Raw genomic sequence first — 57,671 nt, 5'->3', positions numbered from 1 at the left:
CAAGAAAGTGGGAGATAGCAAATGGTGGACGCTCGGGAAGAACAGCCAGACAGTTCGTGGACTATCTCCTTGGAAGTAAACAAAGTGGTGGTATAGATGAAAAAGAGAAGAATAATAGTTAATCTGCTTTTATTTCTCTTAGTATTTGAGGCGGTGTTCTCCAGGATAGTGGTCATAAAGGCGGCAATACCTGAGGGAGAGAATATGGTAAGGGTTGGACTTACAAAGGAGTATTACAATAAACCGTCTATAAGGCTCGACAATTCTGCTCTGAAAATAGGCTTTTCAAAGAAGAATGTTTATTATCAGGCAGATGTGCTTAGGAGTAATACAGGGATAAGCATATCAAGGGATTATGGCTCTTACAATGTCTTTGGAGGAAGCTTTACAACCTATGCCAAGGCTGCCTCAGAAGCGGCTAACTTAAAAGCCTTTAACAAAACCCTTACCGCAGTTCCTGCCCTTATCGGTCTTGATAAGAACGGAAGGGGAGTGTGGAAGCTCTACGATGCTTATTCTGCCGATGCTTCGCTTAATACCAATGATGTGTATCAGGTGGCTTCAAAAAATAAGAGCAGTAAATATCTTTTGTCAGTGAATATAGGAAATAGCAGGTTTTTAGTGGATGTGAAAGAAGCGGGTGCCAATCCCCAGTTTGAACCGTTAAACAGGGTTGAGGGTGTGTCTGTAAATAATGAAAAACGCTACAGAGGCAGGATTGAGGTAGGAACCTATGGAAGAAGCGGGGTGACTCCCGTCAATGTGGTAAACCTGGAAGAGTATATAAGGGGCTCGGTTCCCCTTGAAATGAGCCCCAGCTGGAATATATCTGCACTCAAGGCGCAGGCTGTATGTGCGAGGAGTTTTGGAGCTGCAGTCTCAGGCTTTGGTTCGGATAGCGATATTATAAAGGGCTATAAGCTAACCGATACCATTTCTCATCAGTCTTACGGTGGTATGAAGGCTGAAAAAAAAGAAACAGATAAGGCCTGTAAGGATACTGAGAATGAGTTTGTAACTTACAAAAACAAGGTAGTAAAGACAACCTATTTTTCGACCTCAGGTGGATATACGGAGAGCTCTGAAAATGTCTGGGGAGGTAAAAAGCCCTGGCTTAGGTCTGTGCCGGATCCTTATGAGAACAAACCTGAGAAAAAGCCTTGGACTATTGGCTATACCAGGGTGGAGCTTCAAAATATGCTAAAAGGATATGCTGCAAAGAAGGGAGTAAGTCTTGGAAGTATTGAAAAGCTAACAATCACAAACAGGTCAAAGTCGGGCAGGGCACTTTCACTTCTTGTAAAAGGAAGCAGAGGAAGGCTCGTGCTTAGCAAACAGGAGATAAGAAAGGCATTTAACCTCTATAGTACCAAAATAAATGTATATTCATCTTCTGACTCAGTAAGAAGCCTAAGTGTAGAGAGTGGTAAGGTAAAGGGTGACTTTATATTTTCAGGGAGCGGATATGGACATGGAGTAGGGCTTAGCCAGTCAGGGGCAAGAGGCATGGCAGAGGCAGGCTATGGCTACAAGAGAATAATTATGTATTACTTCACAGGCGTGGAGGTACACTAAAAGCGTAACGAAAATTTGATGTTTTCATTACGCTTTATTTCTTTATCTATTATATTATTCTGAAGCTTCACCAAAGTCAGACTCTGCATAATCAGAACCCTCATCAGCACTTGGAAGCTTTCTCACTCTTACCTTCTCTATTCTTCTATGGTCAACAAATTCAATTAAGAAGGAAAGCGAACCGTCTGTAATTGCATCACCTTTATCAGGAAGTCTTTCAAAAAGTTCAATAAGCTTACCTGCGATGGAATCATAGTCATCTGATTCATACTCAGTGCCAAAGAACTCGTTGAAGTCATCAAGTCTGGTAGAGCCAAGAACCATGTACTCATCCTGATCTAACTGAACTATATCATCCACTTCGTCACCGTCATACTCGTCACGAATCTCTCCGACTATCTCTTCGAGTAGGTCTTCAAGAGTAATAAGACCTACAGCGGCACCGTACTCATCAAGCACTATACACATTGAAAGTGAAGAATTTCTCATTTCTATGAGAAGTTCAGAGGTCTTCTTAAACTCATAGGTAAAGTTAGCCGGACGAAGAATCGACTCGATCTTAAACCCTTGTTTATCACCCTTGTAAAAAGCCACATCTTTCAGGTAGACTATACCGATTATGTTATCGTAATTCTCCTGATATACCGGAAGTCTTGAGTATTTATCCTTTTCAAAGGCAAATAAAAGCTCGTCATAGCTGATATCGTCATTTATCATATACATATCAACCCTAGGCACCATTACATCTTTAACCAGAGAATCACCAAAGTCAACCACGTTGGTTATCATTTCTTTCTCTTCGTTCTCGATGATACCCTCCTCGTGGCTTACCTCCACATAGGTTAAAAGCTCATTTTCGGTAATTCCTGTAGTCATCTTGTCAGGATCGATGCCAAAGATTTTAAGTATTCCGCCGGAAACTATATTTAAGAGAAATACCAGCGGGGTAAACAACTTCATCAAAAACAGCAGTATAGGTGCGTAAGCAAGAGAAAGCTTCTCTGCGTGGATAGTTGCAATCGTCTTTGGGAGAACTTCTCCGAATACAAGTATAATCATAGTGAGGATACCTGTACCTATACCGACGTAAACATTTCCAAATAGCCCAAGCACAAAGGTTGTTGTAAGAGCAGAAGCTGAAATATTTACCACGTTGTTGCCTATTAACACCGTGCTTATAAACTTCCTCGAATCCTCGGTTATTTTCGCTACCAGAGCAGCATTCTTAACCTCTTCTTCTACCATAGAACGGATTCTAATCTTGTTTACAGATATAATTGCTGTTTCAGCCGATGAAAAAAATGCTGAAAGCAGAACTAGCACAAAAAGCACGATAATATTTATCGCGTCACTGGGGTCCAAATCATCATCTCCTTAGTTAAATAATTTTAAAATAGTACAAAAATACCCCTATATCATACTAGAATAAAGGGTTTCTGTCAAGAGTACTAGACAAATTAGAGTAAATGATTTACACTATAACAGATATTGCATACAGCAAAGAAGTTATAACTAAAGCTAGTATGATAAATGTAAAAAAAGTCGTATGACAGGTAAATTAGGAGTTTTAATATGTTAGCAAGTGAATTATTGGCTTACATAAAAGTTAAGAAAATCTATGGTGATATAGAAAACATTGATATAAAATATATTTCACAGGACAGCAGAGATATAAAAGAAGGAACTGCTTTCATCTGTATAGAGGGAAGTCAGGTAGATGGACACACCTTCGTAGAAAGTGCGGGAGATAAGGGGGCTAGCCTTTTCATCGCAAGTAAAGATATCTCTGATAAGGCGGGAAATATCCCAGTGGTATATGTGAAAGACACCTTGAAAGTGATGGCACTTTTGTCAAATGTACTCTTTGGAGAGCCTAGCGGAAGGCTGTTCATGGTGGGGATAACAGGGACCAACGGGAAGACGACAACGAGTTACCTGATTAACCATATTTTTGAAGAAAACGGGCAAAAAACCGGACTGATAGGAACCATTCATCATAAGATAGGAAAGAAGATTATACCGACAAAGAATACCACACCGGTATCAGTTACCCTTCAGGGACTGTTAAAGGATATGGTGGAGGAAAACTGTGACTCCTGTATTATGGAGGTTTCATCACACGCACTTGCACTTGACAGGGTGATTGGCTGTGATTTTGATGTAGCAGTATTTACGAATTTATCTCACGAGCACCTGGACTTACATAAGACCATGGAAAACTATGCCCGCACCAAGGAGCTCTTATTTACCCAGCTTGGGCATACTGTTAAAAACGGGAAATTAAAGACTGCTGTGCTAAACATAGATGATGAGCACTCAAGGGAATACAGACTCCATACTCCTGCAGAGGTGATTACATACGGAATAAATGATAAAAGTGCAGATTTTTATGCGGACAATATAAGCTTTGATGACTGGAAGATGAAGTTTGATTTGCATTTTTTAGGCGATGTATATAAGATAGAGACCCACCTGGTGGGTGTATTTAATGTATACAATGTGCTTGCGGCTATATCTGCTGCCTATGCTAAAGGAATCGGGATTGAAGAAAGTGCTAAAGCCCTAAAGAGCTTTACCGGAGTGGGCGGAAGGATGGAAGTTCTTCATACGGATAAGGGCTATAAGATAATTATAGACTTTGCACATACTCCGGATGGACTCTTAAATGTGCTTAAAACTTTAATCAAGGTGCCGCACAAGAGGATAATTACCCTCATAGGGCATAGCGGTGGTAACAGAGACTCCAGTATGAGGCCTGATTTGGGAAGGATTGCCCTTGAGAATTCGGACGAGGTTGTATTTACAGCTGATAACCCTAGAAATGAGAGCATAGCCCACATTGTAGAGGGACTCATTTCAGATTGTGATAAAACAAATTACACTGTAATAGAAGATAGAAAAGAAGCCATTGAACACGCCTTAAAGATGGCAGGTGAGGAAGATATAGTACTGCTTGCAGGAAAGGGTGTAGAGCCTTATCAGGTAATAGGAAACGAATATCTGCCATACAGCGAGATAGACACGGTAAGAGAGATTCTTGGCAGGATGTAAGGAGAGAATATGTGTGGATTTGTAGGATTTTGCAGTAAAAATGTAAAAGATAAAAATGTAATAAAAGAGATGAATAACCAGATTATTCACCGTGGTCCTGACAGTGATGGTTATTATTTTGACAAAGATGTTAACTTTGGCTTTAGAAGACTTAGTATCATTGACTTGCACGAGGGCTCTCAGCCTATATTAAATGAAAGCGGCGATACAGCCATCATATTTAACGGAGAAATCTATAACTATCAGGAGCTTAGGGAGGACCTTGTGGCTAAGGGCTACAAGTTTAAGACACATACAGATACGGAAGTTATCTTACATGGCTATGAAGAATACGGCGAAGAAGGAATTTTAGCTAAGCTTCGAGGGATGTTTGCTTTTACTATCTGGGATAGCAAGAAGGAGAAGCTCTTTGGTGCAAGAGACCACTTTGGTATCAAGCCTTATTATTATGCTTTACTTGATGGAGACTTACTCTTTGGCTCAGAGGTTAAGTCCTTCCTTAAGTACCCAAAGTTTAAGAAGGCAGTAAATGAAAAGGCACTAAAGCATTATTTGGTTTTTCAGTACAATCCTCTAGAGGAGACTTTCTTTAAGGGGGTTAAGAAGTTAAGACCGGGGCATTATTACATATACGAAAATGGGAAAATGGAGATAAAGACCTACTATAATCTTACTCTTGATTATAAGGACATGACCTTTGATGAGGCTGTGGGCAAGATAGAAAAAGAGGTAGAAGAGTCAGTTAAATACCATAAAATCAGCGATGTAGAGGTAGGCTCCTTCCTCTCAGGTGGAGTTGACTCTAGCTATGTGGTGGCAACAGCTCTGCCTGATAAGACATTTTCAGTGGGCTTTGACAACAAGGGCTTTAATGAAACTATGTACGCAAAGGAGCTTTCGGACAGCCTTGGCATTAAAAACTTTGCAAAGCTGATTACTCCTGATGAATTCTTCGAAGGCATCAATAAGGTGCAGTATTATTCTGATGAGCCACACGCAAACCTTTCCTCAGTGCCTCTATACTTCCTCTCAAAACTTGCATCTGAGCAGGTCAAGGTGGTGCTCTCAGGAGAAGGTGCTGACGAGCTTTTTGCAGGCTACAATGAGTACGCAGATGCACTACCTCAGAGGATGTATAGGAAGCTTCCTTTTAGCCTTAGACATAAGCTCTACTTGAAGTACAAGGATAGGAAGCATTTTAGGGGGCAGACCATTATATTGAAATACGGTCAGAAGGTAGAGGATAGATACATAGGGCCTGCAGAGATCATGACGGATGAGCTTGCGAATTCCCTTGTCACCTCTAAGTATAAGAATGCTGAGACCTCAAGGGATTTGACTAAGAAATACTATGACGAAGTTAAAAATATGGATGATGTCTCAAAAAGGCTTTATCTGGATATGAAGATGTGGATAGTAGAGGACATCCTTCTTAAAGCTGACAAGATGACTATGGCAAATTCCATAGAGCTTAGAGTGCCTCTTCTTGACAAAAAGATGTGGGAGCTTGCAAGAACTATCCCTGTCAGACATAAGGTACATAACGAGATAACCAAGTATGCCTTTAGAAGGGCTGCCAAGAACAAACTTCCTGAAGACTGGGCAAAGCGTAGGAAGCTAGGCTTTGTTGTGCCTTTTGTGTTATGGATTAAGGAAGAGAAGTATTATAAAATAGTTAAGGAAGTCTTTAACAAAGACTTTGTAAGTGAGTTCTTTGATAAAGATAAGATAAACAAGCTCTTAGATGACCATTTTAACGGCATAACCAATAACGGACGTAAGGTATATACTATCTATACCTTCTTAAAATGGTATGAAATCTACTTTAAAGGAGCGGCAGCATAAGATTTGTAAGAAGGCAAATAGCAGCAATGCTGCACTGTAAGGAGCTATACTTTTGGCATTAACATCAATATATACGAGGTAGAAGCAATGAATAAGGCAGTAGTATTAGGATGCAATTATTATATCGGACTTAGTGTAATCAGGTGCTTGGGCAGGGAGGGCGTTCACGTTGTAGCTTGTGACTACGACTTAAAGAATGCTTATGGAGCAAAGTCCAAGTTCGTATCTGAATTCTTAAAGATTGACAATCTGAACAAGTTCGGAGAAGAAGCCTTTACCGGTCTAGTTGAGTATGGAAAAAAGCAGTCAGAAAAGCCTGTTCTTTTGCCGACACACGATAAGTACGTGGAATTCATAGACAAATACTATGATGAGCTTTCAAAGTACTACTTAATCAGCCAGGCAAAGGGACTTAATTCCAAGCTTCTTGACAAGTGGACCTTACACGATATAGCTCTTGAAAATGGCGTGAAAATCCCTGCAACCATTAGCGTAAACGATGAGAATCTGGTGGAGAGAGTTAAGAATGAAGTAGGATTTCCTTGTATAATCAAGCCTTTTGATACAGTTAAGTTCACCAAGGTATTTAGAAACAAGGTCTTCATCTGCAAGAACCTTGAAGAGATGGAAGTAGGTATAAAGAAGGCAAAGGATAATGACATTGAAATCTTTGTACAGGAGATAGTGCCGGGCTTTGATGACTGTATGCTGACCTACGATTTTTATATTGCAAGGAGTGGAAAGACCACCCATTATTTAACTGCACAAAAGCAGCGCCAGTGGCCTATTAACTTTGGTGCTTCAGTATTTACCATTCAAAAATACAATCCAAAGCTTGTTGAGATATCAAAGCCTTTCCTTGAGAATATAGGCTATAGGGGCTTTGGAGAGATAGAGTTTAAGAAGCACGAAAAGACAGGAGAGATTTACCTCATTGAGATAAATGCAAGAACAACCAACTTTAACAACATGATATATAAATGTGGTATCAATATGCCTTACATTGCTTATCTTGACCTTACAGGCGGCCTAAAGGAGAGTGACACCAAGTTCATAAATTATAATACAAGATATGCGTTTATATATGGTTTTGAGGATATAGTTGCCATCCTCAGATATAAGAAGACAGGACAGGTAGGCATCTTAAAGTCCTTAAGGATATCCTTTTCAAGAAAATGGGCTCCTGCCATCTTTGCCGCAGATGATATGGCACCTTGGTTCTTCTTTAACAAACGACTGCTTGGCAAAGCCTTTAAGAAGATATTTAGGAGGAAATAGTGTATAAATTAGGAGTTATCGGAGGCATGGGGCCTTTGGCTACAGTCAGCTTTTATGAGAGAGTTGTGCTTAATACAGCAGCTAAATGTGACAATGAGCACATAGACATGGTGGTTTTAAGCCATGCATCCATGCCTGACAGAACGAAATGCATTATTGAAAATAAAGGCGGAGAGTTTTTAGAGGTTATAAAGAAAGATTTTAAAATACTTGAGGATATAGGTGTAGAGGCGGTTGCAATTCCCTGCAACACAAGCCACTATTTCTTTGACGAGTTTAAGAAGTTTACAAACCTTAGGATAATCAACATGATTTCTGAGACTATTCTTGAGGTTAAAAAAAGAGGGATTAAAGAGATAGCAGTCTTTGGAACTCTGGGGACTCTGAATTCAGGAGTATATGAAAAATATGCCGGAGAGAATGGTATTCTTGTTAAGGAAGTATCTGCTAAGGACAAACAGGTTGTAATGGATATAATATATAATATCAAGGAAACCAATAACTTAGATGGCAGCAGGTTTGTGGACATGCTTAAGAGATACTGCAACCCACAGACAATTGGAATAATAGCCTGTACGGAGCTTAGTCTCCTTGATATTCCTGAGGATATAAATACTATTGATGCTCTAAATGTGCTGGTTAAAAGAAGCATTGAACTAAGCGGAGCGAAGGTAAAGTAAGCCTTACTTTTTATCAGCCCCCACATAGTTTCCAAGCAGAGTAAAGCTATCAGCTTCAGCCTTAAGACCTGTGATGGCGTTTATTACCCCTGCATCATTTAAGTTGCCGTCAAAGTCAACGAAGAAACGGTATTGCCAGCGTCTCTTAGGTATAGGCCTCGATTCTATATTTGTCATATTGATATTGTTGTATATGAAGTTTGAAAGTATGCTGTAAAGTGAGCCGGTTTTATGAGGGATCTCAAAGCTGATGCTAATTTTATCAGCATTTTCAAGGTAGTTACCGCCTTTTCCTATTACTATGAAGCGGGTAGCGTTAAGGGTGTCATTGGCAATATTTTCTGCAAGCACCTTAAGCCCGTAGAACTCTGCATTTGCCTTACTTGCAATGGCGGCTTGGTTTATCTTGCCGTCATTTTTTACCTTTAGTGCGCTTTTTGATGTGCTTCCATAGGCAAAGGTATTCCAATCAGGGTATTTTGTGAGGAAATTCGAACACTGCAGCAGTGGCTGAGGGTGTGAATATACCTCTGTTATGTCAACGAGGTTTGCCGAAGGCAGTCCTAAGAGAGCATGATCGATAGGCTCAATTGCCTCTCCTATTATATGAATCTCATACTCCATAAGTAAGTCGTAGATATCTGATATGCTCCCTGTGGTGGAGTTCTCAATAGGAAGCACACCATACTCTATACTTCCATTACCTACAGCCTCACAGACCTTCTTAAAGCTATCAAAGGATTTAGCCTTGGTATCATTTCCAAAGAAGTCCTTCATAGCCCTTTCAGTATAGGTACCGCTGCCACCAAAGAAGCCTATGTTATCTGCTGAATAAGAAGTAACGGATGAAGAAGTTTTGGATACGTCTGCAATCTTCCTGTACTGATACTTGCGGCTGATTGACATAATCTGTGTAAATAACTCTCTTAGTGCTGTTTTGCCAAAATCATCCTCACCAAAGCCCTCTATAACCAGAAGCTTTTCTTTTTCACGGACAGCATCATATACAGGCTTTCCTGTGGCTATTTTATAGTTAGCAACATCATCTGCAAGCTTCATTCTCTCGTTAAATAAGGAGATTATCTTACTGTCTATTTCATCTATTTTTACCCTTGTTTCGCTTAAATCTATCATTGGTCATCCTTTCAATATTAATAATCACCTTTAATTATATTGAAATAGATTCAAAAGGCAAGTATAATTGTAATGATAAGGAAGTGTACACCACGTACTCATATGACAGGGAGGCAATAGATGCAAAAGAGAAAACTGGGAAGCATAAAGTCCAATATACTGCTGCTTTTAGTTTTGGTGACAATAGCTACTATATTTGTGGTAGCAAAGTATTCGGGCAGAGTTATACCAAATGTCGAGGGAGCAGTTGGCAACACAGCCTGCAACCTATACAATGGAGGACTTTTCTGTGCTGATGATGACAGGATTTATTTTAGTAACCTAAACGATGGCGGGGCACTTTATTCGATGTCAAAGAATCTGGATGATTTTCAGTATATGCAGGAAGACACAGTCGGTTACATCAATAATACTTCAAATTATGTGGTATATTCGAGGCTTAACTATACCAGAAATGACAGCGTGAAGCATGTACTGCAGTTTTCCTATTCAGGTATATACAGGGTGAATAAAAAAGGAAGCCACTCAATAGGAGGCATATATGCCTATGATGTGGGTGCCGTAAGCCTGATAGGCAATGAGGTATACTACCAGAAGCACGAAAAGGATGGCAATATGAATCTTTACCGTGCAAGCCTTGATGGTAAGAAGGATGAACTCTTGCTTGAAGAAAAGGTTGTACCTGGAACCCTTACAAGTACCAAGATATACTATGCTGGAGCAGAGGGAGACCATTATATATATTCTTTTGATCCTGATTCAAAGCAGAAAGTGGTTATATATAAGGGAAACTGCTATCAGCCTGTACTAATAGGCGGCAATATCTACTTCATATCACTGTCTCAGAACTATAACATAGCTAAAATAGATGAGCTTGGACAGAATCCTACCATACTTGTAGAGGAGAAATGTTCATATTACAATGTAACTCCTGATGAACAGTATATAGTTTATCAGGTAGATGACGGGAAGAAGAACAGGCTTGAGGTTATGGATCTTTCTACGCGTAAAAAGACAGTTGTTAAGGAGGGAGACTACAACGGTATAAGTATAATCGGAGACAGGGTGTTCTTTAGGGAGTTTGGAACTGATGACGAATACTATTTTTCGTTAAATGCACCGGATGTGGTGGAGAGTTTCAATCCGCCTGACCTTACTGAAGACAAGAAGAAATAAGGAGGAAATACAATGGAAGTGATGAATGATAAGGAAAGAGAAGAGGAAGTAAAGAAGCAGATAAGGAGCCTCAGGCGCATAGCCTTAGCCATCTTTATTGTGCCTATGATTATCTTTGTTATCATCTTTGCATTTTTAATAAAGGCCAAGGCTGCTGATTATGACTATGATAAGCGCTTTGGGGTATTTATAGGAATTGGTAGAAAAGACATAGACAAGCTTAATGACTATCAGACAGTGATTATAGATGCAGAGCTTTTTACTAAGGCTGACATTAAAAAGCTAAAAAAAGCGGGTAAGAAGGTATATACCTATCTAAGCATAGGCTCACTTGAGGACTATAGGCCTTACTATAAGAAATTCAAGAACTTGGCTCTTTCTGAATACGAGGGCTGGAAGAGTGAGTACTGGGTAAATGTAGCTGATAAGGGCTGGCAGAAAGAAATGCTAAGGCTTGCTAAGGCATATAAGAAAAAGGGAGTTGACGGCTTCTTTATAGACAATACAGATGTCTACTATCAGCATAAGAAGAACAGTATATATAAGGGGCTTGTTAAGATACTAACAAGTATAAAGAAGATGAATACCGCTCTTATAATAAATGGCGGGGATGAATTCGTAACAAAATATCTTAAAGAGAATAAAAGTCTTAAAAAGATAGCTGATGGAGTAAACCAGGAGGATGTATTCTCACTTTGGGATGGAGAAAATACGGGTACTCAGAAAGAGGATGTGACAAAGTATTATACGGATTATCTTACGAAGCTTTCCAAAAAAGGAGTTCATATTTATCTTACTGAATACGTGGAAGATGATGATGAGCTAGAGGAGAAGATAGCTAAATACTGCGAAAAACGAGGCTGGGATTATTATATTTCCGATGACTTAAAACTTGACTAGAAATCACATTTAGTTCAAAAGTCCTTCACAAAGTCAACACAAATTGATTTTATTATAATGACATAACAAATGAAGCGAGTGCTTTTTAGGTTATGTCATTTTTAATAATTGATATTGTTTAATTTAAGGAGGTAAATCATGGACAATTATAACGGATTAAATGAAAACGAAAAGGGTAGCCAGACAAGTACCGGTTATTACGGAAACTACCCTGTAAACGATGGAAACCCAAATGGCGGCGGACAGGGTAACAACGGCAAGAAGAAAAAGAAATCTCATCCGATGGCATTTGTGCTGGTAGCTGCACTTCTTATCGGTGGTTCAGCAGGAGGTGGAGTTTACCTTGGCAATATGCTCTCGGCAAAACAGGCTGTATCCAATCAGGCTATAGCACCTACTGAAACTGCAAAAGAAGCTGAAACTAAGAATACAGTGACTCTTGCTACTACAAAGGATAGCGGAAATGAGGTTGCAACTGCTTCAGATGTTTCGGGAGTAGTTGAGAATGTAATGCCATCTATAGTCTCTATAAGTAACGTGTATGACACTGTTGCAACCAACGTATTTGGTCAGACATACAAGGGTCAGAGCGGTGGAAGCGGCTCAGGTATCATTATTGGACAGAATAATAATGAAGTGCTTATAGTAAGTAACAATCACGTAACTAAAGCAGAGACAGGTGCTAAAAATCAGAAGATAACAGTTACATTTAATGATGAGACTACTGCTGAAGCAACGGTTAAAGGTGCAGACGCAGGTGCAGACCTTTCAGTACTTTCAGTAAAGATGTCTGATATAAAGAAAGACACCCTCTCAAAGATAAAGGTTGCTACCATAGGTGATTCATCAAAGCTTAAGGTTGGACAGATGGTTATAGCCATTGGTAATGCACTAGGTTATGGTCAGTCAACTACAGTTGGTTATGTAAGTGCTCTTAACAGAGAAATAGCTGATGAGGACTATACTATGAAGCTCATCCAGACAGATGCAGCTATCAACCCTGGTAACTCAGGCGGTGCTTTACTTAATGCTAAAGGTGAGGTTATCGGTATCAACTCTGTAAAGTATGCTGATGAAAAGGTAGAAGGAATGGGCTTCTCCATCCCTATCTCAACAGCTCTCCCTATAATCAATGACCTTATGAACAGAGAAGTAATTCCTGAGAATGAGCAGTCTTATCTTGGAATCATGGGCAGGGATATAACAAAGAACTACAACCAGATTTACGGTATGCCTATAGGTGTATATATTACCAATGCTACAAAGGGCAGCCCTGCTGAAAAAGCAGGACTTAAGATGGGTAATATAATTACAGGCTTTAACGGAGTAGAGGTTAAGACCATGGCTGAGCTTCAGTCAAAGCTCTTATCTGTTAAGGCTGGAACAGTAGTTAAGCTTACCATAATGCAGTATGTAAACGGACAGTATGTGGAAAAAGAGGTTCAGGTAACCTTAGGTAACAGGTCTGAACTTAAGAATTCTAATTCTAAGTCCGAGGACTCTTCAGAGTATCGTAACAACAACGACAATAACAACAACAGCAATGGAAATAACGGAAATGATGGAAGTAACGAAGGTGGAAACAACTATTTTGAATCACCATTTGGCGGCTCAGACGGCGGTTCTGAGGAGAATCCTTTTAACTTCTTCTTTAACCACTAAATATTAATTGATAGACTGCAGAACTTACTGAAAACCATGTGTTTAATGGACATTCTCCTTTGATAACTGCCACATATACAGATAATCTGTGTATGTGGCGGTTTTTTATATGATAGGAATTTTCACCAAAATTCCCCATCACATAAAAATCTCTCCGAGGGTTCTCACTGTGGCGGATATATAGATGCCACTATCGATGCTGTAGGCGGTGAATCAAGCAAGGTAGATTCTTTATTATGTGACTTGACTAAAATGTGTATGCAATTTCTACAAATAAGATAAATTGTTGAACTTATAAAAAACTGCAAAAAATTGTTGACTATAGTGAAGAACTGTGTTATACTTCTTTCTGCAAGTGAGGTGCCAAACACAATCCTTGTAATAAGCGCGAGTGGCTCAGTTGGTGGAGTACAACCTTGCCAAGGTTGGGGTCGCGGGTTCGAGTCCCGTCTCGCGCTCTTTATTATTTTAAAGATTAAAAGTCTTATTTTGGTAGAAAATTACCGGAGTAAGGCTTCTTTTTTCCCCCTTTTCACTCCTCTATTTTATGTGATATACTCATACATAGGTCTGTGGTGCTCTTACCTGCCACAAGCCTTCTAACAATCAAAGATACGGAGAATAATATGATTAAATCCAAGTCAATCAAACAAAGAGTATTTGAAATAATTCAGATAGGAAGCAGAGAGGATGTGCCAAGCAGAATTGGAGATTTCATCATAGTAGCTACTATCTTGCTAAATATTTTAGTATTGTTTCTTGGTACCTTCGAAGAGTTAAAGCGGTATTTTGGGCTTTTTAAGGTTGTAGAAACAACTACCATCATTTTATTCAGCGTTGAATATGTGCTTAGAATCTGGACTGCTGAATACATATATACAGATGTGGGGAAAATGAGGGCGAGGTTTAAGTTTCTGGTTTCTCCTGAGGGCATAATAGATTTACTAACTATCCTGCCGTTTTTCTTTCTTTACGGCTTTGCAGCCTTTAGAATACTTAGGGTAGTTAGGATATTTCATCTTTTCAGGCTGAATGTAAACTATGATTCTTTTAATGTAATTACCTCAGTTTTACTCGAAAAGAAAAACCAGATTTTATCTTCTGTATTTATCATAGTAGTACTTATGCTTGCTTCATCTTTGTTTATATATGGAGCTGAGCACGATGCCCAGCCTCTTGCCTTTAAGAATGCGTTTTCAGGGATATGGTGGAGCCTCTCAACCATATTTACGGTGGGCTACGGAGACATTTATCCTATAACTGCTGTGGGCAAGATTATGGGGGGTATCATCACCTTTTTAGGTGTAGGCTCAGTAGCCATACCTACAGGTATAATCTCAGCAGGCTTTGTGGAAAACTATACGGAAATGCAGAGAAACCGCCTAAGTGAGGCAAAAAATAAGACAACGGGAAGCATTACCATAGAGAAAAAGAGTGAAGATGTAGGCAAGCTCATTAATGAACTTGAGAAAAAATATGGAGTGGATATAGTTGTCATCTTAAGGAATGGAGTCATGGTTATGGCAGAGGATAAAGTAAGGGCTAAGGCTGATGATATCCTTATTTACAGGGATATTGTTTAAGAGGATTTATAGGGATTTTGCAGTGGATTTTAGTTTGAAAGGTAAAGCATAGTGATTGAACAAAAGTCTAAATCATGCTATACTGATTTGGTAGAGATTTTTTGAATTACTATCCGGAGGATATTATGGGGAAAATGAGATTAGTTACAAGAAGTGATTTTGACGGGCTTGTATGTGCAATGATTCTTAAAGAGCTCGATATAATTGATGAAATTAAATTCGTACATCCTAAGGATGTTCAGGACGGAAAGATTGAGCTTACTGAAAACGATATAACTACCAACCTTCCTTACGATGGAAGGGTAGGACTTGCTTTTGACCACCATGAGAGTGAGCTTAGCCGTGTAAATGCAGTAGAGGCAAGCGAAAAATTCATTATTGACGGCTATGCGAAGTCAGCAGCAAGGGTGGTTTACAACTATTATGGAGGAGCTGAGAGAATAAAGAAAGTTTCTTCTGAGATATTGGCAGCGGTTGACAAGGGAGACAGTGCAGACTTTACGGTTGATGATATTCTTGAGCCGGAGGGATGGACCTTACTTAACTATGTCATGGATGCAAGGACAGGACTTGGAAGATTCCACAACTTCACGATATCAAACTATGATTTGATGATGAAGCTTATTGACTACTGCCTCAATCATTCTATAGATGAGATACTTGCCCTTCCCGATGTAAAGGAAAGAGTGGACCTTTACTTTGAGCAGCAGGATTTGTTCAAGAAGCAGCTTAAGAGCCTTGTGAAGGTAGAAGGCAAGGTAGCAGTTATTGACCTTAGAAACGAAGAGGTTATCTATGCTGGAAACAGATTTATGGTTTATGCCATGTATCCTGATGTTGAGATTTCTGTTCATGTTGCATGGGGTTTCCAGAAACAAAATACTGCGGTTATGATTGGTAAGTCTATTATAAACAAGGAATCTAACGTAAATATCGGAGATATCTGTCTTGAATATGGGGGGGGAGGCCACGCAAATGCAGGAACCTGCCAGCTTGATAATGATAAGGTTGATGCAGTGCTTCCAAAGATTATAGAAAAATTAAATAGATAATATTTTAAAGATAAGCATCCTCTTGGGTGCTTTCTTTATGAAATTAAGTAAAGCTATAGCAATCATATATAGTATAGTGTATTATAGTTTTAACAACTTAATCATATGGTTACTTAAAGTTAGGAGGCAAGATGGGTATAATAATTAAAAACGGTCATTTGGTAGATGTAGAAGCAGACAGAGATGGGCTTTTTGACATTTATGTAAATGATGATGGCAAGGTGGAAAAGGTAGGCGCTAGAGGAGAGCTTGACTGCCTGGTAAAAGAAGGCACTGAGGTAATTGATGCCGCTGGGAAATATGTACTGCCGGGATTTATAGATCTTCATGTTCATTTTAGAGAGCCTGGCGGTGAATATAAAGAGACAATAAAAACGGGAAGCAGGGCTGCTGCAAGAGGAGGCTATACAACTGTTGTAACCATGCCAAACACCAAGCCTGTTATGGATACAGTAGAGCACCTAAAGCTTCAGCTTGACGCAATAAAGAAGGATGCAGTCATAAATGTACTTCCAAGCGGAACGGTTACCATGGGTGAGGAAGGGAAAGTTCTCTCGGATATGGAAGGAATGAAAAAGGCAGGGATTGTTGCCATAAGTGAGGATGGAAGGTCTGTGATGGATCCGGAGATACTAAGAGCCGGACTTGTAGAGGCTGCAAGGCTTGGCCTTCCTTTCTTTGACCACTGTGAGGATGCAAACCTTGTAAACGGTGGAGTTATGAATGCAGGTGTCAAGTCAAAAGAACTTGGGATGCCCGGCATAACCAATGAGGTCGAAGACAGCATCGCCAGAAGAGATATAGATATCGCGGCTAAAGTAGGGGCAACCATCCATCTTTGCCATTGCTCCACAAGGGAGACTGTAAAGTATGTCAAAGAAGCGAAGGAAAAGGGGTATTCTGTAAGTGCGGAAGTATGCCCTCATCACTTTACGCTGGCTGATGAGGATATAGTAGAGGATGATGCAAACTACAAGATGAATCCTCCTCTTAGAAGCAGGGCTGATGTAGAAGCTCTACGAGAAGGGCTTAAGAGCGGTGTTATGGGAATGATATCTACCGACCACGCTCCACATTCTAAGGAAGAGAAGGAAAAAAGCATAAAGGATGCACCGTTTGGCATAGTTGGTCTGGAAACCTCATTTGCACTCGCAGTAACTGAGCTTTTGGGTAAATACCTTGATATGAAGGCTCTTGTGGAAAGAATGAGCCTTACCCCTGCTAAGCTCTTAAAAAACGGCAGAGGAACTCTTAAGGAGGGCTCTGTAGCTGACCTTGTAATAGCAGATATAGACCAGGAGTATGTTATAGACTCTGATAAATTTTTATCAAAAGGCAAGAACACTCCTTTTAACGGTAAAAAGGTAAGAGGAAAGGTTCTTTATACACTGTGTAACGGAAAAGTTGTATACAAGGAGGAAAAATAAATGATAGAGAAATTAGTTGAACGCATTAAAAAGCTTGAAGCACCTATAGTTGTGGGACTTGATCCTACACTTAATTTTGTGCCGGGGTTTCTTCTTGATAAGGCGATAAACGAAAAAGGCGAAACTCTTGAAGCTGCAGCTGATGCGATATTTGAATTTAACAAGAAGATAGTAGATGCTGTCTATGACTTGATTCCTGCGGTTAAGCCTCAGATAGCAATGTATGAGCAGTTTGGTATACCGGGGCTTATGGCATTTAAGAAGACTCTCGATTATTGCCACGAAAAAGGGCTTTTGGTAATAGGAGATGCCAAGCGCGGAGATATAGGCTCTACTTCTACAGCCTATGCTATAGGCCATATTGGCAAGGTGAAGGTAGGAAGTACTGAGATTGCTCCTTTTGATGAAGACTTCCTTACTATAAATCCTTACTTGGGCTCCGACAGTGTAGTTCCTTTTGTTGAAGAGTGTAAGAAATACGATAAAGGTCTCTTCATCCTGGTTAAGACCTCCAACCCTTCAAGCGGTGAGTTTCAGGATCAAAAGGTAGGAAAGAAGGCTGTATATGAGCTTGTAGGAAAGAAGGTAGACGAGTGGGGAGCAGAGCTAATTAAGAACGGATACAGTGATGTAGGTGCGGTAGTTGGAGCCACCTATCCTGAGATGGGAGAGGTGCTTAGGGAGATAATGCCAAAGGCCTATATACTCGTACCGGGGTATGGTGCTCAGGGTGGTACAGCGGCTGAGCTTAAGCCATTCTTTAATAAAGACGGCCTCGGTGCTATAGTCAATTCTTCAAGAGGAATTATAGCGGCTTACAAGCAGGAAAAGTATGCTGAGTACGGTGCTGAAGGCTTTGCTGAGGCTGCCAGGGCGGCTGTGATTGATATGAAGAATGACATTGCATCTATATTCTAAGGAGAAATTTAATGGAATTAAAGTCTAAGATTAAGGCTAAAATACTTGAAAATACTAAGCTTTCTGAAGATGTATTTTCGATGTGGATAGAAGCAGGAAGTATGGCAGGAGAGGCTCGTACAGGGCAGTTTGTGTCCCTCTATGTAAATGATGGCTCTAAGCTTTTACCTCGCCCAATAAGCATCTGTGAGATAGACAGAGAAAACGGGAGGCTTAGGTTAGTATACAGGGTGGTTGGTGAAGGTACAAAGGCTTTTTCTAAGCTTTTGCCTAATGTAGACAGCATAGAAGCTGTGGGAAGCCTTGGAAAGGGATTCCCAGTGGATAAAACAGGTGATTCTGTTCTTCTTTTTGGGGGTGGGATAGGCATTCCTCCTCTTCTTGAGGCTGTAAAGGAGCTTAAGAAGAATGGAAAGAAGGCTGTAGTAGTACTTGGATTTAGAAATAAAGATACCTTCCTTGTAGAGGATTTTCGTAAATACGCAGAAGTTATCATCGCGACAGATGACGGAAGCCTTGGATGCAGGGGTACTGTAATTGATGCCGCAAACGAGATTAAGGCTGCTGAAAAATACGGCATTACCGACATCTTCTCCTGTGGACCTATGCCTATGCTTAGAGGGGTAAAGGAATACGGAGAGAGCAGAGGACTTCCAACCTATATTTCTCTTGAAGAGAGAATGGCCTGTGGTATAGGTGTCTGCCTTGGCTGCGTCTGTGAGACTAAGGAAGTTGACCATCACAGCAATGTAAATAACACTAGAGTCTGTAAGGACGGACCGGTATTCTTATCTACGGAGGTGGTTATCTAATGGGAAATATGAGTGTGGAAATAGCCGGAGTAAAGCTTAAGAATCCGGTAATGACAGCTTCAGGAACCTTTGGCTCAGGTGCTGAATTTATGGATTATATAGACCTTTCTCTCCTGGGTGGACTTACCACAAAGGGCGTTTCTGATGTGCCTTGGAAGGGTAATCCTACTCCCAGGGTGGCAGAGACAGCTTCAGGCATGCTAAATGCCATAGGACTTCAAAACCCGGGAATAGATGTATTTATTAAGAGGGACTTAGAAAAGCTAAGAGGGATAGATACTGTAGTGATGGCAAATGTCTGCGGTCACACTACTGAGGAATATGTAGAAGTGGTCAAAAGACTTGCAGACAATGATGTGGTAAAACTCCTTGAAATCAATATTTCCTGTCCTAATGTGAAAGCGGGTGGAATTACCTTTGGCACCAACCCTGATGCGGCTTTTGAAGTAACAAAGGCTATTAAAAAGTATGCCAAGCAGCCTGTAATTATGAAGCTTACACCTAATGTAACTGATATAACAGAGCTTGCCAAGGCCTGCGAGGCCGGAGGGGCTGATGGCTTGTCTCTAATCAATACCCTTACAGGGATGAAGATAGATATTCATAAGAGAAAGTTCGCTCTTGCCAACAAAACAGGAGGTCTTTCGGGACCTGCAGTCAAACCTGTTGCAATCAGAATGGTATACCAGGTAAGGAAGGCTGTAAACTTACCTATCATAGGTATGGGTGGAATAATGACAGGAGAGGATGCAGTAGAGTTTCTTATGGCAGGAGCTACTGCGGTAAGCGTAGGGACTGCGAATTTTAACAACCCTGCAGCAAGTGTTCATGTGGTAAAGGGAATTGAAGAATATATGTCAAAATATGGAATTAGTGATATTAACGAGCTTATTGGCTGTGTAGAGTAGTAAGTTATTTGCAGACTTAGGCTAAATGTCAAAGAATTGACATAGAATTGTACATGATGTAGGCAATTAGAAAGGAAAACTTAAGAATTAACTCATAAATCTGACACAGAAGAATTTTATACTTTGCTCAGAACTTAAGTAAAAGCTTTAACAAACTACAATACACGAATGTGAGGAAAGAACAATGAGAAAAAAGAGTATGAACAAGGCAGTTAAGGGTCTTTCATTAGCACTTGCACTTTCAATGGGACTTAGCTTTGTACCTGGATTTAGTGCAGAGGAAGCTAAGGCAGCCACAAAGAATGGTATAGTATCACACGGCAAGAAGACAGTATATTCTTCTAAGAAGGGTACTTCAGTATTTATCGGTGGTAAGAAGTTAGATCTTGACCTTATTGTTAAGGGAAAGAACATTTCTAAGAAGGTTAAGTGGACCAGCTCAAAGGGAAGCGTTCTTAGTGTAAATAAGAAAAACGGAAAGCTTACCGCAAAGAAAAATGGTAAGGCAATTATCACAGCAGTATATAAGAACAAGAAATATAAAGCACTTGTTAAGGTATATACCAGAGCTGAAAGTGTAGCTGTTAATGACAATGGTGTGGATGTATCTGAAATCAGATTAACAGAGGGCGAGAGCAAGACACTTAATGTAAGCTACAAGATATCTGATAAGATTGCTAAGGCAGGCGGAAAGTCTTCTACTTACAACAGCTATGTATTAGTTGACAACTCAGGAGCTGCTTCAGTAACAAAGGCTAAGGCAAGCGCTAAGACCTTCACCGTTACCGGTGTTAAGGCTGGTGAGAGCTACGTAGATGTTGTAGGAAGCCAGAGCAGTGCAGCTAAGGCTAACTCAGACAAGTTTAAGGTAACTGCAAGAATCAAGGTTGTAGTTGCTGCTAAGTTCGGCGGCAAGCAGACAGGAGCAAGAAAGATTACAGTTACAGGCAATAATCTTACAGCAAACAAGAGTGACTATTCAGTAAAGCTTGCAGGCGGTATAAGAGATATAACAAGCGTTAGCGTAAATGCCGCAGGAACAGAGGCTGTGCTTGAGATGACAGCTAACATAACTGATGGTGACTATACAGTTGAATTTGGTGGCAAGACATCTTCTTTCAAGGGAGAGACAGCTAAGCTTTCTAAGATTGATGTTCCTAACAAGTACCTTGTATTAAACGGAGATACCAATGCAGCAGGTGGTACAATCGAGTATAAGATTACAAACCAGTTTGGTGAGGATGTAACAAAGAGTGTTGGAGGACTTAATGTAAATGTTTCAGCAGGTACAGGTACTGCTAATCCTGCTAAGGGCGTTATTGACGTAACTAACATTGCAGCCAATCTTCCACTTAACACACCTGTAACCCTTACTCTTGTAAAGGTTGATGGAATGAACACCATTACTAATACATTCCAGCTTACACTTGCAGCAAAGGCAAAGGCAAGCTCAGTGTCTGTAAAGGGTGTATATAGCACAGTAACAAAGAAGCCTTATGAGCTTACGGTAAACAGCTCAGACAATAACAACGCAAGGCTTCTTGTAGAAGTTAAAGACCAGTATGGTAGAAGTATGAAGTCTACGGACGGTGTAAGCATCTATGCAAACGGTGGTCTTACAGGTCTTGGTATCAATAGTTCTACTGTTTACCACGATACACTCGAGGTGGACGGAGTTGACTACATTGCAATTCCTTTCACAGGCATAAATGATGTTAAGTCTGGTGATGTAACTGTGAACTTTGTTGCACTTTATGGAACAAGCGGAAACAATACTACTTCTACAACAATTAAGATAGCAGGCACAAAGCAGGTATCTAAGTTTAGTGTAACTGCTCCTTCAGAAGTATATGCAGGAGAGTCAACATACTTTAATTTTAATGCTACTAACCCTGCTGGTCAGGCTGTAACAGACTATGCTACACTTAGCAGTGACAAGTATGGCGTTAAGCTTCCTGAGGCCTTCTCCTGGGAGAATACAGCTAATGGAACAGCTAAACTTAAGTATGACGCAACCAAGGATAATTCAGTTAAAAACGTAACATGGAGCCAGGGACTTACACAGATTACAACAAATGCTGTATTTACAGTACAGTCCAATATGCAGCCTGCAATCACAACCTTTACAGTATATGCACCTGCAGTTCCTTCAAACATCAGAAGCATTTCAGTTGATGGTGTTCTTAAGGGTGGTACTACAGAGAATGTACTTCCTAAGGTTAAGATAGTTGACAACAAGGGCCGCGAGCTTTCAAGCCTTTCAGCTTATTCTAACTACTACCTTGGAGTAAAGAAGAGCGGAAACGGAAGATTTACAGTTACAGCTCCTGGCGCAGCTGTGGCGAACAACGTTACTCTTGTTAAGTTAAGCGAGTTAAACTCTAAGTCACTTAAATTTACAGATTCCAATGCTGTACTTAACGGTAATGAGTCAGAGGACTTCACATTTGCCATCTACAAGGATGCTACAGGAAACAACCCTGTTGCAGGATCTGAGATAAATGTTAAGGTTACAGCAGCTGACATAAAGAGCCTCTCAAGCTTTAGCTTAAGCTTACCTTCTGCTGTATACAGTGCAGATGGTAATACAGGCTATGACTCAGTTAGCGCTGTAGTTACAGGTAAGACCTCTGATGGTACAACTGTACAGATTGGAGATAATAACTTTGAGTTAAGAGATACCAAGAACTTAGTAGCTGGTGACAAAGTAGTTCCTAGCCGTGGTAAAGAAGAGGCTAAAAGAGGAGATTTTACCGATACAGTTACAGCCGTTGTCAATGATGGTAAGGGATCAACAGCATCTAAGGACGTAGTAGTTTCTGCAAAGGCTCCTTTAGTTACTAAGGTTGAGGCTGCAACTTCAGAGCTTCCAGCTGGCAGTCTTACAGTTAACGGAATAAGAGATGCACTTGTTATAACTGATAGATATACTGCAGCCGAAAATGGTGTTGCTGCTTCAAGCGCACTTGCTAAGAACACACTTCAGGGAATCAGACTTGTATCTTCTGCATCAGGCAAGGTGACAGCTGATTGGAACAATACAACCAGAGTAACCTTCAACGGTGCGGCAGCAGGTGATATGGTTACTGTTCAGGTTACCTTCGCAGGTGGAGTAAACGGTACCTTTAGCTTCAAGTTAAAGTAATTCACGCTTAGATATAATTTGTAATAACTGCTATAAGGTCACGGGGACGAATAAAGTCCTCGTGGCTTTTTATTTAAATAATATTGATAATATGCAAAAACTCATAGTCAAGACTTGATTAAAATGTAATCAGAGGTTAAACTATACTCATTGATTTAATACTAAAGGAGACTGGTTATGAGTTATAGATTAAAAAATGAGATTCTTGAAATAAGCATTGCAGCAAAAGGAGCAGAGTTAACCTCTATAAAGGATAGTTCAGGTAAAGAATACCTTTGGCAGGGAGATGAAAAGTACTGGGGCAGGCAGTCGCCTATACTTTTTCCTTTCGTAGGAAGGCTTAAGAATCAGGAATTTACCTATGAGGGCAAAAAATATCATATCATGCAGCATGGCTTTGCCAGAGATATGGAGTTTGTGGTTATAGAAGAGAAAGAAAATGAAATCTGGTTTGAGATAAGGGATAATGAGGAAACACTTAAGATGTATCCTTTTCATTTCGCACTCAGAATAGGCTACCGCCTGAGTGGCAACAAGATAGAGGTGCTTTGGGAGGTAGAGAATACAGGTGATAAAACTATGTATTTTAACATAGGTGCACATCCGGGCTTTAACTGTCCTATTGATGGTGAAGCCGATAAGGTGGGATATTCTTTAGAATACAATTCTAAGGGGAATCCTAAGTATTTTGGTGCAGATTATGATACAGGACTTAGACTGTCTGAACTTCATGAGCTTAAGCTTGAAAATGGAAGAAGTATAATTACTAAGGAGTATTTTGACACTACTACTTACATTTTCGAGGATAACCAGATATCTGAGGTTTCGTTAGTTAAACCAAATGGTAAAAAGATTGTAACTGTTAAGTTTGACATGCCTATACTTGCAATCTGGTCAAAGGAGAGAGCGGATGCTCCTTTTGTATGCCTTGAGCCATGGTATGGCCGCTGTGACAGGATGGAATTTGAAGGAGACCTAGCCGACAGAGAGTGTAACATTGTACTTGAGGCAGGTAAGAAGTTTAACAATGTATATAGTATTGAGTTAGGATAAATTACGGAATTCTTGTGTACGGGGTGCCAATAGCTTTGCACCCGCATCTTTTTTAAAAAATATAGATAGTTGTAAGAAAAAGATTATAATTCCTTAAGAACTCTTGGGTAAAATAGAGCCAAGGTGTCATAGTTTTGATACTCTAATACTTGTTAATGATTAGAAAGGTTTTTTAATGAGAGAGAAGTCCGCTGAAGTTTTATTTATACCAAAGTTTATGTTGATTCCGCTTTTCATATCTATTACTTGGAATTCAATAACATATTTTGGTTCAAGATTACTTACTACGAACTGGCATCATATAAATGCTGAGATTTCCCTTGATTCTATTATACCTCTTGTACCTTGGACGGTTTCTATATATTTAAGCTGCTATATATATTGGCTGGCTAATTATATCTTGGGTGTAAGACAAAGTAGGGAAGAAGCTTTCAGGTTTATTAGTGCAGATTTTTTTGCAAAAACGATTTGCCTTCTTTGCTTCCTCATCATACCGACTACCAATATAAGACCGCAGTTAGGGAGTGAAGGGTTCTGGAATAAGATTATGATTTGGCTGTATAATACAGATGCGGCTGACAATCTTTTTCCTTCCATTCACTGCCTCACAAGCTGGTTTTGCTATATTGCGGTAAGAGAGAACAAGAGGATACCTAAGCCTTATGTGATGTTTTCACTGTTTTTTGCGATATGTATATGTATTTCTACTCTTACAACCAAGCAGCACGTTATAGTTGATGTGATTGGAGGAGTAGGTATTGCAGAAGGCAGCTATTTTGTAGTAAAATATGGTTTTACCGGACTTTATACGAGACTCATTACCAAAATCAATCGAAAACTTAAGTTGGAGTAGGCCGTTTCCTTTGCTACTTCTCAGGGCTTGTAAAGATGGATAAAAAGAAATTTATTTGGATTATATTATTAGGAAAACCTTGGTGCATCTTAGCTTACAGCTATGCAGCCGGTCTTATTTAAGGGGGATACTATGAAAAAGGGATTGTTAGGATATTATAATTACACAGTTGTGCTTACCTATGTGGGCATGTTGACTGCTTTTATGGGAATCCTACTGGTATTAAACAAAAATTTTTCTACGGCAGTGGTCTGCCTGCTTGTGTCGGGTGTCTGCGATATGTTTGACGGAAAGGTTGCTGCTACAAAGGTTAGGGACCACAACGAAAAGTGCTTTGGTATCCAGATTGATTCCCTAAGTGACTTAGTAAGCTTTGGAATATTCCCGGCTTTATTTGTATATGTGTTCTTAGATAATGAGATCGCGGCGGGCTTTATAGCTTCTTTTTACGTTCTTGCAGCCCTTATCCGTCTTGCATACTTTAACGTTCTTGAAGAAGAGAGACAGAGGCAGAGTACCGGGCTTAGAACTGTGTATTTAGGGCTTCCTGTAACGACAATTGCCCTTCTTCTTCCTGCAGTTCATATTGCGTATGAAAGAGGAATATTTAAGAATAAACTTGCTTACCTTGTTATGTTAATCTTTGTGATGGTTGGATTTGTTTCGCCTTTTGAAATAAAGAAGCCTAATGCACTTGGCAAAGTGGGTATGATAATACTAGGCGTTTTAGAAGTAATCGGTGTTTTATTTTTGATGGGATGGGATGCGGTATGAGAGAAGATTATTCAGTAAGATTTTTATATGGTACGGCAGCAGGGAGAGCGCTGCTTAAGCTGCTTACAAGGCCTGTGGTTTCTGATATAGGAGGTAAGTTCTTAGACTCACCTCCTTCAAGGCTGTTGATACCGGGGTTTATAAAGAAGAATAATATTTCACTTGAGGGAATAGAAGTGCCTGCGCGGGGCTTCTATTCCTTTAATGAGTTTTTTAAGAGAAGAAAAAAAGCGGTTAAATTTGATAAAAACCAGAATCATTTTATTAACCCTTGTGATGGATATCTTTCTGTGGTAGAATTAAGAGAAGATTCTTCGTTTAAAATTAAAAACTCAAGATATAATTTGGTGAGCTTACTAAAAGACAATGTGCTTGCAAAGGAATTTGCAGGCGGTTATGCCCTTATTTACAGGCTTACGCCTAAGCATTATCACAGATATATATTTTCAGATGACGGTGTAGTTGTAAGAACGAAACGAATAGAGGGAATACTCCACTGCGTAAGACCCGTTGCTTTGTCCGTATACCCTGTATTTTCTGAAAATACAAGAGAATATGCTGTGGTTAATACTGATAATTTTGGCAAGATTATTCAGATGGAAATAGGAGCACTTATGGTTGGAAAGATATCAAATCATAAGTTAAAGGGTAGAATTGCTAAAGGTCTTGAAAAGGGCTGCTTTGAATTTGGAGGATCCACTATTGTGGTATTTGTTAAGAAAGATGAGATAGAATTTAACCCTTATATTTTAAAAAAGTTAAGGAAGTACGCTGAGATATCAGTGACTCTTGGAGAAGTCGTTGCGGTGAAGAAGAATGGAGGAAAAGTTGAATAGATTAGTAAAAAAAGCGGGAAGCTTTATGCTTGCATCAACACTTGTGCTTGGTATGCCTTTTTACTTTAATACATTAAGAGCAGAGGCTGCAGTTTCTGAGTCAAGGGCTCAGGAGATTAGGACTGAATTAAAGGATCTGATTGACAAAGTAAATCAGAATTATTACGAAGATGTGGATACTAATAAGATCTTAGATGAGGTTTTTGAAGAGGCGGATGACAAGACGGGCCTTGATACCATATCCAAGCTTTTTGTAAGCAAGTTAAATGATCCTTATTCTGTATATTATACGGTCAAGGAGCTTGAGAGCTTTAACAGTGCAATGAAGGGTGAATACTACGGAATTGGTATCGAGGTAGCTAAAGATGTGAAGACCGGCGGGATTAAGATAACCAATGTATTTGAAGGAAGTCCTGCAAAGAAAGCCAAGCTTAAAAAGGGCGATATTATACTTAAGGCCGGCAAAAAAGACCTGACCAGGCTTGAGATTCTGAAGGCCACCTCTTATTTTAAGGGTAAAAAGGGAAGTAAGGTTACCCTTACTGTACTTAGGGGAAAGTCTACAAAAAAGATGGTTGTAGAAAGAAATGAAGTAATTATACCTACTGTTTCTTCTAAGACCTATACTAACGGAAGGGTAGGGTATATTAAAGTAAACGCTTTTCTTGACAATACAGGTAAAGAATTTGTCGGTGCGTTAAACAAGCTGGTAAAAAAGGATATTGAAGGGCTTGTGATTGATCTTAGGAACAATGGAGGCGGATATGTAGGCACAGCCTATGATATGCTTGATCGTATACTTCCTGATAATACTGATATTTTTTCTTTTGTATACAAGAGCGGTAAGAAGGAGATAGCAAAGACGGGTGAACTTTCAACCGGTGATGATAAAGTATTTAACCTTCCTATTGTTATCCTTATGAATAATGAGTCTGCCAGTGCTTCAGAGCTTTTTACCGGAGCCCTAAAGGATAATGGTTATGCAGAAACCGTAGGAGAGACAAGCTACGGTAAAGGAGTGGCTCAGAGTATACTTGAAGTACTTGGAAAGGACGGCAGCACTGTAATAGGAGGACTTAAGCTGACAACAATAAAGTACTACCTCCCAAATGGTGAAAGTATCAATAAAGTAGGTATAACTCCTGACTACAAGATAAAGGATGATAAGAAGACTGCTAAGGATGAGCAGCTTGATTATGCTGTAAAAAAGATTAAGAAAATGATAGATTAACAATATGCTGATATAGGGAAATATTACTTGCAAGCATTAAAAATAAGCTATTGAGGTAAATGAATGGATTCAGTTGTTGTATCGTTTATAAGTATGTTTGCTTGTGCTTTCGTTGTACTTGCTGTATGTCTTATTAGAACGATAAAGAAAAAACAGGCTGTAGCTCCTAAAGTCAGACTGTTGATTATTGTAAACATAGTCTCTGTAGTTATTCAGGCTGCACTTTTGTTTGCTGAAGATGTACAAACTGCTTTGATGCTTCATACTTTTTATCTGGTCTGCATATGTGGAATCAGGTATGTAGCACTTAAGATAGCAGTTGAAGTCACAAAATATGAGATTACAAATATTAAAATATTCTATTTTGTAGACGCAATTATTGCTTTGGATGTGTTACTTGTTTTAAGTAATATATTCACACAATCACTTTTTACAACTCAGAAGGTAATGATTGGAAATTGGTACTACTTTACTACAGTTGCACAGCCTCTTGTAACATTACACAATATAGTATCTTGTGGCGTTTTGATGCTCATTGCATTTATAATAATTTATAAATTGGTGGGGCTTAGTCCTGCTTATTATGGAAAATACATTATTCTTCTTGCATCCTTCACTATTGCAGTAGTGGTCAACTTGTTATATAAGTTTCTTAATTATGCAGTGGATATATCAGTGCTCGGTTACACAGTCAGTGTAGTGATGGTTTATCTGGTTTTGCTGGAGAACAAACAGAAAACGTTAATAGATAAAATGCTCTCACGCATTGTTTTAAAAACAGATGATATTATCGTGTTTCTTGATATTGAAGGTGAATGCGTGTTTGTAAATGACGTAGCAAAGAGCTTTTTTGGGGTTAAGGATGATTATTCATTGGTCATTAAACAAATTAGTAAGATGTTTAAGCTAGAGAATTTTGACAGTGAAAGACTTGAGTATTCTACCCTATGTACAATGAGTGACAAAGGCGAGCAGAAGCATTATGACATTGTATATAAGAAGCTGTATAGGAATGGAAAACCGGAAGGCAGCTATTACAAAATAAAGGATAGAACCATAGATGTTGATATATTCAACAAGGACAAATACAAGGCTACGCATGACAAGTTAACGGGACTTTACAATAGTGATTATTTTTGCGACAAGGTCGAAGAAATATTAAAGGAGAATCCTGATAAGGATTACTATATTTTATGCTCCGATGTTCAGGATTTTAAACTTATTAATGATTCTTTTGGAAAAGTTGTCGGCGACAAGGTGCTTAACTCAATAGCGTGGAAGCTAAGAGAAAAAATAACTAAGAATACTTTGTATTGCAGGCTTTCAGGAGATAAGTTCTGTATTCTTACAGAGAAAGATAAGTTTGATGAAAAACTATACAAAAGTATAGCAAAAGAAGTATCGATGACTGATGGTATACACTATCCTATCAATATGCAGATAGGTGTGTACTACATTGAGGATAGAAAACTATCGCCATCTATGATGATCGACAGAGCGGGAATGGCTATATCCAAGAATAAGGAAGATTATCAGAATAAGATATTCTACTATGATGATAAGATAAGAGAATTAAAATACTGGGAACAGAGGCTCTCAGGTGAACTTGACAATGCCATAAACGACAATCAGCTAAAGGTATATCTGCAGGAGCAGTGTGATGGCGATGGCAAGGTTATAGGAGCTGAGGCTCTTATCAGGTGGATTCACCCTACTGAAGGCCTGATGCCGCCATATAGATTCATACCTATGTTTGAGAAAAACGGTCTTATAAGCAAGGTGGATTTGTTTGTATGGAAAGAAGCCGCAAAACTATTAAAGAAATGGCAGAATGAAGGAAACGATGAATATTATATTTCAGTGAATATTTCTCCTGCAGACTTCTATTTCTTAGATATTTACAAAGAGCTTGTAAGGATTGTTGAAAAATATGAGATTAACCCTGCAAAGCTAAAGCTTGAAATCACAGAAACCCTGATTATGAAGGATGTTGAGAGCAGGCTTATGATAGTAGAAAAGCTTAGGGACTTTGGATTTACAGTGGAGATGGATGACTTTGGAAGTGGATATTCTTCGCTTAATATGCTAAAGGATATATCTGTAGATGTACTTAAGCTTGATATGGGATTCCTGTATAAAACAAAGGATGAAGAAAAGAGCAGAAAGATTATAGGAATGATAGTTCAGCTCTCGAAGGCTCTGGATATGCCTGTAATCTGCGAAGGTGTGGAAACAAAATCACAGTTTGAATTCTTAAAAAATATCAAATGTGATTATTTTCAGGGATATCTGTTTGCAAAGCCTGTATCGATTGAAGATTTTGAGAATAAAAATCTGTAAATAAGTATATCACACTCTGTTGCTAACGGAATGCGGGTGTGATATACTGTTTTTAGCTTTGTTAACTTTTTGCCGAGACTTCTGAAAAGCTGATTCAAAGGGAGTCATTTTTTCAGTAGTTTCGGGATTTACAAAGCCAGTATAAAAAGGAGATAGTAAAATTATGTTTAAGAGTTTTAGTATGGAACTTGCAGGACGTACCCTTACAGTAGATATAGACAGGGTTGCCAAGCAGGCTAATGGTGCAGCGCTTATGCACTATGGCGATACAGTTGTTCTTTCTACCTGTACAGCTTCAGAGAAGCCAAGAGAAGGTATTGATTTCTTCCCGCTTTCAGTGGAATATGAAGAGAAACAGTATGCTGTAGGTAAGATACCGGGAGGCTTCAATAAGAGAGAGGGTAAGGCTTCTGAGAATGCGGTACTTACATCAAGAGTAATTGACCGTCCTATGCGTCCTCTTTTCCCAAAGGATTACAGAAATGATGTTACACTCAATAACCTGGTTCTTAGTGTAGATCCGACCTGTTCTCCTGAACTTACTGCTATGCTTGGTTCAGCTATAGCAACAGCCATATCTGATGTGCCTTTTGACGGACCTTGTGCAACTACACAGGTAGGTCTTATTGACGGAGAATTTGTAATCAATCCAAGTAATGCCGAGATGGCAGTCTCAGCCCTTAAGCTCACCGTTGCATCTACCAAAGAGAAGGTTATTATGATAGAGGCAGGTGCTGATGAGTTACCTGAGGCAAAGATGATTGAGGCTATTTATAAGGCTCACGAAATCAATCAGGAAATCATCGCATTTATCGAGAAGATAGCTGCTGAGTGCGGAAAGCCTAAGTCAGAGTATGAGAGATATGCAGTTCCTGAGGAGTTCTTTGCTGCAATCAAGGAAGTGGTTACTCCAGAGGAGATGGAAAAGGCTGTATTTACTGACGAAAAGCAGGTGAGGGAAGAGAACATATCTGCTATCATGGATAAGCTTAGCGAGCATTTTGCTGAAAATGAAGAATGGCTTCCTTTCCTTTCTGACGCCGTATATCAGTATCAGAAGAAGACTGTTAGAAAGATGATATTAAAAGACCATAAGCGTCCTGATGGCCGTGAGATGTCTCAGATAAGAAAGCTTGCAGCTGAAGTTGACCTTATACCACGTGTTCATGGCTCAGCTATGTTCACAAGAGGCCAGACTCAGATTTGTAATATTACCACTCTTGCACCTCTTTCAGAAGTTCAGAAGGTGGACGGACTTAATGCAGAAGAGACCTATAAGAGATATATTCATCACTATAACTTCCCTTCATATTCAGTAGGAGAGACCAAGCCATCAAGAGGACCGGGAAGAAGAGAAATAGGACATGGTGCTTTGGCTGAGAGAGCCCTTATACCGGTACTTCCTAGCGAGGAGGAATTCCCATACGCTATCCGTACTGTATCTGAGACCTTCGAGTCAAACGGATCAACATCTATGGCTTCCACCTGCGCATCCTGTATGTCGCTTATGGCTGCGGGTGTGCCTATTAAGAGGATGGTAGCAGGTATTTCCTGTGGTTTGGTTACCGGTGAGACAGATGGGGACTATGTACTCCTTACAGACATTCAGGGACTTGAAGACTTCTTTGGAGACATGGACTTTAAGGTAACAGGTACTACAGAGGGTATCACAGCTATTCAGATGGATATCAAGATTCACGGTCTTACAAGGGAGATTGTAGAGGGTGCGATTGCAAGAACAAGAGAAGCAAGAATGTTCATTATGGATACTTGTATGAGACCTGCTATTGCAGAGCCTAGACCAAGTGTGAATGAATATGCACCTAAGATTGAGCAGATTAAGATCGATCCTGAGAAGATTGGTGAGGTGGTTGGACAGAAGGGGAAGACCATCAATGCCATCATAGACAAGACAGGAGTTAAGATAGACATAACCGATGAAGGAAATGTAAGCATTTGCGGTACGGACATTGATAAGATAAATGAAGCTAAAGAAATCATTAGAATGATAGTTACTGAGTTTGAAGAAGGTAAGGTTTATACCGGTAAGGTTGTTTCTATCAAAGAGTTCGGTGCCTTTGTTGAATTTGCCCCTGGCAAGGAGGGAATGGTACACATATCTAAGGTTTCAAAAGAGAGAATAAACAACGTTGAAGATGTACTTACACTTGGAGACATAGTAAAGACTATCTGTCTTGGAAAAGATAAGATGGGAAGAATATCATTTAGTATTAAGGATGTACCTGCAGGAGTGTAAATCATAACACTGAATGGGGTTGGAGGAAAAAATATGGAGTCAAAGAATATATCTCCTGCGGTCATAAAGAGACTGCCTAGATATTACAGATATCTGGGGGATTTACTGAAATCAGGGATAGACAGGATTTCTTCTAAAGAGTTGAGCGAGAGAATGCAGGTTACAGCATCCCAGATCAGACAGGACTTGAATAATTTTGGGGGCTTCGGTCAGCAGGGTTATGGTTACAATGTAGAGTATCTATACAATGAGATTGCCAAAATCTTGGGGCTTGATAAGGACTACAACCTTATTATAGTAGGAGCAGGTAATCTGGGAACCGCAATCACGAATTATACTGATTTTGCAAAAAGAGGATTTTATGTAAAGCAGGTCTTTGATATTAAGCCCGAATTAATCGGAAAGAAAATCGGAGACATAGAAATACTTGGAATGGACAGCCTGCCTGATTATATCAAAAATAATCAGGTAGACATAGCTGCGATTACAGTTCCAAAGGAAATGGCAACTGAAACCGCAGCAAAACTTGTAAAGTGTGGTATCAAGGCTATATGGAACTTTGCTCCTGTGGATCTTAGATTACCGAAGGATGTTATAGTTGAAACAATTCACCTTTCGGACACTTTGATGAGGCTTTCTTATTCACTTAAAAATAAGGGGTCTAAGTAAAGGAAGATTAGCTTGATTATAGGAATTGGTAATGATTTAATCGAAAAATCAAGAGTCAAAAAAGCATGCGAAAAGGATGCTTTTTTGTCGTATGTTTTTACAGAGAAAGAAAGGGAACTGATTGTAAATAAGCCAGACAGGGCAGCAGGAAACTGGGCTGTGAAAGAAGCTGTCGCTAAGGCTATGGGAACAGGCTTTTTGGGATTTAAGATAAGAGAGATAGAAGTCCTAAGGGATGAGCTTGGGAAACCCTATGTGAACTTATATGGTAATGCAAAATTAAAGCAAGAGGAACTGGGGATTAAGGTATTCTTTGTATCGATTTCGGATACCAAGGAATATGTGAGTGCTGTAGCAGTGGCGGAGGGCTGATTATGATAAGACTTGTAGACAGCGAGGGAGCAAAAAAACTAGATGAAGATGCAAGGAAACTTGGCATGCCCGGGATGGTGCTTATGGAAAGAGCGGCTCTATCCGTGGCGGAGTTTATAAGGGATAAGCTTCTAAGAGATGACGTTGATAAAAAGATTATAGCAGTTTGCGGCTCCGGCAACAATGGCGGAGATGGCATTGCCTGTGCAAGAATACTCCATGAATGGGGGTATAATTCAGAGGTAATAATAGTTGGGAAAAAAGAAAAGTTTACCAATCAGACAAAGCTGCAGATAAGGCTTGCCAAAAACTGTGGAGTAGCACTTAAAATATCTAATCCAGTCAAGCTAATTACAGAAAAAAGTGAATTTAACCAGGCTATAGTTATAGATGCGGTATTTGGAGTGGGATTCAAGGGTAAGCTTGAAGGAGACTTGGCTAAGTTTACCGAGTATCTCAATATGTTTGATTCAGTAAAGGTAGCGGTGGACATCCCTTCGGGGGTGAATGGCAGCAATGGAAGAGTTGAAGGAGTAGCTGTTAAATGCGACTATACAATAACATTTGGCGTAAATAAGCTTGGAATAGCCGTATATCCCGGTAAAGACTATGCAGGTGAGATTATTGTGGCTGACATAGGCTTTCCAAAAAAAGCCCTTGATATGGTATCTCCCGATACATTTACCTTTGATGAGTCTCAAATAAGCTACTATATGCCTGAAAGAAGAGAGTACAGCAATAAGGGAGACTTCGGTAAGATACTGATAATAGCGGGTTCAGAGGAAATGTGCGGAGCATCTTTCCTTTCAGCTCTTGCGGCATATAGAACAGGTGGAGGACTTGTTAGACTCTTTGTGCCTGAAGCAAACAGACAGTCTTTGCAGAACCTACTTCCTGAAGCTATACTTACCACATATGAAGATAGTACTGATAAGGTAATAAGTAAGGTAACTGCAGATAAATTAGAGAAGGCTGTGAAGGAATGGGCAGCTGCAATAGTAATAGGCCCCGGTCTTGGATTAAGTAAGAGGAGTAAGTCTTTAGTTAAGAAAGTCGTGGATTTATCAGAAGTCAGAACTGTTATAGATGCAGATGGATTAACTCTTTTTAGAGAAATTGTCGAGGAGAGTGAAGACAGAAGACTTGATTTAGTTAAAGACTTGAAGAAGAATTTCATCCTGACACCTCATATCAAAGAACTTGCTGATTTACTGTATATGCCTAAAGAAGAAGTGAAAGAAAATGTAGTTCAAATTGCAAAGGAATTAAAATCCTGCAGCGGTGAGATTGTTATAAAGGAGGCTAGAACGCTTGTTGCAGGCGGTGGAAAATGCTACATAAACAACAGCGGCAACTCTGGCTTGGCAAAGGCGGGTTCAGGCGATGTGCTTACGGGAATACTCGCAGCTCTTATTGCGACTGAAAAACAAAGGCCTTTTATGGTTACACCTCTTGGTGTTTATATCCATGGGCTCGCAGGAGATATGCTTAAGGAGAAAAAGGGGAAATACGGAATTATAGCTAGAGAACTGGCTGATGAGGTGGCTGAAGTGATGAAGAGGTACACAGAGTGAAAATAACTATACTTTGCGCAGGTAAGATAAAGGAAAAGTACTTTGAAGCGGGCATTGCAGAGTATACCAAGAGGTTGTCAAGATATACGGCCATTGAAATAAAACAGGTGCAGGATGAAAAAACTCCTGACAACGCATCAGAGGCTGAAGAAGAGAAGATAAAACAGGCTGAAGGTGCGAGAATGCTCGACTTTCTTAAGAAGGCAAAGGGAAGTGACTGCTATGTGTTTGCTCTTGTGATTAAAGGGAAGGAGATAGACTCTGTAGAACTCTCAGAGAAGATATCGGAGCTTACCGTATCAGGAAAGAGCCATCTTGTATTTATCATAGGTGGGTCTTTAGGGCTTTCAGATGAAGTGATTGCGGAATCCGATTATAAGCTTAGCTTTTCAAAGCTTACCTTTCCACACCAGCTTATGAGGCTGATTCTCCTCGAACAGATATATAGGGCATTTAGGATAAAAATGGGTGAACCTTATCATAAATGAGAAATTAATGTTGTTAAATCATTACTTATATGTTATATTAAGACCGACATCATAATGGTTTTAAAATAAAACATTTTAAGGAGGAGAAATTCCAAATGAAGAAATTTCTTGAAGAATTTAAGGCATTTGCGCTTAAAGGCAATGTGATGGACCTTGCAGTAGGTGTAATTATAGGTGGAGCTTTTCAGGCTATAGTTACCTCTTTGGTTGGTGATATTATTACACCAATTATCGGTATATTTGCAAGTACTGATTTTTCTAATCTTATAGCTACCATAAATGGTTCTGAAGTAAAGTACGGAGCATTTATTACAGCTATAATCAACTTTATTATAATGGCATTTATCATCTTCTGTATCGTTAAGGGGCTTAATAAGCTTGCTGAGCGTAAAAAGAAGGAAGAGGCAAATGAGCCTACAGAAAAGACCTGTCCATTCTGCCAGAGTACTATCAGCATCAAGGCTACACGCTGTCCACACTGTACTTCTGCGCTTGAAGTGGATATGGATATGTAATTTTGCTGCTTAGTATTTGAATGGGACTCATTTGTTAAAAAGTGAGTTTTATTCCCAAAAATTTACCACATTTTTTACATTATCTATCTAGTTTTTTTATGCTAATTATGTTATCATCTTAGTGTTTAATAATACTTTACAATGCGGAAAGCATGGAAAGGAAGAAGAAAATGGATTATTTAGGAAAATTAAAAATCGAGAAGGTTATCGGTAGAGAGATTATTGACTCTAGAGGTAATCCAACTGTTGAGGCTGAAGTTATTTTAGCTTGCGGAATTGCAGGTAGAGGAACTGCTCCAAGTGGTGCTTCTACAGGTGAATTTGAGGCTCTTGAGCTTCGTGACGGTGACAAGTCTCGTTATGGTGGTAAGGGTGTTCTTAAGGCAGTTGAGAACATTAATACAGTTATAAATGATGTACTTCAGGGTGTTAGCGCATTTGATATCTATGCAGTTGACGCAGCTATGATTAAGGCTGATGGAACAAAGGATAAGTCAAAGCTTGGTGCCAATGCTATACTTGCTGTATCTATTGCAGCAGCAAGAGCAGCAGCTAATGCTCTTGACATCCCTCTTTACAGATTCTTAGGCGGTGCTAACGGCAACAGGCTTCCACTTCCTATGATGAACATATTAAATGGTGGTGCACACGCTACAAACTCTGTAGATACACAGGAATTCATGATTATGCCTGCAGGTGCTGCTAGCTTTAGAGAAGGTCTTAGAATGTGTGCAGAGGTATTCCACGCACTTCAGGCACTTCTTAAGAAGGAAGGCCACACTACAGCAGTAGGTGATGAGGGTGGTTTCGCTCCTAACCTTAAGGATGATGAGGATGTTATCGAGCATATCATCAAGGCTATAGAGAATGCAGGCTACAAGGCAGGTACAGACTTCGTTATAGCTATGGATGCAGCTTCTTCTGAGTGGAAAGACAAGGAGAAGGGAATCGGACACTACTTACAGCCAAAGTCAGGCAAGAAGTTTACTTCTGATGAGCTTATTGCTCACTGGGAGAGCCTTATCGATAAATATCCTATCTACTCAATCGAGGATGGTCTTGATGAAGAAGATTGGGAAGGCTGGAAGAAGATGACTGAGAAGCTTGGACACAAGGTTCAGCTTGTTGGTGATGATCTTTTCGTTACCAATACAGAGCGTCTTGAGAAGGGTATTAAGCTCGGTGCAGCTAACTCTATCCTTATCAAGCTTAACCAGATTGGTTCTGTATCTGAGACTCTTGAGGCTATTAAGATGGCTCACAAGGCAGGATACACAGCAATTTCTTCACACCGTTCAGGTGAGACAGAGGATACAACAATTGCTGACCTTGCAGTAGCTCTTAATACCTGCCAGATTAAGACAGGTGCTCCTTCAAGAAGTGAGCGTGTAGCTAAGTATAATCAGCTTCTTAGAATCGAAGAGGAGCTTGGTGCAGCAGCTTACTGGCCAGGTTTTAATGCATTTAATCGTAAATAATTATTATAAAACAGGGGATATAATTATATAATGGGGGCTTTTCCGGGGTAGCTTTATTAGTGTTTACCGTACGGAGGCCTGAGTAATTAATTATACATTACTGTATAAGACTGCCGTACCGGTATATTCGGTACGGTGGTTTTGTGTTCTGTCTAATGAATTTTAATTAAAGGGGGATGCTTTTATGCGTTTTATAATTCAGGTTGTAACAAATTCTGATGTAAAGATTGACGGAGAGGTCAGAGGGGCTATTGACAGGGGCTACATGGTGCTTATAGGCGTAGGTAAGGATGATACAAAAGAAATAGCTGACAAGATGATTAAGAAGATGCTGGGCCTTAGAATAATGGCTGATGAGAATGGCAAGACCAATCTTAGCTTAAAGGATGTAAACGGTGAGCTCTTACTTATATCTCAGTTTACCTTATATGCTGATTTAAGCCGCGGCAACAGACCGGGATTCACTACTTGCGGATCTCCGGATATGGCAAAAGAGCTGTATCATTATATAATAGATGAATGTAAAAAACAGGTACCTAAGGTTGAACAGGGTGAATTTGGTGCAGATATGAAGGTTAGTTTAACTAACGATGGACCATTTACCATAATTTTAGACAGTGCAGAACTCAAATAAAGCTGTTTTTTACAGATTATCTTAATGATTGTAAGATGATTACAGCATAAGATGGTATATGTGTGCAATCGGAGGATTATATGGCAGAAGCGAATAACAATCTCTCATTTGAAAGATTCCATATTCGACCAATAGATGAAATTAATGGCTTCAAGGTAAGGCCGGGTCTCTACGAACAAAATGGAGCGACAGCCATTCCCAGTGGTGTTAACTTCACTGTTCCAACCAATGGAGGGACAAGCGTAGAACTACTTCTTTTTAAGAGCAGGGAAGACGAACCTTATGCGGTTATACCTTTTCCGGAAACCTATAGAATAGGCAACGTTTATTCTATGATAGTATTTGATTTGAATATTGAAGATTTTGAATATGCTTATAGAGTTGATGGTCCTTATGACAAAGAAAAAGGACTTATCTTTGATAAGAATAATATTCTTTTGGATATGTATGCCAAATCAGTTACAGGACAGAGTGAATGGGGAAAAAAGCGCAGTAGCAAGTCTTTTTACAAGGCAAGAGTTGTGCGTAATGACTTTGACTGGGGGAGTGAACCTAATCCCAATATGGCTCTTGAAGACCTGGTCATCTATGAAATGCATGTCAGAGGCTTTACAAAGGACGCGTCCTCAGGTGTAAAATACCCGGGTACCTTTGCAGGCGTGATGGAGAAGATTCCATACCTTAAGGACCTTGGCATCAATGCGGTTGAACTGATGCCGGTATTTGAATTTGATGAAATTAAGGATAACAGAATATATAACGGAGAGGTTCTGGTTGACTATTGGGGCTATAATCCGATTAGCTTCTTTGCGCCTAATACCAGTTATGCTGCAAGGGTCGAGGATAACAGCTCAGGTATGGAGCTTAAAAAGCTAATCAAGAGGCTTCATGACAATGGTATCGAGTGTTTTCTGGATGTGGTATTTAACCATACAGCTGAAGGAAACGAGATGGGACCTAGTATCTCCTTTAAGGGCTTTGACAATAACATTTATTATATGCTGACTCCAAGAGGTGAATATTATAACTTCAGTGGCTGTGGAAACACCCTCAACTGCAACCATCCTGTGGTAAGGTATATGATACTTGAATGCTTAAGATACTGGGTGACTGATTACCATGTAGACGGATTCAGATTTGACCTTGCAAGTATACTAGGTAGAAATGAAGACGGATCACCTATGTCCAATGCTCCGCTCTTACAAAACCTTGCCTACGATCAGATACTGGCCGATGTGAAGCTCATTGCAGAAGCCTGGGATGCAGGCGGACTATATCAGGTAGGAACCTTTCCGTCGTGGAACCGCTGGGCAGAGTGGAATGGAAAGTACCGTGACGACATGAGGGATTTTCTTAAGGGAGACATAGGGCTTATGTCCGTTGCTGCCAGAAGAATATTCGGTTCAAAGGACATATACAATCCGGAACACAGGGGGGATAATGCATCTGTAAACTTCCTTAATTGTCACGATGGATTTACACTCTGGGATATGTATTGCTACAGCCATAAGCACAATGAAGCAAATGGTTGGAACAATACCGATGGAACTGATGATAACAGAAGCTGGAATTGTGGCTGGGAAGGTGAGACTGATAACGAGAATATCAATAAGCTCCGTCTAAGGCTCTGTAAGAACGCCATGACAACCTTGCTTTTAAGCAGAGGTGCTCCTATGTTCCTTGCCGGTGATGAATTCCTCAATACACAGTTTGGCAACAATAACACGTACTGTCAGGATAGCCCTATATCTTGGCTTGAGTGGGATCAGTTAGAAAAAAACAGGGAGCATTTTAGGTTCACAAGATATTTGATTAAGTTTAGAAATGAGCATCCTGTAATCAGAAAACACATGGGTGGCTGTTCACTTGGCTTTCCTGACTCTTGGGCACTAGGACCTGATCATACCAATGTGCTTAGGGTAATATTTGCAGGAAGAAATGCTGATAATACGGCTGATGACATAGTTTGCGTTGCAATAAATGTACACTGGGAGAGACAGGACTGCTATCTTCCTGAGCTGCCACATTATCTATGTTGGCAGATTGAAACTGATTCTTCGCTTGAAATATATAAAGCAGGCTTCCCTGATACCAGGGATAAAAAGGTAAGAACCAATGGCAACATGATAAATATGGAAGCTAGAAGTACTATGGTTTTCACTGTTGTTAGGATATAAAACCAAATTTATGAAACTTGAGGACTTTCTGTAGAAATGATGATATAATTATCAGGACTGCAGAAAGTTTTTTGCAGTTAAGGAGCTATATAAAGAATGTATATGTTATTAATTACTATTGTAGAGGTGCCAATATGAGGGAAATGGAATTTAAGGTTGAGAGAAATGGACTCTTAAAAGAAGGGGATATCGTAAACGTGATTGAAACAGAGCTAGAGAGCTTCCGCTATTATACTATAGAGCATGCTTATGGTATGAGTGGGAACATACCCCTTACTGAACCACTTAAAAACTTAACCGGAAAAGTAATTAAAATGGAAGAAAAACCAAGAGGATTCTACGCTGTGCTTGAATTTGAGGAGTGAAATTAAAAACCGCATATTTGAAAAGTTAGAAAACTACTGGGATACAACAGAAGAGATAAAAATAGATAATGGGCGGACATTTAAAATAAGACATAAAGAAGATTTTTCTATGGAAAAATAAATAATAGGGAAAGTGAGGATATAATGGAAGTTTGGAAAGAATATCGAAAGGGAGAGATTCCAAGAGGGAAGTATACAGCAAAGATTATATGTGGTGATTCACATTTACTGACTGTAGAACTAAAAAGTGATAAAGCTAGGATAATACTTGAATTTGGAATTGGTGAGGCTATCAGAATATCCGAAAGAAAGTTTGTCGATTTAGACTTGTATGAGAATATCGAAGATTTGAAAAAGGATAACTTTTCTAATGTCATATATGAAGTTGAAGATGGTAACTACTTAAAAGAAATCGAATTATATTCTGCAGGAGTTTTAGACAGTACAGGCACAAAACAATATACCATCATTACAGATAACTTATTGATTGATGCAGTTTATTTAGGGGAGCCGTCTTCACTCATAAAGAGAATCTATAAACTTGATTAACGATATTTAGAAAGGTTGGCTAAATTATGGAAAACTGGAAGATATATGGTGAAGGAATAGTACCCAAAGGCATATATTCGGGAAATCTTTTTTATAAAGAAGGAGTAAAGCCTATAATAGAGTTAAAATCTTGGAATACTGGCAAAATCATGTTTTATGTTAAATTTGAATTTAATCAGGTTTATTCTGTTAGGGTATTTGAAGAGGGAGCTGCATTAAATGAAATATTTGAAGATATAGTGAAGTTTCCGCCTGACCGCCGTATAAATGTAATATATGAAGTAGAAGATGGTGATTATGCGAAAGAAGTAAGGAAAATAGTTGGGAAGAAGCTAACAGGAGCAAGGATTTATCAGTATGTCATATTGACAGAAAACTATTTTTTTGAAGTTGTATCTGATTCAGAACCTATGATTACTCTGATTGAAGAGAAAGCTGAGAAGGAGATTAGGATTAAATATCAAGATGATTATAGGCAGGGGGAAGTTGATGTAATATTCAAACACCTTGAAGAGCCGGTTTATATGTCAAAAAGTGGCTCTTTTTATGAGGCAGATGTAGAACTAACAGATGGAGTGTACTATTATAAGTACTTAGGTGAGGATGGTCTGGAGCTTATAGATAAGAAAAACAAAGATATCTTCATAGATGAAAGCGGTTGCTGGTCTGTACTTACCATAGATGAAGACGGAGTAGTAGAGAAAGAGATAGAAAGCTCTGCTACGCTTACAGAATACGGGATTTCCCATAAGAAGATGGAAGTGGTGCCGGATAAGGCTGAATCAAAGGTATTTGATGTAAGTAAAGACAAGGAAGCAGTTTGCCTGCTTAGTTTTAATGAAATAAAAGGTCTTCATGTTGTGACTGTAGCATGGTATAATCCCAGTGGAGAGCTTTACAAGTTTGCGGAAAATGACTTTGGAAGCTATGAGGAAGCTGATGATGACAAAGTTATGGTCAGATTTTGGCTGAATTTGGCTGAAATAGATGAGGCAGACTTTGGGAACTGGACAGTGAGAGCTTTCTTAGACGGAGAAATGATAAAAGAGGATAACATTGTCATTTTTAAAAATGACACAGGGAAAATTGATGAACTGTGCTAGATGTAAGATAAGGAGGAATGTTTCATGAAAATGATTAATGCGATAGTTCACAGCGAGGATGGAGATTCAGTAGCTGAGGCTTTGATGGCTAGTGGCTATATAGTTACTAAGCTTGCTACTACAGGAGGCTTCCTTAGGAGAGGCAATACTACTCTGTTAATTGGTGTTGAAGCAGAAGAGGTGCAGAAGGTAATTGACATCATCATAAAAGAGTCAGGCAAGAGGGAACAGATAGTGTACAACCTTCCTTATTCTCAGACAAGCGGTGTACCTGTAACCGGCTACAATGCAGTGCCAACCACAGTAGACGTGGGTGGTGCTACAATATTTGTGATAGATGTGGAGAGATTCGAAAAGGTATAAGTCTGATATAACTATATGGCATAGCTTACATTACTATCATTACTTGACATTGTGGATACCGATTGATATTATTGAAAACAAGTTTTAACAAAACATGCATAGCTAAGGAGATATATGAATAAAATTGTATTTTCGGTATTTGTAGATAACACATCCGGTGTACTCAGCAGGGTGGCAGGACTTTTTAGTAGAAGAGGCTTTAATATTGACAGTCTTACCGTTAGTGAAACTGAGCGTCCTGTATATTCAAGAATGACAATAGTTTCTCACGGTGATGATCAGGTATTTGACCAGATTGTAAAGCAGCTTGCAAAGCTTGAGGACGTTAAGGAAGTAAAGGTACTTCATCCGGACAGCTCAGTAACCAGAGAGCTTATCTTAGTTAAGCTTAAGGCTTCACAAGCAGAAAGACAGGGAATAATTGCCACATCTGACATCTTCAGAGCCAAGATAGTAGATGTCTCAAGTGAATCCCTCACTGTTGAGCTTACCGGTAATCAGACCAAGATAGAGGCATTTTTAAATCTTCTTGGTAAAGAGAAAATATTAGAGATGGTACGTACAGGTGTTACCGGTCTTGAAAGAGGCTCTAAAGCCCGCGGCGAAATGTGGGACGATTAGTTTTGTAGTCAAAATAAACTTAAGAATATACGGAGGAATTAGTTATGTCAGACGCAAGAATATTTTATGAGAAGGATTGTAATCTTTCATTATTAGAGGGAAAGACAATTGCAATAATCGGTTACGGCAGCCAGGGACACGCTCATGCACTTAACCTTAAGGAGTCGGGCTGCAACGTGGTAGTTGGTCTCTATGAGGGAAGCAAGTCCTGGGCTAAGGCTGAATCACAGGGACTTAAGGTGCTTACAGCTGCTGAGGCTGCAAAGGCTGCAGACATAATCATGATTCTTATAAATGACGAACTTCAGGCTAAGCTTTATAAGGAGAGCATTGAACCAAACCTTGTACCTGGCAACATGCTTATGTTTGCACACGGTTTCAACGTACACTATGGTCTTATTACAGCTCCTGAAGGAGTAGATGTAACTATGATAGCTCCAAAGGCTCCCGGACATACTGTTCGTTCTGAGTACTTAGAAGGAAAAGGAACCCCTTGCCTTGTTGCTGTACATCAGGATGCTACAGGTAAGGCTCTAGATATGGCACTTGCATATGGAGCAGGTATTGGTGGAGCCAGAGCAGGTATTCTTGAGACAACTTACAGAACTGAGACTGAGACAGACCTTTTTGGTGAGCAGGCAGTGCTTTGTGGTGGTGTTTGTGCACTTATGCAGGCAGGTTTTGAGACTCTTGTTGAAGCAGGCTATGATCCAAGAAATGCGTATTTTGAGTGTGTTCACGAGATGAAGCTCATAGTTGACCTCATCTATCAGTCAGGCTTTGCAGGAATGAGATATTCTATATCCAACACTGCTGAGTATGGTGACTATGTAACAGGTCCTAAGATTATAACTGATGAGACCAAGAAGGCTATGAAGAAGATTCTTTCTGATATTCAGGATGGTACCTTTGCCAAGGAGTTCCTTCTTGATATGAGCGATGCCGGTGGTCAGGTACATTTTAAGGCTATGAGAAAGCTTCATGCTGAGCAGCAGCTAGAGCAGGTTGGTAAGGAGATTAGAAAGCTTTATAGCTGGAATAATGAAGGCGATAAGCTTATAAATAATTAATATTAGGTTTTGTCGATAAGGGCATGGGCTTATGATGGTTCATGCTCTTTTGTTATATATAAATTGGATGAGACGGTCTGTCCTGTACATAGTCCAGACTCGCTACGGCTCCGCTTCGCTACGCCTGATGCGCTCGCTTAGGCTATGTCAGGGCAGACCTGTGTGGCAAAATTTAAAAGCATCTTGAAAAAGAAATTAAATAGTTAAGGATAGGATGGTGGGTATGGTTAGTCGGTGGTACATGAGGACTTTTAGGGGAGATTTTAACGGGATATCTGAAAGGTTTGGGATAAGCAAGATAGCTGCAAGAGTCCTTGTAAATAGGGGTAGGAATACAGACCGGGAGATAGAGGAGTACATAAGGGCTGAGGAGGCTAAGCTTTCAGACCCATCGCTGATGCGTGACTTAGTGAGGGCTTGTGAGATTCTTAATGAAAAGATAAGTACAGGAAAGAAGATTAGGGTAATTGGAGATTATGATGTGGATGGAGTTTGCTCTACTTTCATACTCTATGATTTTTTTAGGAGTATGGGGGCAGATATCAGCTATGTTATCCCTAACAGGGTGCAGGACGGCTATGGGATAAATATAGACATTGTTGACAAGGCCAAGAGTGATGGTATTGATACTATTATTACCTGTGATAATGGTATCGCAGCCTTTACTCAGGTAAGCCATGCTAAGGATATAGGGCTTACGGTTCTCATCACTGACCACCACGATATTCCGCTTAATAACGAACTTCCGCCTGCTGACACTGTTACCAACCCTAAAAGGGAGGATTGTTACTATCCTTTTAAGGGACTTTGTGGTGCAGGAGTAGCTTATCAGCTCATTAATTATTATGCCGATAGATATGGAGAGACATTTAATCAGAGCAAAAAAGTGGTGGAAAGTAAGTATCTTGCCTTTGCAGCCCTTGCCACTGTCTGTGATGTGATGGAGCTGATAGGCGAAAACAGGACAATAGTTAAAAAGGGCTTAAAGGCAATATATAATACTGAAAATATTGGTCTTAGAGCCTTGTTAGAGGTTTCAGAGCTTGTTAATAAGGAGAGCATTACAGTTTATCATTGTGGTTTTATATTAGGACCTATGATAAATGCGTCAGGCAGGCTTGAGTCCGCAGTTAAGGCGATTAAGCTGTTTCTTGAAAGTGACAGGGACAGGGCTGTGGCTGCGGCTAAAGAGCTTCAACAGTTAAATAACGAGAGAAAGGAGATAACTGAGGAGGCCCTTTTAAGGGCTGTCGAGATAGCTGAAAGCCCTGAATACTTGAAAGACAAGGTTTTGGTTATCTTAGTTCCTGACTGTCACGAGAGTATAGCGGGTATAGTTGCAGGTAGAATTAAAGAAAAGTTTTATAAGCCTACACTTATTTTTACCTATGCAGAGAGAGGCATAAAGGGCTCTGGCCGCTCTATAGAAGATTATAATATGTTTGAAGAAATATCAAAATGCTCTGACTACTTTGTAAAATTTGGCGGACATCCTATGGCGGCAGGGTTTTCATTGAAGGGAGAGTCTAATGAGGAACAGATGGAATACCTTTTTAAATTGAGGAAGCAACTAAATGAAAATACCAGCTTAACTGAGGAGGAACTTAAACCTAAGGTGTTCTTTGATATGGAACTGCCTCCGTATTATGTGTCTGAAAAGCTGATAGAAGAGCTCTCTTCATTTGAGCCCTTTGGTACAGGCAATAGACCACCAACCTTTGCTAAAAGAGACATCCTAGTGCAGTCCTTTAGCATAATAGGGAAGAATGAAAATGCAGTAAGGCTTGAATTTACAGACGGTACAGACGGAAGAGTGTATAAAGGTATTTGGTTTGGAGATGCGAAAGGATTTGAAAGTTATTTTTTAAGCAAAGGCGATAGGAAGCTTGATATAATATATTATCCACAGATAAATGAGTATAAGGGATTTAGGAATATACAGTTTAAGATAGAAGAATACAGATAAATATAAGAAGAATAAAGATAGGTGTAAATAGAGCCATACAGACAAGAAGGGTTTGACTGTATGGCTCTTAAATGGTTCGTTTTTAGTAATGCTATGAACTGGAATGTATATGCGTTTTCACAGGTTATTCTATTACTGCTGTAGTGCTTTTTGCAGCGGTATGACCATATTTGTCGGTAACACTGTATGTTACGGTATAATTACCAGGTGTTTCAATATCAATATCATCTTCAATCTCTATATCGTCTGTGATGTCCTTTCCGTCGTAAGAGACAGCCTTCACACCTTTTAAGAGGTCATAGCTTGTATCTTTTGCTGAAAGAGTTATTTTCTTTGGAAGAGTTATAACAGGGTCCGTCTTTATGATAGGGCGTCCCGGGCTCCAGGTGTCTGTAGGGTCAAATCCTGTGTATGTAGGATAAGGTGTAGGCTCCGGCTTTCCTAAAGGTCCCGGATTCTTTGATTCATATATGGTTACTTTCGTACCTAGTGAACAGTTATCATATATCCACTTTGTGTCTGCAGCAGAGAGTCTTACACAGCCATGTGAAGCTGTTGAACCCAGCTTCTCAAATTGTCCCTTCATCAAAGTGCCTGCGTTTAACCTATAGTAGGGAATGGAATGAAAGAGTATCTGACCTACTATCCTTGTGGAGTACTGCCCCCACACATTGTATAGGAGCTGCCTCCAGCGGTATTTCACAGTGGTTCTGTAAGTACCTAGAGGAGTGAGGTTGCCTCCTGATGAGCACAGCATGGCTTTAACCGGCTTAAATGAGCCATCCGCCTGCCTTTTATATACAGTTACGGTGTTAGTAAGTCTGTTTACCTTGATATGATATTCTCCTGTAGCTGCGCTAGCAGGTAAGGTGAACATAAGAGAGCTGATTAGAATTGCAAAAATAAGCAAATAATTTATTAGTTTCTTTGTTTTCATAATGTCCTTTCTGTAACTTTTTGCCTAAATGGTATAAATTTTAGGTCAAAACCTGCCGATATAGTCATAGCGATAAAAATATTCGTTGTTAGTATAAAGTATAGGGACATAAAAGTAAACCCCATTTGATTCTCTAAGTGTAATATTTCCATAAGAATATTACAAAGATATCAGATAATTACAAAATAAAACCCTGTAATTCTAAATTTCTGTTAATATTTAATTGTTACTTTATATTGATTTTTGCACTAAAAGTCATTATAATAGAAGTAACTGGTTTTTTTGCTTTTTAAAATCTGTAAGAAAAACTTAAGATTTATTAACAATTTTAATAGTATGTGTATAGGAGGTCAAACGTGATAGACGTTACAAAAATGAACGGTTTGGAGTTTACTATCAATGCTGACCTCATAGAGGTGATTGAGGAGGTTCCTGATACTGTTATTACCCTCACAACAGGGAAAAAAATCATGGTAAAGGAGAGCAGGCTTCAGATTAAAAGCCTCGTCAAGAACTATAAACGTGAGATTTTTACAGGGGCGATTTTGGATAAGGATCAGTAACCCTGTAATTTTGTGTGAAAGCTGCGATATAACCAATATACAAGTTAACATACTTGTATTATAACCACCCTATATGTAGGGAATAAACGAGAACGGAAGGTGACTGGCTTGGATATAGCTACTTTACTTGGACTTGTAATTTCGCTTGGACTTGTGCTTTTCTCAATTATGATGGACAATCCTGCGGCGATTATGGGATTCATCGATTTACCATCGGCACTCATTACCTTTGGTGGTGCTTTCATGATAGTTCTTGCTTCAAACAAGAACATAGGTGAATTTGTATCCGGACTTAAGAGCTTTACTTTGGTTCTTAAGCCTGTAAGCTTCAATCAGTCTGAGGTAATTAAGGGAATTATCAATCTGTCTAATATTGCAAGAAAAGATGGTTTGCTTGCCCTTGAGGAAGCTTCTCAGAATATAGAAGATCCATTTCTTAAGAAGGGCATACTTCTTATAGTAGATGGTACAGACCCTGAGCTTGTTAGAGGAATTCTTGAGACTGAGATTTCCTGTATCGAAGAGAGGCATAAAAGCAAGTTCGGTTTTTGGGAGACTCTTGCAAGTATGGGACCTGCCTGGGGTATGATTGGTACTCTTATCGGTCTTGTAAACATGCTTGCTAACCTTTCAGATCCAAGCTCAATCGGTCCTTCCATGGCGATAGCGCTGATTACTACCTTCTATGGTTCTTTCCTTGCAAACTGGCTCTGCGCTCCTGTTACCAACAAGCTTAAATCAAACAGTGCAGAGGAGATTATGCTAAAGGGAATCATGGTTGAGGGTATATTATCCATTCAGGCGGGTGAGAACCCTAGAGTAATAGAGGAGAAACTGAAATCATTCTTAACACCTGCTGAACGTGAAGCATTCTCAGAAGGTGGTGGAGAGGAATAAAATATGGCAAGGAAGAAAAAACCGGAAGAGGCCAAGGCGGGCGCTCCCGAATGGATGGCAACCTTCTCTGACCTTATGAATCTGCTCTTATGTTTCTTCGTGCTTTTGTTCTCTATGAGTAGTACTGATACAGCCAAGTACAATGAAATTGTGGAGGCAATTACCTCCTCTTTCAGTATATTTTCGGGTGGCGGCTCCGCGCTTGACCAGGGTGTACTCGTATCAAGTGGAGTGAGCCAGCTCAATGAACTTGCTGAGTATTATTCTAATCTTGCAGTGGAAAATACTGCTGAAGAAGATGGGACAAAAGGCGGGAGCGGAAAGTCGGATTCGGAAAACACCAGTGAAAATAAACCGGAAAAAGATAATGTAAAAAAGGAAATCACTAAGGATGAGGTATTAAAGAAGTACGAGCAGGAAGTTAAAGAAGCCGCTGAAAAGAACTATGAAAAGGCATCTGAGGCTATCAACCAGTTTAAGCTAAATGATACAGTTCAGCTAAAGATGGATACTTCTTATAATTACATAGGACTTAGTATAGATGGATACTTTCTTTTTGATTCAGGACAGGCTGAACTTAAAAAGGGTGCTGACGTGGTACTTGACAAAGCAGCCGGCATCCTTAAGAAGTTTAAGGATACTGACATAGTAATTGAAGGACATACTGACAATGTTCCTCAGACCAATACAGTCAAGTTCAAGAATAACCTGTGGCTTTCCAGTGCCAGAGCGATGACTGTGCTTGAGTATCTTACCAATGTGGAGCATATGGACCCTAAGAGGCTTTCTGCAAGCGGTAAGGGAGAATATGAGCCTATAGCTTCCAATAAGACACCTGAGGGAAGACAGAAGAACAGAAGAGTTGAAATAAAGATATTTACTAAAGTTGCTGAATAAAAACTCTAAGGAGATTATTATGAAAAAGAACATGCTTACAATAGTGGCTATTGCTTTAAGCCTTATGAACCTCATACTAACTGCGGTTATTATGCTTTCGGTGGTTTCATCGGCTAAGGCTACCAACGCATTAGTATCAAACATAGCTTCTATAATTGACCTGGAGCTTGAGAATGATACCTCTAAGAACAAGGTATCTATAAGTGATATGGATGTAGTTACCTTTGATAAGTCCTTACAGATTAACCTTAAGGGCTCAGGAGACGGTAAAGACCATTATGCTGTTATCGACCAGATTTCTCTATACCTGATTAAGACAGAGGATGACTACAAGACTATCTCAGAGAGCATGAAAAATGCAGACACTAAGTCAGGCTATGAGTCCACTATAGATGAGATTGTAAGTAACCAGTTCTCACAGTATACTAAAGAAGAAGTGCAGAACAACAGAGAGGCTATAAAGGCTGCCGTACTTAAGGCTATTCAGGAGAAGTTCGGTACGCAGACTATGGCTGAAATTGCCTTTAAGAACCTGAGATTACAGTAATAAAACGTAAATGAATAATTATAGGATGGTGAGGCTTAATGAGTGATATACTCTCGCAGGAAGAGATAGATAAGCTGCTACGCGGAATTGAGAGCGGAGATGTAGACACGGATGACCTCAAGGAAACAGACGAGAAGGTGGTAAAGGACTATGACTTTGCAAGGCCGTCTAAGTTTTCAAAGGATCATTTACGTACCTTGGAGTCAATATTTGAGCACTATGGCAGACTTCTCTCTGCCAATCTGCCGGCTTATCTAAGAAAGACTGTTCAGGTTGAGGTTAGAGGTTCTGAGGCCATTACGTACCAGGAATTTCAGAACTCGCTTTCCAATCCTGTACTCTTAGCTATAATGAATCTATCGCCGCTTAAGGGAAGCTGCATAATGGAGATGTCTAATAACCTTGGATACACCATTATTGACAGACTTTTGGGCGGAGAAGGTAATCCTATTGAAAAGACAAGAGATTTTTCTGAAATAGAAATAGTTGTAATTGAGAGAATCTTAAATATTTGTACAGGGTATTTACAGGAGCCTTGGCACAATGTTGTGGAGATAGACCCGAGGCTTATGCGTATAGAGACCAACTCACAGTACGCACAGATTATTTCACCTCAGGAAATGACGGCTCTTATTACTCTTAGTATTAAGATTGGTACTGTAGAGGGCTTTATGACCTTCTGCCTGCCTTTTACTTCTCTTGAAGAGGTAATGGATAAGCTAAATACCAAGTTCTGGTTCTCAGCTCTTCAGGAAAAGGATGACACCAACTATGGTGAGCAGATTGGAGAGATTATCGATAGAGCCCAGATACCTATCAGAGCGGTGCTTGGCAAGAGTGTTGTATCTGTCAATGATTTTGTTAATCTACAACCGGGCGATGTGATAAGGCTCAACTCAAAGGTTGAAGATGAATTGGATGTGTTTGTAGGAAATATGAAGAAGTTTAAGGCACTGCCTGGAGCTTCATCAGGTGTATATGCACTTAGAATTACTAAAGTTATTAGGGAGGAAGAATAAGCCATGGACGGAATGCTTTCACAGGAAGAAATAAACGCGTTGCTAGGCGGTATGGGTGAAGATGGTGGTTCGGATTCTTCCGATACCCAGGCAGGCGCAGGCAGTGTACCTTTATCAAGCGAGGAAAAGGATGCCATAGGAGAGATTTCTAATATTAGTATGGGTACAGCGGCAACCACGCTTTCTACCCTGCTTAACCAGAAGGTTCTTATAACTACTCCTAATGTATCTATTGCAAATTGGGAAGATATATCACAGTCTTATGACAGGCCTTGTGTATTTATTCAGATTTCATATATTGAAGGCCTTGACGGTAATAATATCCTTATTCTTAGAGAAAAGGATGTTAAGATAATCACAGATCTTATGATGGGTGGTAACGGTGAAGATGTAGATGGAACTGAGCTTTCTGAACTTCATCTCTCTGCTATTTGTGAGGCCATGAATCAGATGATGGGCTCAGCTGCAACCTCTATTTCATCAGTACTTGAAAAGAAGGTTGATATCAGCCCTCCAACAGCGAGCCTCATAGATATGGACGGCTCTATAGATGAAGAGGGATTTGGTGATTTCCTTAAGGGAGAGTTTGTAAAGGTTTCATTTAGACTTGAAATTGGCACACTGATTGATAGTGAACTTATGCAGCTTTATCCTATAGATTTTGCAAAGGAGTTGTATAACAAATTTATGTCATCTTCAGAATTAGATCAGCCTGCACCTGCAGCACCGGCACCAGCACCGGCTCCAGCACCGGCAGCGCCTACACCGGGACCAGCACCTGCTATGCCTGTACCTCCTCAGGGATATGCACAGCCTATGCAGCCTGCACAGCCGGTAAATGTAGCTCCTGCACAGTTCCAGGCCTTTGATAATACAATCAATCCTCTGATGCAGCAGGAAAATATAGGCCTCATTATGGATGTACCTCTTGAGGTAACTGTAGAGCTTGGAAGAACGAATAAGACCATTAAGGAAATTCTTGACTTCTCGCCGGGTACAATCATTGAGCTAAATAAGCTTGCCGGTGAAGCCATTGACCTCCTTGTAAACGGTAAATACGTGGCAAAGGGTGAGGTTGTTGTTATCGAGGATAACTTTGGTATAAGAATAACTGAAATAATCAAATAATATCTTCTAGAGATGTAGAGCTTATGGTAAGGTGTTTGCCTTATGATGACGCTTGCACACGCTTTTTATGGAGGATAAACATGGTTCTATCTAGAACGGCAGGTACATTAGGCAGCATTGCGCAGATATTCGGAATGCTTGTCGCATTTGCAGTGATAGTTGCGGCTGCCTACTATGTATCTAAGTATTTTAGCAAATATGCACTGAAAACCAGAGAAAATAGCAATATAAAGGTTGTTGAAACAAGCAGGGTTACTGCAGATAAGTATTTGCAGATTGTAGAAGTAGGCGGAAGATATTTCTTAATAGGAATAACTAAAACCAATATTAATCTTATATCAGAAGTTGATGGAGATAAGATTAAGGCTAACTTACCTGTAGAAACTGAAAGGTTTTCTTTTAAGGAATTTTTGGACAGAGCTAAATCAAAAGAAAAATAAGAAAAGGCTGGTAATATGAGAGAACATCCTTTATGTACGAAAAAGTTTAATTTACTATATCTTGGGATTGTTTTAGTGCTTATATGTACCTCCCTTTTTTTTGTTACTCCGGCTTATGCGATAGACAACAGAACAGGGAATACAGTGGACAGAAGCTCCAATGACAACAACAGTTTTACCACAGGAACTTCTCCATACAATATAGGTATCAATCTCACAACCAATGGTGAACAGAGTGGACTGGCGGCTACGCTTAGGATAGTATTGGTTCTAACCGTACTGGGACTTGCGCCTTCTATCCTCATTCTGCTTACCTCTTTTACGAGAATTCTGGTAGTACTTCATTTTGTGAGGTCTGCACTTACTACGCAGACTACTCCACCCAATCAGGTGCTTACAGGACTCGCGTTATTTCTTACCTGGTTTATAATGTCGCCTATATTTATACAGATAAATACAGAGGCACTTAAACCGCTTACAGACGGCAATATTACTTTCGAACAGGCTTATGAGATAGGAATAAAGCCGCTAAGGACCTTTATGTACAAGCAGACCAATACCAAGGATATAAGGCTCTTTCTTGATATAGCAGGGATAGAAGAAGTTAAGGATATGGATGAAATACCTACCAATGTGCTGATTCCCGCATTTATAATCAGTGAGCTTAGAGCAGCATTTATCATTGGTTTTTGCATATATATACCTTTCCTCGTCATAGATATGGTTGTGTCCTCTACGCTTATGTCAATGGGTATGATGATGCTCCCGCCTACTACCATATCTATGCCTTTTAAGATTCTGCTTTTCATCATGGTAGACGGATGGGATTTGGTTATAGGCAATCTTGTTAAATCATTTGTTAAATAGAATAGGAGGCAGTTATGAGCGCAGATAAGGTCATAGATATTTCCAGAGAAACAGTTATGCTCATACTTAAGCTATCTGCACCTATGCTTCTTGCATCACTTGTGGTTGGTCTTATAATAAGCTTGATTCAGACGATTACATCCATACAGGAGCAGACGCTTACCTTTGTACCAAAGCTTATTGTGACTATGCTTATGCTGGTACTTACAGGAGGATGGATGATGACCAGTCTGTCGGAGTTTACGACTGAGCTTTTCTCAGGCTTTGGCGACTACATATATGAGTCAACAGGCTTTATAGGGTACATAGTAACATTACTGTAAACATAACATATAGAAAGTTTGGGGATGAAAATGCAACTGCAGTTTACCGTTGAGAATTTAGAATATTTTTTATTCATAGTTACTCGTGTATCTGCATTTGTGTTTACAGCTCCATTTTTTAGTTTCGGCAGTATCCCAAGGCAGTTTAAGATAGCGTTTACGCTTATTTTCTCTACCTTGCTCTACCTTACTCTTCCCAGTGTGCCTGTCACCTATCCCGGGGTTATAGGGTTTTCGCTTATGGTTATGTCTGAGGCCTTGGCAGGGACGCTGCTTGGGTATTTTACCAACATAGTTATGACCATACTTAACTTTACAGGCAGGCTCATAGATATGGAAATAGGCTTTGCCATGGTTACCATGTATGACCCTGTATTCAAGGTAGATACATCTGTTACAGGAAATCTCTACAATTACTTTGTGATTATCCTTCTTCTGGTAAATGATTTTCATCATTACTTCTTAAAGGCTTTTGTAGATGCCTTTAAGGTAGTTCCTATCGGAAGGGCTGTAATAAGTGCCAATACAGTAAACGTAATAACTTATTTCCTGGGCAATTATTTTATGATAGCAATGAGACTGATGCTGCCGATATATGCCACAATGCTCTTAGTAAATGTGGTGCTTGGTGTTATGGCTAAGGTAGCACCGCAGATGAATATGTTCGTTGTGGGCATTCAGCTTAAACTTCTTGGAGGCCTTGTGGTTATGATACTTATGATGTCTATGCTTCCCGGAGTGGCCAATTATATTACCAAAGAAATGCAGGATGTATTCCTAAGGGCGGTGGAGGCGCTTAAATCATAGTGATTTTTTGGGTTAAAGATTGCAAAGAGGATAGAAATACTATACAATTAAGGGATAGGAGATTTGCATATAACCTCCAGTTTTTTGGCGAGGGAGGAGATAAGACAGAGAAGGCAACTCCTAAGAAGTTAGATGATGCCAGAAAAGAAGGGCGTGTTGCCAGAAGTTCTGATTTGATAAATGGCTTTATGCTTTTACTTATGTTCTTTGTGCTAAAGCTCTTTGGAGGCATTATGGCTAATCTTTTCCTTGACAGCTTTGTCAAGTATTATAACAAGGCCTCTGATATATCGATGGAAGTATTTGATGTGAGACAGGCTGTGAATCTTAGCAATGAGATTGTTTTAGATATAGTTATTGCAAGCCTGCCTGTACTTATAGGAAGCTTTGTGGTTGCTCTTGTGGGCAACATAGTTCAGGTTGGCTGGAAGGTAACGGGCAAGCCCCTAAAGCCCAAGCTTGACAGGTTAAACCCCATAGGTGGGCTTAAGAGAATGTTCTCACAGGAAAAGGTTGTAGAACTTATCAAATCCATACTTAAGGTACTTGCTATTGCTCTTGTTGCATATAATGAAGTTAAAGACAGGTGGAAGTTCATCCTCAATCTCTATGACTTCGAATTTATGCAGGCAATACTTAATATTTTTGATATTGTTTTGGACGTAGGTATTAAAATCAGCTTGATCTTTGTTGTCATAGGACTTGCGGATTTTGGATATCAGAAGTGGAAACACTTACACGATTTGAGGATGAGTAAGCAGGAAGTTAAGGATGAAATGAAGCAGAGCGAAGGTGATCCTCAAATCAAAGGCCAAATCAGACAGAAGATGAGAGAGGGAGCCAGAAGAAGAATGATGCAGGATCTTCCTAAGGCGGATGTGGTTATTACTAACCCTACACATTTTGCTGTAGCAGTCAAATACGATAAGGAGACGGCAGAGGCCCCTTATGTACTTGCAAAGGGTGCTGACTATGTTGCGGCAAATATCAAAGAGATAGCAAAGCAGAACAACATAGAAATAGTTGAGAATAAGCCACTTGCCCGTATGCTTTATTATAACGTGGAAATCGGTGACCAGATACCGCCTGAGCTGTATCAGATGGTTGCGGAGGTACTGGCTTATGTATATAGTGTTAAAAATAAAGAAATACTTATAAGTTAATAATTATTCTTTGATTATAAAGAGAGGAGGGGTGTCTACATGGGAAATAAAGCCGGTTTTGGTATCGGTGGCTTCGTGCTCCTTTCAGTTGTTATGTTTATTATTCCCATTCCAAGTGTGCTTTTGGATGTTTTGTTGGCAGTCAACCTTTCGTTAGCGATGATAGTGCTTTTCAATGCAATGTTTTCAAAAGAAGCTTTGGACATGTCAAGCTTCCCTACAATTTTGCTTTTTACTACAATATTTAGAATATCGCTTAATATTTCTTCTACAAGGCTCATTCTCCGTACGGGAGATCCGGGAAACGTAGTTAGGACCTTCGGACAGTTCGTAGGTGGAGGAGATCTTATAGTAGGTATCATTGTATTCTTCATCCTTGTTTTGGTACAGTTTATTGTAATCAACCAGGGTTCTGAACGAGTAGCTGAGGTGTCAGCGAGATTTACACTCGATGCTATGCCCGGTAAGCAGATGGCTATAGATGCTGACCTGAATACAGGTGCTCTTACAGATGAACAGGCAAAGGAAAAAAGACAGAAGATTCAGGATGAAGCTTCTTTCTTCGGCTCAATGGATGGTGCGAGTAAGTATGTAAAGGGAGATGCTATTGCGGGTCTTATTATCTCTGTAATCAACTTTGCGGGAGGTATTGCCCTAGGTGTGCTGCAGAGAGGAATGGATGTAAATACAGCCCTTAGTACCTATTCCATACTTACAATCGGTGATGGTCTGGTATCTCAGATTCCTTCCCTCCTTATTTCTTTAGCAACAGGTGTACTGGTAACGAAGGTAAGTAAAGAGGCAGACCTTGGAGATATCCTGGTTAAGCAGTTGTTCTCCATACCAAGAGTGCTTTTCCTGGTTGGAGGAGCGATGATATTCTTTGGTGTGGCTACACCTCTTTCAACAGTTATATTTGTTCCTATGGGACTTGCCTTCCTGCTTTCAGGCTGGAAGATGTCAAAGAACCTTGGAGAAGAAGAAATCGAATCTGAGGTTATTGCAGAAGAAGAGGCTGCAGAAGAAGTCAGAAAACCTGAAAATGTTAACTCACTCCTCCAGGTAGACTCTATAGAGTTAGAGTTCGGATACGGTATCATACCTCTTGCTGATGTGAATCAGGGTGGAGACCTTCTTGACAGAGTAGTAATGATAAGGAGGCAGATAGCCATAGAGCTAGGCTGCGTAGTACCTATTATAAGGCTTAGAGATAATATTCAGCTAAATCCCAATCAGTATGTAATTAAGATAAAGGGAGTTCCTGTAAGTGAAGGAGAGATACTCTTTGACCACTACATGGCGATGAACCCGGGATATGTAGAAGAGGAAATCACAGGTATTCCTACCTTTGAGCCTTCCTTTAACCTTCCTGCCATCTGGATAACTGAGTCTCAGCGTGAAAGGGCAGAAACCCTTGGATACACGGTAGTTGACCCACCGTCTATCATAGCTACTCACATTACTGAGATTGTAAGAAGACATATCTGGGAGCTTCTTACAAGGCAGGATGTACAGAATCTTATTGACAACATAAAGGATAAGGACCAGGCTCTTATATCAGAACTTGTGCCTAAACTCCTTAGTGTGGGCGAGATTCAGAAGGTACTTCAAAATCTCCTAAGAGAGAGTATATCGATACGAGATTTGGT

53 protein-coding genes and 1 tRNA gene (2 of these 54 cut by a window edge) are annotated in these 57,671 nt (G+C 39.7%); 51 read left to right on the top strand and 3 right to left on the bottom strand.

The window, feature by feature from the left end:
- Window positions 1-122, top strand: the final stretch of a protein-coding gene (locus JJN12_RS07040; RefSeq protein ID WP_208429008.1) for an ATP-binding protein. It extends 1,216 nt beyond the left edge of the window; only the last 122 of its 1,338 coding nucleotides appear in the window; the start codon falls outside the window, past its left edge; the stop codon is at window positions 120-122.
- Window positions 97-1,575: a SpoIID/LytB domain-containing protein gene (locus JJN12_RS07035; RefSeq protein WP_208429007.1), complete on the top strand. Its 1,479-nt coding sequence runs from the start codon at window positions 97-99 to the stop codon at window positions 1,573-1,575. Before JJN12_RS07040 ends, JJN12_RS07035 begins: the two co-directional genes overlap by 26 nt.
- A 54-nt stretch (window positions 1,576-1,629) precedes the next feature.
- Here the strand turns inward: JJN12_RS07035 and JJN12_RS07030 are convergent, their stop codons facing one another.
- Complete coding sequence (locus tag JJN12_RS07030) at window positions 1,630-2,937, bottom strand: HlyC/CorC family transporter (RefSeq protein ID WP_208429006.1); 1,308 nt, start codon at window positions 2,935-2,937, stop codon at window positions 1,630-1,632.
- 210 nt (window positions 2,938-3,147) lie between these two features.
- On the opposite strand from JJN12_RS07030, the gene JJN12_RS07025 reads away from it, so the two are divergent.
- From JJN12_RS07025 to JJN12_RS07010, 4 genes are all read left to right on the top strand, one after another.
- On the top strand, window positions 3,148-4,626 hold the full coding sequence (locus JJN12_RS07025) for a UDP-N-acetylmuramoyl-L-alanyl-D-glutamate--2,6-diaminopimelate ligase (protein WP_208429005.1): 1,479 nt from the start codon (window positions 3,148-3,150) through the stop codon (window positions 4,624-4,626).
- 9 nt (window positions 4,627-4,635) lie between these two features.
- Complete coding sequence (gene asnB, locus JJN12_RS07020) at window positions 4,636-6,471, top strand: asparagine synthase (glutamine-hydrolyzing) (protein ID WP_208429004.1); 1,836 nt, start codon at window positions 4,636-4,638, stop codon at window positions 6,469-6,471.
- Between the two features lie 87 nt (window positions 6,472-6,558).
- Window positions 6,559-7,749, top strand: a complete 1,191-nt coding sequence (locus JJN12_RS07015) for a carboxylate--amine ligase (protein ID WP_208429003.1) — start codon at window positions 6,559-6,561, stop codon at window positions 7,747-7,749.
- Window positions 7,749-8,429 (top strand): aspartate/glutamate racemase family protein, encoded by a 681-nt coding sequence (locus tag JJN12_RS07010; protein ID WP_208429002.1) that lies wholly within the window; start codon window positions 7,749-7,751, stop codon window positions 8,427-8,429. Before JJN12_RS07015 ends, JJN12_RS07010 begins: the two co-directional genes overlap by 1 nt.
- 3 nt (window positions 8,430-8,432) lie before the next feature.
- Here the strand turns inward: JJN12_RS07010 and pheA are convergent, their stop codons facing one another.
- On the bottom strand, window positions 8,433-9,563 hold the full coding sequence (gene pheA / locus JJN12_RS07005; protein ID WP_208429001.1) for a prephenate dehydratase: 1,131 nt from the start codon (window positions 9,561-9,563) through the stop codon (window positions 8,433-8,435).
- Window positions 9,564-9,683: 120 nt separating this feature from the next.
- On the opposite strand from pheA, the gene JJN12_RS07000 reads away from it, so the two are divergent.
- The 33 genes from JJN12_RS07000 to recJ all read left to right on the top strand — a co-directional run bounded on the left by JJN12_RS07000 (window position 9,684) and on the right by recJ (window position 46,434).
- Window positions 9,684-10,739: a DUF5050 domain-containing protein gene (locus JJN12_RS07000; protein WP_208429000.1), complete on the top strand. Its 1,056-nt coding sequence runs from the start codon at window positions 9,684-9,686 to the stop codon at window positions 10,737-10,739.
- A gap of 12 nt (window positions 10,740-10,751) precedes the next feature.
- Window positions 10,752-11,639: an endo alpha-1,4 polygalactosaminidase gene (locus tag JJN12_RS06995; RefSeq protein WP_208428999.1), complete on the top strand. Its 888-nt coding sequence runs from the start codon at window positions 10,752-10,754 to the stop codon at window positions 11,637-11,639.
- Window positions 11,640-11,777: 138 nt separating this feature from the next.
- Window positions 11,778-13,301 carry a S1C family serine protease gene (locus tag JJN12_RS06990; protein ID WP_208428998.1) on the top strand — a complete coding sequence of 508 codons (1,524 nt, stop codon included), beginning with the start codon at window positions 11,778-11,780 and terminating at the stop codon, window positions 13,299-13,301.
- Between the two features lie 385 nt (window positions 13,302-13,686).
- Window positions 13,687-13,759, top strand: a tRNA-Gly gene (locus JJN12_RS06985).
- A 168-nt stretch (window positions 13,760-13,927) separates the two neighbouring features.
- Window positions 13,928-14,884, top strand: coding sequence for an ion transporter (locus JJN12_RS06980; RefSeq protein ID WP_208428997.1), 957 nt, complete (start codon window positions 13,928-13,930; stop codon window positions 14,882-14,884).
- A 125-nt stretch (window positions 14,885-15,009) separates the two neighbouring features.
- Window positions 15,010-15,936, top strand: coding sequence for a DHH family phosphoesterase (locus JJN12_RS06975; protein WP_236013724.1), 927 nt, complete (start codon window positions 15,010-15,012; stop codon window positions 15,934-15,936).
- A 131-nt stretch (window positions 15,937-16,067) separates the two neighbouring features.
- Window positions 16,068-17,363, top strand: coding sequence for a dihydroorotase (locus tag JJN12_RS06970; RefSeq protein WP_208428996.1), 1,296 nt, complete (start codon window positions 16,068-16,070; stop codon window positions 17,361-17,363).
- The gene (pyrF, locus tag JJN12_RS06965) at window positions 17,364-18,281 is read left to right on the top strand and encodes an orotidine-5'-phosphate decarboxylase (protein ID WP_208428995.1); all 918 of its coding nucleotides are present in this window, start codon (window positions 17,364-17,366) and stop codon (window positions 18,279-18,281) included.
- 11 nt (window positions 18,282-18,292) lie between these two features.
- Window positions 18,293-19,093 carry a dihydroorotate dehydrogenase electron transfer subunit gene (locus JJN12_RS06960; RefSeq protein WP_208428994.1) on the top strand — a complete coding sequence of 267 codons (801 nt, stop codon included), beginning with the start codon at window positions 18,293-18,295 and terminating at the stop codon, window positions 19,091-19,093.
- Entirely contained in the window at window positions 19,093-20,001 is a 909-nt protein-coding gene (locus JJN12_RS06955; protein WP_208428993.1) for a dihydroorotate dehydrogenase, read from the top strand. The genes JJN12_RS06960 and JJN12_RS06955 overlap by 1 nt, the downstream gene beginning before the upstream one ends.
- A 184-nt stretch (window positions 20,002-20,185) precedes the next feature.
- A complete protein-coding gene (locus JJN12_RS06950; protein WP_208428992.1) occupies window positions 20,186-23,146 on the top strand; it encodes a hypothetical protein in 2,961 nt (986 codons plus the stop codon).
- 177 nt (window positions 23,147-23,323) lie between these two features.
- Window positions 23,324-24,199 carry an aldose 1-epimerase family protein gene (locus JJN12_RS06945; protein WP_208428991.1) on the top strand — a complete coding sequence of 292 codons (876 nt, stop codon included), beginning with the start codon at window positions 23,324-23,326 and terminating at the stop codon, window positions 24,197-24,199.
- Between the two features lie 175 nt (window positions 24,200-24,374).
- A complete protein-coding gene (locus tag JJN12_RS06940; protein ID WP_208428990.1) occupies window positions 24,375-25,052 on the top strand; it encodes a phosphatase PAP2 family protein in 678 nt (225 codons plus the stop codon).
- A 132-nt stretch (window positions 25,053-25,184) separates the two neighbouring features.
- Window positions 25,185-25,826, top strand: coding sequence for a CDP-alcohol phosphatidyltransferase family protein (locus tag JJN12_RS06935; RefSeq protein WP_208428989.1), 642 nt, complete (start codon window positions 25,185-25,187; stop codon window positions 25,824-25,826).
- The gene (locus JJN12_RS06930; protein ID WP_208428988.1) at window positions 25,823-26,662 is read left to right on the top strand and encodes a phosphatidylserine decarboxylase; all 840 of its coding nucleotides are present in this window, start codon (window positions 25,823-25,825) and stop codon (window positions 26,660-26,662) included. Before JJN12_RS06935 ends, JJN12_RS06930 begins: the two co-directional genes overlap by 4 nt.
- Window positions 26,655-27,893, top strand: a complete 1,239-nt coding sequence (locus JJN12_RS06925) for a S41 family peptidase (RefSeq protein WP_208428987.1) — start codon at window positions 26,655-26,657, stop codon at window positions 27,891-27,893. The genes JJN12_RS06930 and JJN12_RS06925 overlap by 8 nt, the downstream gene beginning before the upstream one ends.
- A gap of 63 nt (window positions 27,894-27,956) precedes the next feature.
- Window positions 27,957-30,233, top strand: a complete 2,277-nt coding sequence (locus JJN12_RS06920; RefSeq protein WP_208428986.1) for a GGDEF and EAL domain-containing protein — start codon at window positions 27,957-27,959, stop codon at window positions 30,231-30,233.
- Window positions 30,234-30,396: 163 nt separating this feature from the next.
- Window positions 30,397-32,490: a polyribonucleotide nucleotidyltransferase gene (locus JJN12_RS06915; RefSeq protein ID WP_208428985.1), complete on the top strand. Its 2,094-nt coding sequence runs from the start codon at window positions 30,397-30,399 to the stop codon at window positions 32,488-32,490.
- 33 nt (window positions 32,491-32,523) lie between these two features.
- Window positions 32,524-33,159 carry a redox-sensing transcriptional repressor Rex gene (locus tag JJN12_RS06910; protein ID WP_208428984.1) on the top strand — a complete coding sequence of 212 codons (636 nt, stop codon included), beginning with the start codon at window positions 32,524-32,526 and terminating at the stop codon, window positions 33,157-33,159.
- A gap of 12 nt (window positions 33,160-33,171) precedes the next feature.
- A complete protein-coding gene (gene acpS, locus JJN12_RS06905; protein ID WP_208428983.1) occupies window positions 33,172-33,531 on the top strand; it encodes a holo-ACP synthase in 360 nt (119 codons plus the stop codon).
- Window positions 33,532-33,533: 2 nt separating this feature from the next.
- On the top strand, window positions 33,534-35,105 hold the full coding sequence (locus JJN12_RS06900) for an NAD(P)H-hydrate dehydratase (protein WP_208428982.1): 1,572 nt from the start codon (window positions 33,534-33,536) through the stop codon (window positions 35,103-35,105).
- Window positions 35,102-35,593 carry a 23S rRNA (pseudouridine(1915)-N(3))-methyltransferase RlmH gene (gene rlmH / locus JJN12_RS06895; protein ID WP_208428981.1) on the top strand — a complete coding sequence of 164 codons (492 nt, stop codon included), beginning with the start codon at window positions 35,102-35,104 and terminating at the stop codon, window positions 35,591-35,593. Before JJN12_RS06900 ends, rlmH begins: the two co-directional genes overlap by 4 nt.
- A 95-nt stretch (window positions 35,594-35,688) precedes the next feature.
- A complete protein-coding gene (mscL, locus tag JJN12_RS06890; RefSeq protein ID WP_208428980.1) occupies window positions 35,689-36,108 on the top strand; it encodes a large conductance mechanosensitive channel protein MscL in 420 nt (139 codons plus the stop codon).
- Between the two features lie 170 nt (window positions 36,109-36,278).
- On the top strand, window positions 36,279-37,586 hold the full coding sequence (eno, locus tag JJN12_RS06885; protein WP_208428979.1) for a phosphopyruvate hydratase: 1,308 nt from the start codon (window positions 36,279-36,281) through the stop codon (window positions 37,584-37,586).
- Between the two features lie 184 nt (window positions 37,587-37,770).
- A complete protein-coding gene (gene dtd, locus JJN12_RS06880) occupies window positions 37,771-38,220 on the top strand; it encodes a D-aminoacyl-tRNA deacylase (protein ID WP_208428978.1) in 450 nt (149 codons plus the stop codon).
- An 80-nt stretch (window positions 38,221-38,300) separates the two neighbouring features.
- Window positions 38,301-40,397: a glycogen debranching protein gene (locus tag JJN12_RS06875; RefSeq protein ID WP_208428977.1), complete on the top strand. Its 2,097-nt coding sequence runs from the start codon at window positions 38,301-38,303 to the stop codon at window positions 40,395-40,397.
- A gap of 134 nt (window positions 40,398-40,531) precedes the next feature.
- On the top strand, window positions 40,532-40,762 hold the full coding sequence (locus tag JJN12_RS06870) for a hypothetical protein (protein ID WP_208428976.1): 231 nt from the start codon (window positions 40,532-40,534) through the stop codon (window positions 40,760-40,762).
- 144 nt (window positions 40,763-40,906) lie between these two features.
- On the top strand, window positions 40,907-41,311 hold the full coding sequence (locus tag JJN12_RS06865; protein ID WP_208428975.1) for a hypothetical protein: 405 nt from the start codon (window positions 40,907-40,909) through the stop codon (window positions 41,309-41,311).
- Between the two features lie 26 nt (window positions 41,312-41,337).
- Complete coding sequence (locus tag JJN12_RS06860; protein WP_208428974.1) at window positions 41,338-42,414, top strand: hypothetical protein; 1,077 nt, start codon at window positions 41,338-41,340, stop codon at window positions 42,412-42,414.
- Window positions 42,415-42,438: 24 nt separating this feature from the next.
- The gene (locus JJN12_RS06855) at window positions 42,439-42,777 is read left to right on the top strand and encodes a cyclic-di-AMP receptor (protein ID WP_208428973.1); all 339 of its coding nucleotides are present in this window, start codon (window positions 42,439-42,441) and stop codon (window positions 42,775-42,777) included.
- A 114-nt stretch (window positions 42,778-42,891) separates the two neighbouring features.
- Window positions 42,892-43,398: an acetolactate synthase small subunit gene (gene ilvN / locus JJN12_RS06850; RefSeq protein WP_208428972.1), complete on the top strand. Its 507-nt coding sequence runs from the start codon at window positions 42,892-42,894 to the stop codon at window positions 43,396-43,398.
- 44 nt (window positions 43,399-43,442) lie between these two features.
- Window positions 43,443-44,468 (top strand): ketol-acid reductoisomerase, encoded by a 1,026-nt coding sequence (gene ilvC / locus JJN12_RS06845; protein WP_208428971.1) that lies wholly within the window; start codon window positions 43,443-43,445, stop codon window positions 44,466-44,468.
- A gap of 241 nt (window positions 44,469-44,709) precedes the next feature.
- Window positions 44,710-46,434 carry a single-stranded-DNA-specific exonuclease RecJ gene (gene recJ / locus JJN12_RS06840; RefSeq protein WP_236013723.1) on the top strand — a complete coding sequence of 575 codons (1,725 nt, stop codon included), beginning with the start codon at window positions 44,710-44,712 and terminating at the stop codon, window positions 46,432-46,434.
- A 124-nt stretch (window positions 46,435-46,558) separates the two neighbouring features.
- Here recJ and JJN12_RS06835 read toward each other — a convergent pair whose 3' ends face one another.
- Window positions 46,559-47,371, bottom strand: coding sequence for a L,D-transpeptidase family protein (locus JJN12_RS06835; protein ID WP_208428969.1), 813 nt, complete (start codon window positions 47,369-47,371; stop codon window positions 46,559-46,561).
- A gap of 356 nt (window positions 47,372-47,727) precedes the next feature.
- Here JJN12_RS06835 and JJN12_RS06830 point away from each other — a divergent pair, with 356 nt between their 5' ends.
- The 12 genes from JJN12_RS06830 to flhA form a co-directional block, all read left to right on the top strand.
- Window positions 47,728-47,934 carry a flagellar FlbD family protein gene (locus JJN12_RS06830; protein ID WP_208428968.1) on the top strand — a complete coding sequence of 69 codons (207 nt, stop codon included), beginning with the start codon at window positions 47,728-47,730 and terminating at the stop codon, window positions 47,932-47,934.
- A 108-nt stretch (window positions 47,935-48,042) separates the two neighbouring features.
- Window positions 48,043-48,831, top strand: coding sequence for a motility protein A (locus JJN12_RS06825; RefSeq protein WP_208428967.1), 789 nt, complete (start codon window positions 48,043-48,045; stop codon window positions 48,829-48,831).
- 3 nt (window positions 48,832-48,834) lie between these two features.
- Window positions 48,835-49,728 (top strand): OmpA family protein, encoded by an 894-nt coding sequence (locus tag JJN12_RS06820; protein WP_208428966.1) that lies wholly within the window; start codon window positions 48,835-48,837, stop codon window positions 49,726-49,728.
- A gap of 19 nt (window positions 49,729-49,747) precedes the next feature.
- A complete protein-coding gene (locus JJN12_RS06815; protein ID WP_208428965.1) occupies window positions 49,748-50,275 on the top strand; it encodes a flagellar basal body-associated FliL family protein in 528 nt (175 codons plus the stop codon).
- 38 nt (window positions 50,276-50,313) lie between these two features.
- A complete protein-coding gene (fliM, locus tag JJN12_RS06810; RefSeq protein ID WP_208428964.1) occupies window positions 50,314-51,294 on the top strand; it encodes a flagellar motor switch protein FliM in 981 nt (326 codons plus the stop codon).
- Between the two features lie 3 nt (window positions 51,295-51,297).
- Window positions 51,298-52,422, top strand: coding sequence for a flagellar motor switch phosphatase FliY (fliY, locus tag JJN12_RS06805; protein WP_208428963.1), 1,125 nt, complete (start codon window positions 51,298-51,300; stop codon window positions 52,420-52,422).
- Window positions 52,423-52,502: 80 nt separating this feature from the next.
- A complete protein-coding gene (fliO, locus tag JJN12_RS06800; RefSeq protein ID WP_208428962.1) occupies window positions 52,503-52,862 on the top strand; it encodes a flagellar biosynthetic protein FliO in 360 nt (119 codons plus the stop codon).
- Between the two features lie 15 nt (window positions 52,863-52,877).
- On the top strand, window positions 52,878-53,729 hold the full coding sequence (fliP, locus tag JJN12_RS06795; RefSeq protein ID WP_208428961.1) for a flagellar type III secretion system pore protein FliP: 852 nt from the start codon (window positions 52,878-52,880) through the stop codon (window positions 53,727-53,729).
- 14 nt (window positions 53,730-53,743) lie between these two features.
- Window positions 53,744-54,052, top strand: coding sequence for a flagellar biosynthesis protein FliQ (gene fliQ, locus JJN12_RS06790; protein WP_208428960.1), 309 nt, complete (start codon window positions 53,744-53,746; stop codon window positions 54,050-54,052).
- Window positions 54,053-54,082: 30 nt separating this feature from the next.
- Complete coding sequence (fliR, locus tag JJN12_RS06785; RefSeq protein WP_208428959.1) at window positions 54,083-54,859, top strand: flagellar biosynthetic protein FliR; 777 nt, start codon at window positions 54,083-54,085, stop codon at window positions 54,857-54,859.
- Entirely contained in the window at window positions 54,859-56,022 is a 1,164-nt protein-coding gene (gene flhB, locus JJN12_RS06780) for a flagellar biosynthesis protein FlhB (protein WP_328706793.1), read from the top strand. The genes fliR and flhB overlap by 1 nt, the downstream gene beginning before the upstream one ends.
- A gap of 39 nt (window positions 56,023-56,061) precedes the next feature.
- A protein-coding gene (gene flhA / locus JJN12_RS06775; RefSeq protein ID WP_208428958.1) for a flagellar biosynthesis protein FlhA crosses the window boundary here: on the top strand, window positions 56,062-57,671 show its 5' portion. 427 nt of this gene lie beyond the right edge of the window; only the first 1,610 of its 2,037 coding nucleotides appear in the window; the start codon lies at window positions 56,062-56,064; its stop codon lies off the right edge, out of view.

This window comes from Catonella massiliensis (genome assembly GCF_016651435.1).
Taxonomy (GTDB): domain Bacteria; phylum Bacillota; class Clostridia; order Lachnospirales; family Lachnospiraceae; genus Catonella; species Catonella massiliensis.
The sequence above is the reverse complement of the archived record's forward strand: the minus strand, read 5'-3'. Positions and strand labels throughout refer to the sequence as shown.

What these genes read in the sequence shown, in the direction of transcription:
- JJN12_RS07035 (WP_208429007.1), top strand. Translation starts at nt 97, where the DNA reads ATGAAAAAGAGAAGAATAATAGTTAATCTGCTTTTATTTCTCTTAGTA.
- JJN12_RS07025 (WP_208429005.1), top strand. Translation starts at nt 3,148, where the DNA reads ATGTTAGCAAGTGAATTATTGGCTTACATAAAAGTTAAGAAAATCTAT.
- asnB (WP_208429004.1), top strand. Translation starts at nt 4,636, where the DNA reads ATGTGTGGATTTGTAGGATTTTGCAGTAAAAATGTAAAAGATAAAAAT.
- JJN12_RS07015 (WP_208429003.1), top strand. Translation starts at nt 6,559, where the DNA reads ATGAATAAGGCAGTAGTATTAGGATGCAATTATTATATCGGACTTAGT.
- pheA (WP_208429001.1), bottom strand. Translation starts at nt 9,563, where the DNA reads ATGATAGATTTAAGCGAAACAAGGGTAAAAATAGATGAAATAGACAGT.
- JJN12_RS07000 (WP_208429000.1), top strand. Translation starts at nt 9,684, where the DNA reads ATGCAAAAGAGAAAACTGGGAAGCATAAAGTCCAATATACTGCTGCTT.
- JJN12_RS06995 (WP_208428999.1), top strand. Translation starts at nt 10,752, where the DNA reads ATGGAAGTGATGAATGATAAGGAAAGAGAAGAGGAAGTAAAGAAGCAG.
- JJN12_RS06990 (WP_208428998.1), top strand. Translation starts at nt 11,778, where the DNA reads ATGGACAATTATAACGGATTAAATGAAAACGAAAAGGGTAGCCAGACA.
- JJN12_RS06980 (WP_208428997.1), top strand. Translation starts at nt 13,928, where the DNA reads ATGATTAAATCCAAGTCAATCAAACAAAGAGTATTTGAAATAATTCAG.
- JJN12_RS06975 (WP_236013724.1), top strand. Translation starts at nt 15,010, where the DNA reads ATGGGGAAAATGAGATTAGTTACAAGAAGTGATTTTGACGGGCTTGTA.
- JJN12_RS06970 (WP_208428996.1), top strand. Translation starts at nt 16,068, where the DNA reads ATGGGTATAATAATTAAAAACGGTCATTTGGTAGATGTAGAAGCAGAC.
- pyrF (WP_208428995.1), top strand. Translation starts at nt 17,364, where the DNA reads ATGATAGAGAAATTAGTTGAACGCATTAAAAAGCTTGAAGCACCTATA.
- JJN12_RS06960 (WP_208428994.1), top strand. Translation starts at nt 18,293, where the DNA reads ATGGAATTAAAGTCTAAGATTAAGGCTAAAATACTTGAAAATACTAAG.
- JJN12_RS06955 (WP_208428993.1), top strand. Translation starts at nt 19,093, where the DNA reads ATGGGAAATATGAGTGTGGAAATAGCCGGAGTAAAGCTTAAGAATCCG.
- JJN12_RS06950 (WP_208428992.1), top strand. Translation starts at nt 20,186, where the DNA reads ATGAGAAAAAAGAGTATGAACAAGGCAGTTAAGGGTCTTTCATTAGCA.
- JJN12_RS06945 (WP_208428991.1), top strand. Translation starts at nt 23,324, where the DNA reads ATGAGTTATAGATTAAAAAATGAGATTCTTGAAATAAGCATTGCAGCA.
- JJN12_RS06940 (WP_208428990.1), top strand. Translation starts at nt 24,375, where the DNA reads ATGAGAGAGAAGTCCGCTGAAGTTTTATTTATACCAAAGTTTATGTTG.
- JJN12_RS06935 (WP_208428989.1), top strand. Translation starts at nt 25,185, where the DNA reads ATGAAAAAGGGATTGTTAGGATATTATAATTACACAGTTGTGCTTACC.
- JJN12_RS06930 (WP_208428988.1), top strand. Translation starts at nt 25,823, where the DNA reads ATGAGAGAAGATTATTCAGTAAGATTTTTATATGGTACGGCAGCAGGG.
- JJN12_RS06920 (WP_208428986.1), top strand. Translation starts at nt 27,957, where the DNA reads ATGGATTCAGTTGTTGTATCGTTTATAAGTATGTTTGCTTGTGCTTTC.
- JJN12_RS06915 (WP_208428985.1), top strand. Translation starts at nt 30,397, where the DNA reads ATGTTTAAGAGTTTTAGTATGGAACTTGCAGGACGTACCCTTACAGTA.
- JJN12_RS06910 (WP_208428984.1), top strand. Translation starts at nt 32,524, where the DNA reads ATGGAGTCAAAGAATATATCTCCTGCGGTCATAAAGAGACTGCCTAGA.
- JJN12_RS06900 (WP_208428982.1), top strand. Translation starts at nt 33,534, where the DNA reads ATGATAAGACTTGTAGACAGCGAGGGAGCAAAAAAACTAGATGAAGAT.
- mscL (WP_208428980.1), top strand. Translation starts at nt 35,689, where the DNA reads ATGAAGAAATTTCTTGAAGAATTTAAGGCATTTGCGCTTAAAGGCAAT.
- eno (WP_208428979.1), top strand. Translation starts at nt 36,279, where the DNA reads ATGGATTATTTAGGAAAATTAAAAATCGAGAAGGTTATCGGTAGAGAG.
- dtd (WP_208428978.1), top strand. Translation starts at nt 37,771, where the DNA reads ATGCGTTTTATAATTCAGGTTGTAACAAATTCTGATGTAAAGATTGAC.
- JJN12_RS06875 (WP_208428977.1), top strand. Translation starts at nt 38,301, where the DNA reads ATGGCAGAAGCGAATAACAATCTCTCATTTGAAAGATTCCATATTCGA.
- JJN12_RS06870 (WP_208428976.1), top strand. Translation starts at nt 40,532, where the DNA reads ATGAGGGAAATGGAATTTAAGGTTGAGAGAAATGGACTCTTAAAAGAA.
- JJN12_RS06865 (WP_208428975.1), top strand. Translation starts at nt 40,907, where the DNA reads ATGGAAGTTTGGAAAGAATATCGAAAGGGAGAGATTCCAAGAGGGAAG.
- JJN12_RS06860 (WP_208428974.1), top strand. Translation starts at nt 41,338, where the DNA reads ATGGAAAACTGGAAGATATATGGTGAAGGAATAGTACCCAAAGGCATA.
- JJN12_RS06855 (WP_208428973.1), top strand. Translation starts at nt 42,439, where the DNA reads ATGAAAATGATTAATGCGATAGTTCACAGCGAGGATGGAGATTCAGTA.
- ilvN (WP_208428972.1), top strand. Translation starts at nt 42,892, where the DNA reads ATGAATAAAATTGTATTTTCGGTATTTGTAGATAACACATCCGGTGTA.
- ilvC (WP_208428971.1), top strand. Translation starts at nt 43,443, where the DNA reads ATGTCAGACGCAAGAATATTTTATGAGAAGGATTGTAATCTTTCATTA.
- recJ (WP_236013723.1), top strand. Translation starts at nt 44,710, where the DNA reads ATGAGGACTTTTAGGGGAGATTTTAACGGGATATCTGAAAGGTTTGGG.
- JJN12_RS06835 (WP_208428969.1), bottom strand. Translation starts at nt 47,371, where the DNA reads ATGAAAACAAAGAAACTAATAAATTATTTGCTTATTTTTGCAATTCTA.
- JJN12_RS06820 (WP_208428966.1), top strand. Translation starts at nt 48,835, where the DNA reads ATGGCAAGGAAGAAAAAACCGGAAGAGGCCAAGGCGGGCGCTCCCGAA.
- JJN12_RS06815 (WP_208428965.1), top strand. Translation starts at nt 49,748, where the DNA reads ATGAAAAAGAACATGCTTACAATAGTGGCTATTGCTTTAAGCCTTATG.
- fliM (WP_208428964.1), top strand. Translation starts at nt 50,314, where the DNA reads ATGAGTGATATACTCTCGCAGGAAGAGATAGATAAGCTGCTACGCGGA.
- fliY (WP_208428963.1), top strand. Translation starts at nt 51,298, where the DNA reads ATGGACGGAATGCTTTCACAGGAAGAAATAAACGCGTTGCTAGGCGGT.
- fliO (WP_208428962.1), top strand. Translation starts at nt 52,503, where the DNA reads ATGGTTCTATCTAGAACGGCAGGTACATTAGGCAGCATTGCGCAGATA.
- fliP (WP_208428961.1), top strand. Translation starts at nt 52,878, where the DNA reads ATGAGAGAACATCCTTTATGTACGAAAAAGTTTAATTTACTATATCTT.
- fliQ (WP_208428960.1), top strand. Translation starts at nt 53,744, where the DNA reads ATGAGCGCAGATAAGGTCATAGATATTTCCAGAGAAACAGTTATGCTC.
- fliR (WP_208428959.1), top strand. Translation starts at nt 54,083, where the DNA reads ATGCAACTGCAGTTTACCGTTGAGAATTTAGAATATTTTTTATTCATA.